Source organism: Buchnera aphidicola str. G002 (Myzus persicae) (genome assembly GCF_000521565.1).
Classification (GTDB): domain Bacteria; phylum Pseudomonadota; class Gammaproteobacteria; order Enterobacterales; family Enterobacteriaceae; genus Buchnera; species Buchnera aphidicola_C.
On record NZ_CP002701.1, the window covers coordinates 288,356 to 346,026 of the forward strand.

At 24.8% G+C, this 57,671-nt stretch carries 53 protein-coding genes (2 of these 53 running past the window's edge); 32 read left to right on the forward strand and 21 right to left on the reverse strand.

Going from position 1 to position 57,671, the window contains the following annotated elements; translation table 11 throughout:
* The 12 genes from mnmA to ribA form a co-directional block, all read left to right on the forward strand.
* Positions 1-842, forward strand: the 3' portion of a protein-coding gene (gene mnmA / locus BUMPG002_RS01325; protein ID WP_025368901.1) for a tRNA 2-thiouridine(34) synthase MnmA. The gene continues 268 nt to the left of window position 1, outside the view; only the last 842 of its 1,110 coding nucleotides appear in the window; its start codon lies off the left edge, out of view; the stop codon is at positions 840-842.
* 54 nt (positions 843-896) lie between these two features.
* Positions 897-1,523, forward strand: a complete 627-nt coding sequence (gene hflD / locus BUMPG002_RS01330; protein WP_268744735.1) for a high frequency lysogenization protein HflD — start codon at positions 897-899, stop codon at positions 1,521-1,523.
* Between the two features lie 34 nt (positions 1,524-1,557).
* Positions 1,558-2,928, forward strand: a complete 1,371-nt coding sequence (gene purB, locus BUMPG002_RS01335; RefSeq protein WP_025368903.1) for an adenylosuccinate lyase — start codon at positions 1,558-1,560, stop codon at positions 2,926-2,928.
* A gap of 107 nt (positions 2,929-3,035) precedes the next feature.
* Complete coding sequence (locus BUMPG002_RS01340) at positions 3,036-3,437, forward strand: transglycosylase SLT domain-containing protein (RefSeq protein ID WP_235065618.1); 402 nt, start codon at positions 3,036-3,038, stop codon at positions 3,435-3,437.
* A gap of 23 nt (positions 3,438-3,460) precedes the next feature.
* Positions 3,461-3,628 (forward strand): hypothetical protein, encoded by a 168-nt coding sequence (locus BUMPG002_RS03290; RefSeq protein WP_235065619.1) that lies wholly within the window; start codon positions 3,461-3,463, stop codon positions 3,626-3,628.
* 101 nt (positions 3,629-3,729) lie between these two features.
* Positions 3,730-4,509: an enoyl-ACP reductase FabI gene (locus tag BUMPG002_RS01345; RefSeq protein WP_025368904.1), complete on the forward strand. Its 780-nt coding sequence runs from the start codon at positions 3,730-3,732 to the stop codon at positions 4,507-4,509.
* Between the two features lie 195 nt (positions 4,510-4,704).
* Entirely contained in the window at positions 4,705-6,642 is a 1,938-nt protein-coding gene (gene rnb / locus BUMPG002_RS01350; protein WP_025404223.1) for an exoribonuclease II, read from the forward strand.
* 119 nt (positions 6,643-6,761) lie between these two features.
* Complete coding sequence (locus BUMPG002_RS01355; protein ID WP_025368906.1) at positions 6,762-7,409, forward strand: YchE family NAAT transporter; 648 nt, start codon at positions 6,762-6,764, stop codon at positions 7,407-7,409.
* A gap of 42 nt (positions 7,410-7,451) precedes the next feature.
* Positions 7,452-8,096 carry a lipoyl(octanoyl) transferase LipB gene (gene lipB, locus BUMPG002_RS01360; RefSeq protein ID WP_025368907.1) on the forward strand — a complete coding sequence of 215 codons (645 nt, stop codon included), beginning with the start codon at positions 7,452-7,454 and terminating at the stop codon, positions 8,094-8,096.
* A gap of 129 nt (positions 8,097-8,225) precedes the next feature.
* Positions 8,226-9,179: a lipoyl synthase gene (lipA, locus tag BUMPG002_RS01365; protein ID WP_025384582.1), complete on the forward strand. Its 954-nt coding sequence runs from the start codon at positions 8,226-8,228 to the stop codon at positions 9,177-9,179.
* 137 nt (positions 9,180-9,316) lie between these two features.
* Entirely contained in the window at positions 9,317-10,027 is a 711-nt protein-coding gene (pyrF, locus tag BUMPG002_RS01370) for an orotidine-5'-phosphate decarboxylase (RefSeq protein WP_025368909.1), read from the forward strand.
* A gap of 42 nt (positions 10,028-10,069) precedes the next feature.
* Positions 10,070-10,660, forward strand: coding sequence for a GTP cyclohydrolase II (ribA, locus tag BUMPG002_RS01375; RefSeq protein WP_025368910.1), 591 nt, complete (start codon positions 10,070-10,072; stop codon positions 10,658-10,660).
* A 177-nt stretch (positions 10,661-10,837) separates the two neighbouring features.
* On the opposite strand, the gene cls is transcribed toward ribA, so the two are convergent.
* The 8 genes from cls to trpD form a co-directional block, all read right to left on the reverse strand.
* Complete coding sequence (gene cls / locus BUMPG002_RS01380; protein WP_025368911.1) at positions 10,838-12,298, reverse strand: cardiolipin synthase; 1,461 nt, start codon at positions 12,296-12,298, stop codon at positions 10,838-10,840.
* Positions 12,299-12,490: 192 nt separating this feature from the next.
* Positions 12,491-12,898, reverse strand: a complete 408-nt coding sequence (gene yciA / locus BUMPG002_RS01385) for an acyl-CoA thioester hydrolase YciA (protein WP_025384583.1) — start codon at positions 12,896-12,898, stop codon at positions 12,491-12,493.
* Positions 12,899-12,946: 48 nt separating this feature from the next.
* Positions 12,947-13,480, reverse strand: coding sequence for a septation protein A (locus tag BUMPG002_RS01390; RefSeq protein WP_025404224.1), 534 nt, complete (start codon positions 13,478-13,480; stop codon positions 12,947-12,949).
* Between the two features lie 29 nt (positions 13,481-13,509).
* Positions 13,510-14,253, reverse strand: a complete 744-nt coding sequence (locus BUMPG002_RS01395; RefSeq protein ID WP_025368914.1) for a YciC family protein — start codon at positions 14,251-14,253, stop codon at positions 13,510-13,512.
* 104 nt (positions 14,254-14,357) lie between these two features.
* A complete protein-coding gene (trpA, locus tag BUMPG002_RS01400; RefSeq protein ID WP_025368915.1) occupies positions 14,358-15,167 on the reverse strand; it encodes a tryptophan synthase subunit alpha in 810 nt (269 codons plus the stop codon).
* Positions 15,154-16,353, reverse strand: coding sequence for a tryptophan synthase subunit beta (gene trpB, locus BUMPG002_RS01405; RefSeq protein ID WP_025368916.1), 1,200 nt, complete (start codon positions 16,351-16,353; stop codon positions 15,154-15,156). The genes trpA and trpB overlap by 14 nt, the downstream gene beginning before the upstream one ends.
* A gap of 30 nt (positions 16,354-16,383) precedes the next feature.
* Positions 16,384-17,745, reverse strand: a complete 1,362-nt coding sequence (gene trpCF / locus BUMPG002_RS01410) for a bifunctional indole-3-glycerol-phosphate synthase TrpC/phosphoribosylanthranilate isomerase TrpF (protein WP_025404225.1) — start codon at positions 17,743-17,745, stop codon at positions 16,384-16,386.
* Complete coding sequence (gene trpD, locus BUMPG002_RS01415) at positions 17,726-18,754, reverse strand: anthranilate phosphoribosyltransferase (RefSeq protein WP_025404226.1); 1,029 nt, start codon at positions 18,752-18,754, stop codon at positions 17,726-17,728. Before trpD ends, trpCF begins: the two co-directional genes overlap by 20 nt.
* A gap of 226 nt (positions 18,755-18,980) precedes the next feature.
* Here trpD and BUMPG002_RS01420 point away from each other — a divergent pair, with 226 nt between their 5' ends.
* The 4 genes from BUMPG002_RS01420 (at position 18,981) to topA (ending at position 24,475) form a co-directional block, all read left to right on the forward strand.
* Positions 18,981-19,874, forward strand: a complete 894-nt coding sequence (locus BUMPG002_RS01420; RefSeq protein ID WP_025368919.1) for a DMT family transporter — start codon at positions 18,981-18,983, stop codon at positions 19,872-19,874.
* A 47-nt stretch (positions 19,875-19,921) separates the two neighbouring features.
* Entirely contained in the window at positions 19,922-20,671 is a 750-nt protein-coding gene (locus BUMPG002_RS01425; protein WP_025384585.1) for a pseudouridine synthase, read from the forward strand.
* 88 nt (positions 20,672-20,759) lie between these two features.
* The gene (sohB, locus tag BUMPG002_RS01430) at positions 20,760-21,797 is read left to right on the forward strand and encodes a protease SohB (protein ID WP_025368921.1); all 1,038 of its coding nucleotides are present in this window, start codon (positions 20,760-20,762) and stop codon (positions 21,795-21,797) included.
* Positions 21,798-21,907: 110 nt separating this feature from the next.
* Positions 21,908-24,475, forward strand: coding sequence for a type I DNA topoisomerase (topA, locus tag BUMPG002_RS01435; protein ID WP_025368922.1), 2,568 nt, complete (start codon positions 21,908-21,910; stop codon positions 24,473-24,475).
* A gap of 35 nt (positions 24,476-24,510) precedes the next feature.
* Here the strand turns inward: topA and BUMPG002_RS01440 are convergent, their stop codons facing one another.
* Positions 24,511-25,308 carry an inositol monophosphatase family protein gene (locus tag BUMPG002_RS01440; protein ID WP_025368923.1) on the reverse strand — a complete coding sequence of 266 codons (798 nt, stop codon included), beginning with the start codon at positions 25,306-25,308 and terminating at the stop codon, positions 24,511-24,513.
* Between the two features lie 235 nt (positions 25,309-25,543).
* Between BUMPG002_RS01440 and rlmN the strand changes: the two genes are divergently transcribed.
* The 4 genes from rlmN (at position 25,544) to glyA (ending at position 30,386) form a co-directional block, all read left to right on the forward strand.
* A complete protein-coding gene (gene rlmN / locus BUMPG002_RS01445) occupies positions 25,544-26,629 on the forward strand; it encodes a 23S rRNA (adenine(2503)-C(2))-methyltransferase RlmN (RefSeq protein WP_025368924.1) in 1,086 nt (361 codons plus the stop codon).
* A 25-nt stretch (positions 26,630-26,654) separates the two neighbouring features.
* On the forward strand, positions 26,655-27,761 hold the full coding sequence (ispG, locus tag BUMPG002_RS01450) for a flavodoxin-dependent (E)-4-hydroxy-3-methylbut-2-enyl-diphosphate synthase (protein ID WP_025368925.1): 1,107 nt from the start codon (positions 26,655-26,657) through the stop codon (positions 27,759-27,761).
* A 50-nt stretch (positions 27,762-27,811) separates the two neighbouring features.
* Complete coding sequence (hisS, locus tag BUMPG002_RS01455) at positions 27,812-29,029, forward strand: histidine--tRNA ligase (protein WP_044010864.1); 1,218 nt, start codon at positions 27,812-27,814, stop codon at positions 29,027-29,029.
* A gap of 103 nt (positions 29,030-29,132) precedes the next feature.
* Positions 29,133-30,386: a serine hydroxymethyltransferase gene (gene glyA / locus BUMPG002_RS01460; protein ID WP_025368927.1), complete on the forward strand. Its 1,254-nt coding sequence runs from the start codon at positions 29,133-29,135 to the stop codon at positions 30,384-30,386.
* Positions 30,387-30,477: 91 nt separating this feature from the next.
* Here the strand turns inward: glyA and bioD are convergent, their stop codons facing one another.
* Positions 30,478-31,149 (reverse strand): dethiobiotin synthase, encoded by a 672-nt coding sequence (bioD, locus tag BUMPG002_RS01465; RefSeq protein WP_025368928.1) that lies wholly within the window; start codon positions 31,147-31,149, stop codon positions 30,478-30,480.
* A 340-nt stretch (positions 31,150-31,489) separates the two neighbouring features.
* A complete protein-coding gene (gene bioB / locus BUMPG002_RS01470; protein ID WP_025368929.1) occupies positions 31,490-32,518 on the reverse strand; it encodes a biotin synthase BioB in 1,029 nt (342 codons plus the stop codon).
* Between the two features lie 78 nt (positions 32,519-32,596).
* Between bioB and bioA the strand changes: the two genes are divergently transcribed.
* Complete coding sequence (bioA, locus tag BUMPG002_RS01475; RefSeq protein ID WP_025368930.1) at positions 32,597-33,883, forward strand: adenosylmethionine--8-amino-7-oxononanoate transaminase; 1,287 nt, start codon at positions 32,597-32,599, stop codon at positions 33,881-33,883.
* Positions 33,884-33,907: 24 nt separating this feature from the next.
* Here bioA and BUMPG002_RS01480 read toward each other — a convergent pair whose 3' ends face one another.
* A complete protein-coding gene (locus tag BUMPG002_RS01480) occupies positions 33,908-34,912 on the reverse strand; it encodes a beta-propeller fold lactonase family protein (protein WP_025368931.1) in 1,005 nt (334 codons plus the stop codon).
* 107 nt (positions 34,913-35,019) lie between these two features.
* Positions 35,020-37,452 (reverse strand): transcription-repair coupling factor, encoded by a 2,433-nt coding sequence (gene mfd, locus BUMPG002_RS01485; protein ID WP_025368932.1) that lies wholly within the window; start codon positions 37,450-37,452, stop codon positions 35,020-35,022.
* Between the two features lie 572 nt (positions 37,453-38,024).
* On the opposite strand from mfd, the gene BUMPG002_RS01490 reads away from it, so the two are divergent.
* From BUMPG002_RS01490 to gap, 4 genes are all read left to right on the forward strand, one after another.
* On the forward strand, positions 38,025-39,224 hold the full coding sequence (locus BUMPG002_RS01490) for an FtsX-like permease family protein (RefSeq protein WP_025404227.1): 1,200 nt from the start codon (positions 38,025-38,027) through the stop codon (positions 39,222-39,224).
* Entirely contained in the window at positions 39,217-39,903 is a 687-nt protein-coding gene (lolD, locus tag BUMPG002_RS01495; protein ID WP_025368934.1) for a lipoprotein-releasing ABC transporter ATP-binding protein LolD, read from the forward strand. Before BUMPG002_RS01490 ends, lolD begins: the two co-directional genes overlap by 8 nt.
* Positions 39,904-39,920: 17 nt before the next feature.
* The gene (locus BUMPG002_RS01500) at positions 39,921-41,153 is read left to right on the forward strand and encodes an FtsX-like permease family protein (RefSeq protein ID WP_025368935.1); all 1,233 of its coding nucleotides are present in this window, start codon (positions 39,921-39,923) and stop codon (positions 41,151-41,153) included.
* Positions 41,154-41,270: 117 nt separating this feature from the next.
* Positions 41,271-42,287, forward strand: a complete 1,017-nt coding sequence (gene gap / locus BUMPG002_RS01505; RefSeq protein ID WP_025368936.1) for a type I glyceraldehyde-3-phosphate dehydrogenase — start codon at positions 41,271-41,273, stop codon at positions 42,285-42,287.
* A 155-nt stretch (positions 42,288-42,442) separates the two neighbouring features.
* Here the strand turns inward: gap and queF are convergent, their stop codons facing one another.
* Both queF and fldA read right to left on the reverse strand, forming a co-directional pair.
* Positions 42,443-43,231, reverse strand: coding sequence for an NADPH-dependent 7-cyano-7-deazaguanine reductase QueF (gene queF / locus BUMPG002_RS01510; protein WP_025368937.1), 789 nt, complete (start codon positions 43,229-43,231; stop codon positions 42,443-42,445).
* 108 nt (positions 43,232-43,339) lie between these two features.
* Positions 43,340-43,849 carry a flavodoxin FldA gene (fldA, locus tag BUMPG002_RS01515; RefSeq protein WP_025368938.1) on the reverse strand — a complete coding sequence of 170 codons (510 nt, stop codon included), beginning with the start codon at positions 43,847-43,849 and terminating at the stop codon, positions 43,340-43,342.
* Positions 43,850-44,085: 236 nt separating this feature from the next.
* Here fldA and phrB point away from each other — a divergent pair, with 236 nt between their 5' ends.
* The 7 genes from phrB (at position 44,086) to BUMPG002_RS01550 (ending at position 53,089) form a co-directional block, all read left to right on the forward strand.
* On the forward strand, positions 44,086-45,543 hold the full coding sequence (phrB, locus tag BUMPG002_RS01520; protein WP_025368939.1) for a deoxyribodipyrimidine photo-lyase: 1,458 nt from the start codon (positions 44,086-44,088) through the stop codon (positions 45,541-45,543).
* Positions 45,536-46,279, forward strand: a complete 744-nt coding sequence (locus BUMPG002_RS01525; protein ID WP_025368940.1) for a Nif3-like dinuclear metal center hexameric protein — start codon at positions 45,536-45,538, stop codon at positions 46,277-46,279. Before phrB ends, BUMPG002_RS01525 begins: the two co-directional genes overlap by 8 nt.
* 78 nt (positions 46,280-46,357) lie before the next feature.
* Complete coding sequence (locus BUMPG002_RS01530) at positions 46,358-49,084, forward strand: 2-oxoglutarate dehydrogenase E1 component (RefSeq protein WP_025368941.1); 2,727 nt, start codon at positions 46,358-46,360, stop codon at positions 49,082-49,084.
* Positions 49,085-49,097: 13 nt separating this feature from the next.
* Entirely contained in the window at positions 49,098-50,243 is a 1,146-nt protein-coding gene (gene sucB / locus BUMPG002_RS01535) for a dihydrolipoyllysine-residue succinyltransferase (protein WP_025368942.1), read from the forward strand.
* A gap of 123 nt (positions 50,244-50,366) precedes the next feature.
* A complete protein-coding gene (gene gpmA, locus BUMPG002_RS01540) occupies positions 50,367-51,062 on the forward strand; it encodes a 2,3-diphosphoglycerate-dependent phosphoglycerate mutase (protein ID WP_025368943.1) in 696 nt (231 codons plus the stop codon).
* Between the two features lie 176 nt (positions 51,063-51,238).
* Entirely contained in the window at positions 51,239-52,201 is a 963-nt protein-coding gene (gene pfkA, locus BUMPG002_RS01545; RefSeq protein ID WP_025368944.1) for a 6-phosphofructokinase, read from the forward strand.
* Positions 52,202-52,285: 84 nt separating this feature from the next.
* On the forward strand, positions 52,286-53,089 hold the full coding sequence (locus tag BUMPG002_RS01550; protein WP_025368945.1) for an MIP/aquaporin family protein: 804 nt from the start codon (positions 52,286-52,288) through the stop codon (positions 53,087-53,089).
* A gap of 22 nt (positions 53,090-53,111) precedes the next feature.
* Here BUMPG002_RS01550 and tpiA read toward each other — a convergent pair whose 3' ends face one another.
* The 6 genes from tpiA to aroA all read right to left on the reverse strand — a co-directional run.
* Entirely contained in the window at positions 53,112-53,867 is a 756-nt protein-coding gene (gene tpiA, locus BUMPG002_RS01555; RefSeq protein ID WP_044006132.1) for a triose-phosphate isomerase, read from the reverse strand.
* 106 nt (positions 53,868-53,973) lie between these two features.
* On the reverse strand, positions 53,974-54,258 hold the full coding sequence (locus BUMPG002_RS01560; protein WP_025368946.1) for an integration host factor subunit beta: 285 nt from the start codon (positions 54,256-54,258) through the stop codon (positions 53,974-53,976).
* Between the two features lie 71 nt (positions 54,259-54,329).
* Complete coding sequence (gene rpsA / locus BUMPG002_RS01565) at positions 54,330-56,006, reverse strand: 30S ribosomal protein S1 (protein ID WP_025368947.1); 1,677 nt, start codon at positions 56,004-56,006, stop codon at positions 54,330-54,332.
* Between the two features lie 124 nt (positions 56,007-56,130).
* Positions 56,131-56,583 carry a (d)CMP kinase gene (locus tag BUMPG002_RS03310; RefSeq protein ID WP_326970216.1) on the reverse strand — a complete coding sequence of 151 codons (453 nt, stop codon included), beginning with the start codon at positions 56,581-56,583 and terminating at the stop codon, positions 56,131-56,133.
* Positions 56,562-56,789 (reverse strand): (d)CMP kinase, encoded by a 228-nt coding sequence (locus BUMPG002_RS03315; protein WP_044006133.1) that lies wholly within the window; start codon positions 56,787-56,789, stop codon positions 56,562-56,564. Before BUMPG002_RS03315 ends, BUMPG002_RS03310 begins: the two co-directional genes overlap by 22 nt.
* A gap of 59 nt (positions 56,790-56,848) precedes the next feature.
* Positions 56,849-57,671: the 3' portion of a 3-phosphoshikimate 1-carboxyvinyltransferase gene (gene aroA, locus BUMPG002_RS01580; protein ID WP_025368948.1), read on the reverse strand. Its footprint extends 467 nt past the window's final position; 823 of the gene's 1,290 nt are visible here — the last part of the coding sequence; its start codon lies off the right edge, out of view; the stop codon is at positions 56,849-56,851.

The window sequence follows — 57,671 nt, forward strand, 5'->3', positions numbered from 1 at the left end:
AACACAAACAGGGAAAAACACCTAATCCAGATATATTATGTAATAAAGAAATTAAATTTAAGTGTTTATTTAACTATGCTATTCAAGAACTTAAAGCAAATTATTTTGCGACAGGTCATTATGCTCGTATAAAAAGAAAAAATAAACAATATTTTTTATTAAAGGGTATTGATGTTAAAAAAGATCAAACTTATTTTTTATATACTTTAAATGACATTCAGCTTGAAAAAATTTTATTTCCCCTTGGAGATTTAAAAAAGAAAGAAGTCAGAAGAATTGCCGAAAAAATTAATTTAGAAGTAGCTAACAAAAAAGATTCTACTGGAATTTGTTTTATTGAACCTAAAAAAATAAAAAAATTTTTGAATCGTTATCTTGATGATAAAAAAGGTGATATCGTAACAACTTCTGGAAAAATTATTGGAGAACATAATGGTCTTTTTTATTATACTTTAGGTCAAAGAAAAGGATTAAGAATTGGAGGAATAAAAGGACAGTATAATATTCCATGGTACGTAGTAGATAAAAAAATAAAAAAAAATATATTAGTTGTTGCACAAGGTTCTTACAATAAACATCTTATGTCTATAGGTTTAATTGCTAAAAATATTCATTGGATTAATAGTAAAAATAAAATTATTTACCCATTTTCTTGTATGATTAAAACAAGATATCATCAAAAAGATATTAATTGCAGTATAGAATATTTAAATAATACTCATATTAAAATCATATTTCAAAATCCAGTACCTGCAGTTACACCAGGACAGTCAGTTGTTTTATACCTATCAGAAGTTTGTATGGGAGGTGGAATTATTGAATCTAGATTACCATTATTGTGATTTTTTTATTTTTTAAATAAATCAATAAATCAGGAGATAATTGTTATTAAAAAAATCTATTCTATTACATTATCACTTGCAGGAATATGTCAATCAGCATACTTAGTACAAAAATTAGCTTATTCAGGAAAATGTGATAATCATGCTTTTGTAACATGTTTAAAAAGTATTTTAGAAATAAATCCCACTTCTTTAATGAAAATATATGGTAATGATGAAAAAAATTTAAATATAGGATTAGAAATTTTAATATCTCTTTTAACTCTTTCTAACTTTTCTTATTCATATATTGAATTAATTAAATATATTTTAAATATGATCATTATTGAAAATAAATTAAAAAAGAATAGCAATACGCTTTATTCACTAAAACAAAAATTATTAATTATATCTAACAAATATCATACTGATAAAAATATTAACATTTTAACATATCAATTAGCAGAGTTATATCTTAAAAACATTAGTTCTTTAGGTTCTCGTATTTTAGTTAAGGGAACAAAAAATTTTCTAGAAAATATTGCAATACAAGAAAAAATTCGATGTTTATTATTTTCAGGAATTCGTTCTGTTGTTTTATGGAAACAATTTGAAGGAAATGAATTTAAAATAATATTTTTTAGAAAATGTATTATTAAAAAAGCAAAAATAATACTATATAATTTAAAAAATAATATTTAATTATTTCTATAATATTAAAAAATAGGTTTAAAATATGAAATTAACTTCATTGACAGCTATTTCTCCTATTGATGGACGATATAGTAATTTAACCATCTCATTAAGGAATATTTTTAGTGAATTTGGTTTTTTAAAATATCGTCTTAATATAGAAATTCAGTGGTTTAAAAAATTAATAAGTATGTCTCAAATACTAAAAATAGAAAATCTTGAAAATAAAAAAATATTAATATTAGACGATATTTTAAAAAATTTCAGTGAAAAAGATGCTGTTCATATTAAACAAATAGAAAAATCAACTAAACACGATGTCAAAGCATTAGAATATTTTTTAAAAAATAAAATTTCTAGATTTGATGATTTTTCGTTAATTTTAGAATTTATACATTTTGGTTGTACTTCAGAAGATATTAATAATCTAGCTTATGCATTAATGCTTAAAGATACTCGTGATAAAATTATTTTGCCAATGTGGAATAAAATTCTTTGTTTTTTAAAAGAAATGGTTTTTAAATATAAAAAGATTCCTTTGTTATCTTTAACACATGGTCAACCAGCTACTCCGTCAACTATGGGAAAAGAAATTGCTAATTTTTACTATCGTATGAAACGTCAGTATATAAAATTGAAAAAGATAGAAATTTTAGGTAAAATAAATGGTAGTACTGGAAATTATAATGCACATTTAGCTGCATATCCTAAAGTAAATTGGCATATAATAAGTGAAGAATTTGTAACATCATTAGGAATTTCTTGGAATCCATATACTACTCAAATTGAACCACATGATTATATTGCAGAGTTTTTTAGTTGTATATCTCTTTTTAATTCAATTTTAATTAATTTTAATCGTGATGTTTGGGGTTATATTTCTCTTAATTATTTTCGACAAAAATTAATAGATAGTGAAATAGGTTCTTCAGTCATGCCACATAAAGTTAATCCAATAGATTTTGAAAATTCTGAAGGTAATTTAGGATTATCTAATGCTTTAATGAATCATATGATAGAAAAGCTACCTATTTCTCGATGGCAGCGTGATTTAAGTGATTCTACAGTATTACGTAATTTAGGTGTAGCTATTTCTTATGCAATAGTTGCATATACTTCTCTATTATCAGGTCTTCATAAGATTGAAATTAATAAGAGACAATTATTAAAAAATTTAGATGCTAATTGGTCTATTTTATCTGAACCAATCCAAACAATTATGCGTCGGTATGGCATTCAAAATGCGTATGAAGAATTGAAAAATTTAACTCGTGGTAAAGAAATAAACAAAAATTTGATACATACGTTTATTTCTAATTTAAAAATTCCAGAAAAAGAAAAAATACGGTTAAAAAAAATGAATCCTTCTAATTACATTGGTTATGCTAGTCAAATGAGCAATGAAATAGAATAAAGAATAAATATTAATACAATAAATATATGATAAGAAATTTTTTATTTAAAATTCTTATTTTCTGTAATATAAAAATATTTTTCAAATAATTTAAGGAAGTTTTTCTTATGAAGTTAGGAATTTTAATTATTTCATTAGTTTTGTTAACTGGATGTAATAAATTTTTACATGTTAAACTAAATTTAAAAAGAAATTATTTTTTAAATAAAAATAGCGTCGAACATGCTATACATAATTGGAATTATCTTATTAAAAATGCTTCTCACAAATACGGTGTCGATGAAAAATTAATAAAATCTATTATTTATACAGAATCTTCTGGTAATCCTTATGCTAAAAGTAATTCTAATGCTATCGGTTTAATGCAAATTAAACCTAATTCTGCAGGAGCAGAAATATATCGTATCACAGGTAAGAAAGGTCAACCTTCTGTTCAGTCGTTATATAATCCAAAGATTAATATTAATATAGGAACTGCTTATATTAATTTATTACAAAAAAAAAATTAATTGGTATTAAGAATAAAGACGTAATGCGATGTGCTATTATTGTGTCTTATGTTAATGGAACCAATGCTCTTCTTAAAATATTTTCTAAAAATAAAAAAGAAGCAATATCAATCATAAATAGTATGACAATAGAGTCTTTTTCAAAATATATAAAAAAAAACATCCAGCAAAACAAGCATACCTTTATTTAATAAAGGTAATAAAAATTTATAATTTAATATAAAGATATATCAGTAAAATATTCATAAAACTTAAAAAATTATTTTAAATCAGTATAATTGAGATTTGAAAAATGGGGATTTTGAAGGGTAAAAAAATTTTAATTACTGGTATATATAATTCAAGATCAATTGCTTTTGGAATTGCACAATCTATGTATTATCAACAAGCAGAATTAGGATTTGTGTGTCAAAATGAAAAAATAAGCAATAAAATAAAAGATTTAGTTTCAGAAATGAAATCTAATTTCATATTATCATGCGATGTTTCTAATGATGAAAATATTAAAAAATTATTTTTCAACGTAAGTAAAGTATGGAAGAAATTCGATGGATTAGTACATTGTATTGCATATTGTCCAAAGAAGTATTTAAATGGAGATTTTATTGATAATATTACTAGAAAAGGTTTTAACATTTCTCATGAAATTAGTTCTTATAGTTTTTTGGGAATGGTAAAAGAATGTAGAAAAATGTTAAATAGTTTTTCCTCTTTAGTCACACTGTCTTATTTAGGTGCAAAGAAAGTAGTACCAAATTATAATATTATGGGCTCAGCAAAAGCTTCATTAGAAGCCAATGTTCGTTATATGGCTTATACATTAGGAGAAAATAACATTAGAGTTAATACTATTTCATGTGGTCCTATTAAAACTGTTTCTTCTTATAATATTAAAAATTTTAATAAAATAAATAATTTTCATCATTCATCTTCTTTTATAAAAAATTTGATTACTGCTGAAAATATAGGTAACGTTGCATCTTTTTTACTATCTAATTTATCTTACGGTATTACTGGATCAGTGATTTATGTTGATCATGGTGTTAATATTAGTAGTACAAATTCTGTTTAAAAATATATAATATTTTATTCTATATAAGTTTTTATATAAAACATTTTAAAAATATTTATATTGAGATATATTCAATTGTTTTTAATTAAAATTAAAAAAATTATCTATGCTATTTCATAAATAAGTTATATATTTAAATTAATTTAAATTTATAAGATTATTAATTATCTACTATGACAATTAGGTTGTATTATTATGTTCCAAAATAATCCATTACTTGCACAGTTAAAAAAAAATCTACATGCTAAAACTCCAAGAGTTGAAGGCATAGTAAAAAGTACTGAAAGAGGATTTGGATTTTTAGAAGTTGATGCTCAAAAAAGTTATTTTATACCTCCAAAAAATATGAAAAAAGTAATGCATGGAGATAAAATAGTTGCATTATTAAAAATAGAACAAGAAAGAGAAATTGTTGAACCTGAAAGATTAATTGAACCATTTTTAAATAGATTTGTTGGAAAAATAGAAAAAAAAGATAACAGATTATTTATTATACCCGATTATCCATTTTTAAAAACTCTTATAACCTGTCAACCTAATAAAAATTGTTCAGCTTTTTTTCATCATGGAGATTGGGCAGTAGCTAAATTAATTAAACATAAACTAAGAGGAGATTATCTTTTTTATGCTGAATTAATTGAAAAAATTATATCAGAAGATGATCCATTAACACCATGGTGGGTAACTTTAGCACGTCATAATCTTGATAAAAAAGAACCTTTATTTGAAAAAAATGATCTCATTTTAAAAGAAAATTATCCAAGAAAAGATCTAACAGATTTAGATTTTATTACTATAGATAATAGCAATACTAAAGATATTGACGATGCCCTTTTTATTCATAAAGATTTGAATGGTCAATTTTATTTAACTGTAGCGATTGCAGACCCTACTGCTTATATAAAACAGGATAGTAAATTAGATTTAATAGCATCTAAAAGGGGTTTTACAAATTATTTGCCAGGATTTAACATTCCAATGTTACCTCGAAATTTATCAGAAGATATATGTTCATTAAATCCTAATAAAAGACGTCCTGTATTAGCATGTAATATTATTATATTAAAAGATGGAAGTATTTCTAAAAATGTCGATTTTTTTTTAGCATGGATCAAATCAAAATCAAAATTATCTTATGAAAATGTTTCAGATTGGCTCGAAAAATCTAGTACATGGATACCAAAAACAAAATCTATCGAAAAACAAATATTACTTTTACATCGTCTATGTTTATTACGTATAAAATGGAGAGAAGTAAATGCAGTATTATTTAAAGATAGCTTAGAATATCGCTTTCATTTATCAGACGAAGGAAAAGTTATTGATATTTTTATTGAAAAACGTCGTATTGCTCATAAAATAATTGAAGAAGCAATGATAATTGCTAATATATCTGCAGCTAATTTTTTATCTCATCATCTTGGTTTTGGCATATATAATATACATACTGGTTTCGATCTTGTTAATGCTGAAAATGCAGTAACTTTTTTAAAAAATTATCATTTATATTTTACTGTTAAAGAAATAACAACATTAAAAGGATTTTGTAAACTTCGTCGTATTTTAAATATGTTGTCTAATAGTTATATTGATAGTCGAATGCGCCGTTTTCAATCTTTCGGAGATTTTAGTATTATGCCAGGACCTCATTTTGCCTTAGGTTTTTCGAAATATGCAACTTGGACTTCTCCTATTCGAAAATATAGTGATATGATTAATCATCGTCTATTGAAAGCGATTATAAACAAAGAAAAACCAATTAAACCTAGTGAAGACATTAAATTAAAAATTAGTGAACAAAAAAGACGTAATCGTATCTCTGAACGAGACGTATCAGATTGGCTCTATACCATATTATTAAAGAAAAAGAAATACGAAAATAAAAAATTCAAAGCTGAAATTATTGATATTGCTAGAAGTGGAATGAGAGCTAGATTAATAGAAAATGGTGCCAATGTTTTCATTCCAGGAGTTTTCTTGCATCCCATTAGAGAAGAATTAATATTTAATCAAGAAATAGGTAAGGTTTTTATTAATGGAATAGTTCAATATAAAGTATCTGATTACATTGACGTTACTTTATCTGAAATTCGACAAGAGACAAGAAGTATTATTGCTAAGCCTGAAAATTAAATATCAATGAAAATAAAAAAAATATTTTATATGTTAATATGATAAAAAAAAGTATCTTAGATTAGATAAAATATCTTTAATAAATTATCTAAATTCAAAATAAATTAGGAGCATGTCATATGAATATTTCATTTTTTGATTTATCTATATATATAAAATTTTTTATAGGTTTATGTGCTTTGGTTAATCCAATTGGAATGATTCCTATCTTTACAACTATGACAAATAATCAGTCTTTTATAGAAAGAAAAAAGACTAATTTAATAGCTAATTTTTCAGCTTCGCTAATTTTAATTATATCATTATTTTTTGGTAATAATATTCTAAATATTTTTGGTATATCTATTAATTCTTTTCGTATTGCTGGAGGTATACTAATAATTAGTATTGCTTTTTCTATGATTAGTGGTGAATTTATAAATAAAATAAAAAAAGAAAAAGATCAGAAAAAAGAAAAAAAAATAGAGAATATTAGTGTTGTTCCTTTAGCCATGCCTTTAATTGCAGGACCAGGAGCGATTAGTTCGACAATTGTTTGGAGTACTTATTATTCTACTTGGATTAATTTATTTATATGTAGTTTAGTTATTTTTTTATTTTCATTTATATGTTGGTTGTGTTTTCAAGCTGCTCCATGTGTGGTTCAGATCTTAGGAGAAACAGGTATTAATATTATTACTCGTATTATGGGTCTATTACTAATGTCTCTTGGAATAGAATTTATTAGTACTGGTATTAGTGCTATTTTACCTGGATTATTAAATTAATTAGTTAATTTATTAAAGTTTCACTAAGTGTTGGATTATTTTTTGAAAAATAAAATTATTTTTTTTCGCAATTTAGGATTAGAAGATTGGTTGACAACTGTTAATAAAATGAATACTTTTACACAATTGCGTGATATTAATACATTTGATGAGATTTGGTTCGTAGAACATTATCCTATTTTTACCCAAGGACAATTAAATAGAAAAGACAAGATAAAATTCATTCACAATATTCCTATAGTAAATTCTAATAGAGGTGGTCGTATTACCTATCACGGTCCAGGACAACAAATATTATATTTTTTAATTAATTTAAAACGTCGTAAAATTAACATTCGTCAATTAGTTGATATGATGCAAGAAATAGTAATAGAAATTTTAAATCATTTTTCTCTTCAGGCATACGTTAAAAAAACGTCACCAGGTGTATATATAAATAAAAAAAAAATATGTTCCTTAGGATTACGAGTAAAAAAAGGATGTACCTTACATGGTTTAGCACTTAATGTCAATATGAATTTAACTCCATTTGATTACATTCATCCTTGCGGAGATGAAAATATGAAGATGACACAAATAAAAGATTTTAATTTATATGTTAAATTAGAAGATATACGTTTGATTTTCATCAAAAAATTATCTAAATTTTTAGATGCATATATTATCAATCATGAATATAATTCATAATTAAACAAATACTTTTAATTAAGTCTAAAAATATAAATTTTATATTATATAAAGTTTTTCTGAAACAATTATTTTTTAATTGAATATATAATATATATTTTTATATTTGTAATTGAGATAATAAATTTAATGAAGAGACATACAGGTGTTATATTAAAAAATAAAATATCTAAAAAAATAAATATCATTCCCATTAAAAAAATATCTGAAATTGAAAAAAAATTACCAAAACCGGATTGGATAAAAATTAAAATACCTGTTAATACATCTCGTATACATAACATTAAAAAAGCTTTACGTAAAAATAATTTACATTCTGTTTGTGAAGAAGCACAGTGTCCTAATTTATCAGAATGTTTCAATAATGGAACTGCAACATTTATGATTCTTGGATCAATATGTACACGAAACTGTCCTTTTTGTGCTGTATTTCATGGAAAACCTAATCCTGTCAATATAGAAGAACCTGAAAAATTATCGAATACAATAGCTGACATGGAAATTGACTATGTAGTAATTACATCAGTTGTCCGTGATGATTTATATGATGGAGGGGCTCAACATTTTGTTAATTGTATTCAATCGATTCGAAATAGAAATAAAGTGAAAATAGAAATATTGGTTCCTGATTTTAGAGGAAAAATAGAATTAATTTTAAAAATTTTTAATACAGCATTACCAGATATTTTTAATCATAATATAGAAAACATTCCACGAATGTATAAAAAAATTCGTCCGGGAGCAGATTATAAAAGATCATTATCTTTATTAGAATCATTTAAAAAAAGATATTTCGAGATTCCTACAAAATCTGGCCTAATGTTAGGACTTGGTGAAAAGGATACAGAAATCATTCAAGTAATGAAAGATTTGTATTCAAGTGGTGTTACATTATTAACAGTAGGACAATATCTTCAACCTAGTATTCATCATCTTCCAGTTCAGCGTTATATCACACCTTTAGAATTTGAGAATATAAAAAAAGAAGCTTTATCTATTGGTTTTACTAATGCTTTTTGTGGTCCTTTTGTTCGCTCTTCATATCATGCTAGTTTTCAATCTCATTTACCTGTTAAGAAATAATAATGTTGATAATATTTAAAGATTAATTTTTTATAAATATTTTTATATGTTGTGTAATACATATATTTTACATCAAAAAAACGTATAGAAAATAATATTTTTATTGATTTATATTATTTTATACTAGAGGTTGCATAGTGTTAAATCCTAATTTATTTAATATACCCAAAATTATTATTGCATTAGATTTCTGTAATAAAAAATCAGCTATGAAAATAGTAAATCTTCTTAATCCATCTATTTATTATTTAAAAATTGGAAAAGAGATGTTTACTGTTTTAGGTTGTCAATTTATCAAAGAATTACATCAACTCGGATTTAACATATTTCTTGATTTAAAATTTCATGATATTCCTAATACTGTATTTAATGCAACAAAAGCAGCAGCAGATTTAGGAATATGGATGTTAAGTGTACATGCATCTGGCGGTAAAAAAATGTTAGTTTCTGCAAAAAAAGCATTGAAATCTTTTAAAACAGCTCCTTTATTAATAGCTATTACTGCACTCACTAGTTTAAAAGAAGAAGAATTGAAAGAAATTGGCATTCAAATGTCTTTAAAAGAATATATTTTAACTTTGTCAAAATTATCTAATGATTGTGGTTTAGATGGAATTGTCTGTCCAGGAAAAGAAGCAAAAAAAATAAAATCTTTATTTGGAGATAAATGTAAAATTGTTACACCAGGTATTAGAGTAGCTGAAGATGCTTTATATGATCAAAATAATATTATTACTCCTAAAGAAGCTAAAAAATACAAAATAGATTATATAGTAATAGGCCGTTCTATTACTATGTCAAAAGATCCAATAAAAAAATTAGAATTAATAATAAAATCGATGCAATAAAAAATTCATGAAAATATGTTTAATCCTATATTAGGAGGATTTATGCAATTGATAGAAATAGAAAAAGCACTGTTACCAACACCTTGGGGAAATTTTTTTATATTTGGTTTTGAAGAAAAGAAAAACGGAAAAAATCATATTGCTCTTGTATATGGTGATATAAAAAAAAGTACTCCTATTCTTTCTAGAGTACATTCAGAATGTCTGACAGGAGATGCATTTTTTAGTTTAAGATGTGATTGTGGTAAACAATTAGAAATAGCATTGGAAAGAATTTCTCAAGAAGGTAGTGGTGTTCTAATTTACCATCGTCAAGAAGGAAGAAATATTGGTCTTCTTAATAAAATAAAAGCATATGCTTTACAAGATAAAGGATTAGATACTGTTGAAGCTAATCAAAAGCTTGGTTTTTCTGCAGATGAAAGAGATTTTTCATTATGTGCTGATATATTCAGTATATTGAATATTAAAAAAATTCGTCTATTAACAAATAATCCCTTTAAGGTAAAGATGCTGAGTAATGCTGGAATAAACATTGTTGAACGCGTACCGATTATTGTAAAAAAAAATTCTAAAAATGCTCATTATTTAAAGACAAAAGCTGATAAAATGGGTCATTTGTTATCTGAATAAAATTTTTTTAAATATTTCAACTAAATAAGCATTTAATACTAAAATGTACTTTACTATTGTTAATAGTAGGGGTTTTTAATGAACCCCTGAATAGGAAAATATTCGATTTTCTTATATTGTTTATTAATTCTAAACAAATACGCTGTTTATTTTAAAAATAAACAACTATTGCTATAGTTAGAGTAATGGACTCAAAAAATAAAATATTTTTTCAAGAATTCTTGTCCAATACGCGCGCATAGACCAAACTTTTTTATCTAATAATTGAGAATCTGAAATATATTGATTTTGTATAAAAGATAAATTTTGACCAAAATGACTATCATCGATGACCAAGGTAATTTCAAAATTTAACCAGAGACTTCTCATATCCAAATTAGCAGTTCCAATTAGACTTAATTGTCGATCAACTAATATACTTTTACTATGTAATAATCCTTTTTTAAACTGATAAATTTTTACACCTGCTTCTAATAGTTCACTAAAAAAAACTCTACTAGCCCATTTTACTAAAATAGAATCATGATATAAAGGTATAATAATACTAACTTTTACTCCTCTTTGTGCGGCAGTGCAAATAGCATGTAATAAATCTTCACTAGGTACTAGATAAGGTGTAGTCATAATTAATTCATTTCTAGCTGAATAAATAGCAGTTAATAATGCTTGATGAATCATATTTTCTGGAAAACCCGGTCCGGATGCAATAACTTGAATGCTAGTCTCTCTATTAGATTTATTTTCTAAAAGATTTCTATTCGGTAATTGAGGAAGAATTTTAAAACCAGTTTCAATTTCCCAATCACATGAATAAATTATTCCTATTGTTGCAGCTATAGGTCCTTCTATTCGCGTCATTAAATCAATCCATTGACCGATACCAGAAGATTTCTTAAATAAATATGGATCTACTAAATTCATACTCCCAGAGTATGTAATATAATTATCGATTAATATGATTTTTCTATGTTGTCTAACATCTAATCGTCTTAAAAAAATTCTGAACAAACTGACCTTAAGAGCTTCTACAACTTGAATTCCAGATTTTCTCATTCTATCAACCCAAGGACTTCGAAAAAATTCGATACTTCCAGCTGAATCAAGCATTAATCTGCAACGTATACCACGTTTTGCAGATTCGATCAAAGCAATAGCTACGTCATCTGCTATGCCACCAGGTTTCCAAATATAAAAAACCATTTCAATGTTTTTACGTGCTAAATAAATATCACGTATTAAAATTTGAATAGTTTTTTTAGTATTAGTTAAAAGTTTTAGTTTATTACTTTTAATTCCAGAAATACCCTGTCTATGTTTGCATAATTGAAATAAAGCAGTCGCTACTTCACTGTTTTTAATTTGAAAAATATATGTGCAAGATTTGAGTTCATTTAACCATTGGTTAGATATAGACCAAATTCTATTAGCAATTCTTTTCTCTCTTTTCCCTAAATATAATTCACCAAAAAAAAACCAAATAGAAATTCCAATAAATGGAATAATATAAATTGTTAAAAGCCAAGACATAGAAGAAGGTATACTACGTCGTTTTATTAAAATTCGTAAAGTAATATTAGCAATTAATAACCAGTATATTAAAAAAACTAGACATTTTATTGAATTATAAAAAAGATTCATCCATTAAAGGTCCTATTTATGACTTTTTTTAAAAGTGCCTTATATTCATAGTTAAATATTTTCTATTGTTAACAAATTTATTTTGCAATATTTTTTAGTACTTTTATTATTAAATGTCTTTGAATGAAATTAAAGACAGAAATATATCTTTTAATATTAAAAATTTTTATTTTAAAAAATATTCTTAATTTTTTAAATTAGACTCATTGGTAACAATTCAAGAGGTTTTCCTACTTTATCAATTGCTACATAAATAAATTCAGCTACTGCAGCACAATAATATTGACCTAATGGTTTAGAATGAATTTTTTTAATCCATATTTCTACATTAATTTTAATAGAACTTTTTCCAATTTTAATACAATTTGCATAGCAAGTAACAATGTCACCTACTGAAACAGATTTAAAAAAATTAATTGCATCCACTCTTACCGTCACTACTTTTTCACCTGATATTTCTTTTGCTAGTATTGCTCCTCCCATATCCATTTGAGACATAATCCAACCACCAAATATGTCACCATTAGCATTAGTATTTTTAGGCATAGCAAGAGTTTTTAATACTACTACTCCTATTGGTAAATTATTTTTTTCTGACATTATTAGAATGTTCACTCTCTATTATGTTATATGAATATTACAAAGAAATTATTTTTGTTTTACTGTTTTAAAATTAATATAAATACCAGTTATTAAAATTAAAAAAAATGTTAAAGTTGTAAATCCGAAAACTTTAAAATTAACCCAAGTTTTTTCGGAACACCAATATGCTATATAAATGTTTAAAAGACTACAAAATAAAAAAAAAGAAGCCCAAAAAAAATTAATTTTACGCCAATAAATGTCAGATATTTTTATCTCTTTTTCTAAAAATCTTTGTATTATTGTTTTTTTTGTTAAAAATTGACTAATAAATAATATTATAGAAAAAATCATATAAATTATTGTTATTTTCCATTTAATAAATTGACTATTATGAAAAAATATTGTGAGAGAACCTAAAAAAGTGATTATAAAAAAACTAAATAAATTAATTTTATCTATCTCATTATAAAGAAACCAATAAAATATACATATGAAACCAGACGAAATTATTAGTGCACCAGAAGCTATAAAAATATCGTAAAACTGATAAAAGATAAAAAATGTAAGCATGGGTAGTATATTTAACATTTGTTTCATAATTTTGATCCTAAACAATCTTTCAATTTTTAAGAGCGCAAAAAAATTATGTAAAATCGAAATAAGTATATAATTAAAATAGAAAAGAGTATATTCATGCTAATATTTAGTATTAAAAAAGTAATATTTTTATTAATCAAACAAAAATGAGATAGTATTGTAGTTAAAGTAAATTTGCTAAAAATCCAAAGCAAAACACTTGGTGCTATTATTTTTATATATTTCCAAGAAATTTGTATACTAAGACGTATAGAATCTAAAAAACCATTTTTTTGAAAAGAAAAAATAATAGGTGATAAGGATAATAATATTGTTAATAATATACCCGGAATAATCAATATTATAAAACCTAATTGAGCAAGGAAAGTAGTCATGCAATTTAATATAAAAAAACTAGGTAAAGATGCAAAAAAAGAATATATTGAATATATAATTGATACTTTTTTACTATCAGATACAGTTAAAATTAAAGTAATTATACTTCCTAATAACAATGTTTTACTTATTAATAATTCAACAATTTTAAAAATAGAATATTTTAATAATTCATATTTTTCTTCTAAATTCATATTATTAATTAATTCTAATAATGAGTTAGCATCAATAAATTTATTATTTTCCATTATAGATATAATATGCATATTTGGTTTAATAAACATATTTATTAGTATGCTAACAAAAGTAACAAAAATAGATATAAAAAGAATACTTCCTATGTGTTTAGAGAAAAAATAATGTGTATCACGACACAATTCACTAGCCGTAATAAGCATATATATACTCCTAATAAATATTATATAATATAAAGATTATACATATTATTTAAAACAAGCATATTCTTATAAAAAATTATATTGAATATACTTTTATATAAAATTTATACCAATCTAGTGGCAAATTTTAAAGTTTGAATAAATTTTTTTATTTCTATGATCATTTTATCTTCTTCAGAAAAATGTTTTTCAATAATATTTATAATTGCTGAACCACATATAACACCAGAAATGCCAGATAAAATCGCTCTTTTAACTTGTTTAGAATTTGAAATGCCAAAACCTTGTAATAAAGGAACAGAACTATATTTTTTTATTTTTTGTATAAATGGTAAAGATAATGACAAAGTTTTATCATTGATCCCAGTTACTCCAGGACGGGATAATAGATAAATATATCCTTTTGCATATAAAGAAATTTTAGATAATAAGTTATCATCAGCATCTGGAGGACAGATAAAAATAGAATCAATTTTGTATTTATTTGCTATATTATAAAACACTTCTGATTCCTCAATTGGAACATCTGCTATTAGAACAGAATCTAAACCTACATTAAAACATTGTGAATAAAAATTATTAATTCCTTGATTGTAGATAAGATTTGCATATATTAATACGCCAATCGGTAATTGTGGGTTTTTTGCACGTAAATTTTTTAATACTTGAAAATATTCTGAAAAAGTATTGTTTTGAGATAATGCACGTAAATTTGCTTCTTGAATAATTGGTCCATCAGCTAGTGGATCCGAAAAAGGAATTCCAACTTCTAAAGCATCTGCTCCATTTTCGATCAAAATATCAATTATTTTTAATGATTGTTCTAAAGAAGGGTCTCCTAAAACGACAAATGGAACAAGACATCCTTCTTGAGAAACTGTTAATCGTACAAACATTTTTTTATAGCGACTCATTATTTTTCTTCCTGTTTTTTAAAATATCATGAACGGTAAAAATATCTTTATCACCACGACCAGAAAGATTAACAATTAAAATTTGTTCTTTTTCAGGATATACATGCATTAATTTTAATGCATATGCTAATGCATGAGAAGATTCTAAAGCAGGTATGATTCCTTCTTTTTTGCATAAAATTTGAAATGCATTTATAGCCTCTTTATCAGTAATAGAAACATATTCAGCACGCTTGATACTGTTTAACCAAGCATGTTCAGGACCAACAGATGGAAAATCTAGTCCCGCTGAAACTGACCAAGATTCTTTAATTTGACCTTCTTCATTTTGCATTAAATGAGATTTCATACCAAAAAAAATACCAGTTCTTCCATGTTTTAATGGAGCTCCATGTTTTCCCGTTTTGATACCCTTACCACCTGGCTCCACACCAATTAAATTAACTTTATCATCAATGAAATTAGAAAAGATACCAATGGCATTAGAACCTCCGCCAACGCAAGCAATAATTGCATCCGGAAGTTTTTTTTCTTGTTCTAAAATTTGTTTTTTTGTTTCTTCTCCAATAATTTTTTGAAATTCACGAACAATAGTGGGATAAGGATGTGGTCCAGCTGCAGTTCCAATCATATAATGTGATGTTTTATAACTATTTGACCAATCTCTTAGAGCTTCGTTACATGCATCTTTTAATGTTCCTGAACCGTTTTTTACTGATATAACTTCTGCACCCATTAATTTCATGCGAAACACATTAGGGTGTTGTCTTTCAATATCTTTTTCACCCATATAAATTCTGCATTTTAAATTTAATAGTGCACAAGCAATAGCTGTTGCTACACCATGTTGTCCAGCACCAGTTTCAGCAATAATTTCTTTTTTTTTCATTCTAATTGCTAACATAGCTTGTCCTAAAACTTGATTAGTTTTATGTGCACCACCATGTAATAAATCTTCTCTCTTAAGATAGATCCGAGTTTTTGTTCCTTTAGTTAAGTTATTACATAAAGTTAATGGAGTAGGTCTTCCAGCATAATTTTTTAAAAAATTACTTAGTTTTCTTTGAAATAAAATATCTTTTTGTGCATATACAAAATTCTTTTCTAGTTCAAATAAAGCCGGCATTAATATTTGAGGAACATACATACCACCAAACTTACCAAAATAAGGATTGAGTAAAGTCATGTAATTATTTCTTCCTATTGGATGAAAAATTTAATAAAATCTTAATTTTCTAAAAACTAACTGAATTTTTTTGTGATCTTTAATACCAGGTGAAACTTCTATACCAGAGTTAAAATCTAATCCTGAACAATTTAATTGAGATGCTACAATACAATTTTTCGAATTAATTCCTCCTGCTAAAATCACATTATCCCAAAAATTATCTTTAAGTAAAGACCAGTTAAAAGATGTATTACTACCTCCCGAATAAGAATCAAATAAATATTTATTTACATTGTTCCAATTAAGATCTGGTAATTGAGAAGAAATAGAAAAAGCTTTCCAAATCTTGATTTTTTGAGGTAGTATTTTTCTTAATTTATCAATGTATTTTTGATCTTCTTGACCATGTAATTGTATAGCATAAAGAGAAGTTTCTGCAGCGATATTTGCAATAATATTTATATCTTCATTTTGGAATACTCCTATATATCTTAATTTACTATTAACAATAATATTTTTTGCTATTTTTTGGGTGATATTTCTAGGAGAGTTTTTTATAAAAATTAATCCACCATAAATAGCACCATATTTTTCAACTACTGTAATATCAGAATTACGTGTTAATCCACAAACTTTATTATTACCTATAATAGTTGAACGTACAGCTATTTCCAGATTTTTTTTGGACATTAAGTGAGATCCAATTAAAAAACCATGAACAAATTTACCTAATTCTCTAACTTGACGATATTTTTTTATACCTGATTCACTGACTATTATTGTATCTTTATTAATTAATGGTGCTAACATACGAGTACGATTTAAATCAATAGATAAATCATGTAGGTTACGGTTATTAATCCCAATAATATTCGCATTTAAGATAAGAGCACGTTTTAATTCTGTTTCATTATTTACTTCGGTCAATATCCCCATATTTAATTTTTTTGCTATTTCAGATAATTGCTGATACTGTATATCATTTAAAACAGATAACATTAGTAAAATAGCATCTGCATTATAATATCTAGCTAAATATACTTGATATGGATCAATAAAAAAATCTTTACATAAAATAGGTTGAGATACATTTTTTCGTATGATATCTATAAATTTTAAATTTCCGTTGAAATATTGTTCATCTGTAAGTACAGAAATAGCAGATGCATATTTTTTATAAACATTAGAAATTTCTAATAAATCAAAATTTTTTCTAATAATTCCTAAGGAAGGAGATTTTTTTTTACATTCTAATATAAAAAAAGGTCTTGTTTTTTTTAAAGCATTGTAAAAATCACGTGTATTAGTGTGAATATTATTTTTGAAATTAACTAAGGGCTGTTTTTTTTTTCTTAATTCAATCCAATTATGTTTATATCTTATAATTTTTTTAAGTATTGTCTCTTCCATATTGTTCTTCTTTTAGCATTTCACTAACTTTTATGATATGTTTATAAACATCTCCACTACGAATTTTATCTAATGCTAATTGAGTGTTTTCTTTTAAATCTTCACATCCAAATATTCTTAGTAAAATGGCTACGTTTACTGCTATTAATTCTTCGTATAATCTATTACCCTTTCCTTTCATTATTGCCTTAATAATATGATAGTTTTCTTCTGAAGAACTTTCTATGTTTTTTCTTTCAGAATGTATTTTTAAACCAAAGTCTTTTGGTCGTAATTCATATGAAAAAATATTTCCATCCAGTAGTTCAGATACATGTGTTGTACCATGTAATGTAACTTCATCAGTGTTATTTCCATGTATAACAATACTTCTTTCATATTTTAAATTTTTTAATATATTAACTGCAGGTCTTATTAGTTTTTTATGATACACACCAATAATAGTGAAAGAAGGTACTGCAGGATTAAGAAAAGGTCCTAATAAATTAAAAATAGTTTTAGTTTTTAAAGTTTTACGAACATTATTAGAATATTTAAACCCAGGATGATATTTAGGTGCAAATAAAAAACAAATATTTAATTCATCTAGAGTTTGACGAGATCTTTCTGGAGATACATCTAAATTTATATTAAATTTTTTTAAAAGATCAGAAGAGCCAGATTTGCTAGAAATTCCTTGATTACAATGTTTAATAATTTTAAAACCACAGGTTGCAGCAACAAACGCACTCGCAGTGGAAACATTAATTGTATTTTTAACATCTCCTCCAGTACCTACTATATCAGAAAAAATATATTTAGGCCTTGGAAAAAAATTCATCTTTTCTGAAAAAGCATAAATTGCTCCTGTTATTTCTTCTATAGATTCACCTCTTATTTTCATAGCTATTAATATTGATGCTAGTTGTACATCTGTTATCTTACCAGACGCAACTGATCTAAATAGTTGATAACTTTCTTCTTGACTCAAGTATTTTGATTCATAAATTTTATTAAAAATATTTTGCATTTATTACCTTTAAAAATTTTTATACAATAAATATTTTTTATTACAAATATTTCAATGTTTGTTATTTTTTTAAATTTCCACAATAATCTATTGATGTAAATAATTCAATTGAAATTTAACAAACTTTTTTTGTAAATATTTTAGAAATAAGTTAAAAAGTAAAAAACAAGATATGATTATCATTTTAATACACCATATTTATAATAATTTTTTAGGAGAGAAAGAAATGAATAAATTAATAATAATATTATTATTTTCTTTAGTATCTATTACTTGGGGTACTACTTGGATTGCAATGAAAATTGCTGTAGAAACTATCCCTCCCCTTTTTGCTACTGGTCTGCGTTTTTTAATTGCTTCTCCTTTATTAATTATGCTTTCTTACTATACAAAAAATCCTCTTTTATTTCCTCAAGGACAAAGATTTTTTCAATTAATGATTGCCATATTTTATTTTTCTATACCCTTTACCTTGATGCTATATGGTGGTATTGACGTCAGTTCTTCTATTGCTTCTATTATTTTTTCAAGTATGCCTGTTGCTGTATTAACAGTATCATGTTTATATTTTAAACAAAAATTATTTTTAACTCAAAAAGTTGGATTAATAATTTCTTTAATTACATTATGCATTGTTTTACTAATTGAATTAGAATCAAATTGTTTTTTTCAATGGAAGGGAATTTTAGCTTTACTTTTTGCTTTGTTTAGTCATGCTATGATTTATGCTACATGTCAAAAGAAATGTTATAGTGTATCTGTAATAACTTTTAATGCTTTACCGTCATTGTTATCTGGAATAATTTTGTCTACTATATCATGGTTTACAGAAAGTCCTCATTTTGATACTTTTTCTAATAGATCGATATTAGCTGTAATTTATCTTGGAGATTTTTCCGGAATTTTTGGAATTTTATCTTATTTCTATTTACAACAGAAAGTAAGCGCATTTTATGCTTCTACTGTTTTTTTGATTTTTCCAATAATTGCAGGATTTTTAGAAAGTTATTTCTATAGTCATACAATTTTACTATGTGAAATGTGGTTTATTTTTCCATTACTGATAGGAATATTGTTAACTTTAATTCCAGTTAAAAATTTTCAAAAAGAAAAAATTTAAAATAGCATATTTTATAAATTGTAAAAGAATTATAACAGGTATTAGAAATGACTCAAAAAATACAAAAAATATTATCTCATTTTGGATATGGTTCACGTAGAAGTATTGAAAAGATGATTAATTCTGGAAAAATATTAGTAAACGGGAAAAAAGCAGTAATCGGTCAGTATTTAAACGAAAAAAATTTTGGTGAAATTAGAATTCAAGATAAAATTATTTCTATAAAAAAAACAAAATTCAGAACTAAAGTTTTAATCTATAATAAACCAGAAGGAGAAATTTGCACTACAAAAGATTTTCAAAAACGTCCTACTGTATTCGATAAACTACCATTTTTAAATACAAATAGATGGATTAGTATTGGAAGATTAGATATTAATACTAGAGGGTTATTATTATTTACAAATGATGGAAATTTAGCTAATCAACTTATGCATCCTAAAAATCAAATAGAACGAGAATATTATATGCGTATTTTTGGAAAAATTAATAAAAATACAATGAATATTTTAAAAAAGGGAGTTAGAATTAACAATACTTATTCTTCCTTTAAAAGTATATATTCTTTTAGTGATAAAGAATCAGGAAAAAATCAATGGTTTAAAGGTATTTTATGTGAAGGAAAAAATCGTGAAATTAGGTCTATGTGGAAAACAGTAAAATGTCAAGTAAATCGTTTAATTAGAATACGATACGGAAATATTGTTTTACCGAGAGATTTAAAAATAGGACATTGGACTGAATTAAATTCTACATTAATAGATAGTTTGTACAATTTAATTTCTACTCAAAAATAGAAAAAAATAATTTAGATCTAAAAATAATTTTATATATTTATTTTTTTTGATAAAAATCATTTCTATATTTTTTAAAAAGGTTAATTTTGTGAACTTACTTGTAAATTATGAATTATTCTTAGCAAAGATTATTACTTTTATTATGATTATTGCTGCTATAGTAATATTTTTTTGTTCTTTTAGAAAAAGAAAAAACAATACTAAAAGTAATTTAAAAATTACTTTACTGAAAGATAATTACCAAGATATCAAAAATAATGTTTTATTATCTACAATGGAAAATTTTGAAAAAAAAATATGGATAAAAAAAGAAAAAGAAAAAAATAAAGAAAAGAAAAAAGAAATATTAAAAAATAAAGAAAAATATTTCAAAAATAAAAAGAAAATATTATATGTAATAGATTTCAAAGGTGGATTATATGCTAAAGAAGTAATTGGTTTAAGAGAAGAAATATCTGCAATACTTTCAGTAGCTAATAAAAACGATGAAGTCTTATTGCGTTTAGAAAGTTCTGGAGGTGTTATTCATGGATATGGACTAGCTGCATCTCAATTAAATAGATTACGCCAAAAAGGAATACGATTAATTGTATCTGTAGATAAAATTGCAGCAAGTGGGGGGTATATGATGGCATGTGTTGCGGATTATATTGTATCTGCACCATTTGCTATAATCGGTTCCATTGGTGTAGTAGGTCAGATACCTAATTTTCATAAATTGTTAAAAAAATGTAATATAGATGTTGAATTACATACTGCAGGAGATTATAAACGTACATTGACAATGTTTGGACATAATACTGATTTAACACGTAAGAAATTTTGTGAAGAATTAAATAGCACGCATGAGCTTTTTAAAAATTTTATTAAAGAAATGAGACCATCTTTAGACATTGAAACTGTTTCTAATGGAGAACACTGGTTCGGTACAATGGCTCTAGAAAAAAAACTAGTAGATGAAATTAATACAAGTGATGATATTTTAACTTCCAAAATGAAAGAATATACTTTATTAAGCATTCAATATGTTTATCCTAAAAAAATAATAGAACGTTTTACTTCTTCTATATCACATAATTTTAGTAAAATATTATTGAAAATGTTTTTAAATAAGAATTATTTCTAATTTTTTTCTTTTTAATAAAAAATTTGTAGATTTTTTAAAAAAAATCATGATATTCATATTTCTTTCTAAAGTAAAATAATAAAACAATATATAATGAATTTGGTAAAAATATGCAAAAATCTCTTGTGATAGTTGAATCTCCAGTAAAAGCAAAAACTATAAATCAATACTTAGGTGATGAATATATAGTTAAATCTAGCATAGGACACGTAAGAGATTTACCTACTAGTAATTTAAATAATAAACAAAAAATTCAGAATTCTAAACATTCTAGCAAAAAAAACATTTTAATAGAAAAAATAGGTATCAATCCTTATCAAGATTGGAAAGCTCAATATTATATTTTACCTGGAAAAGAAAAAATAGTTACTGAATTAAAAAATATTGCAAATCAAGTTGATTATATATATTTAGCTACGGATTTAGATAGAGAAGGAGAAGCAATAGCTTGGCATTTAAAAGAAGTTATTGGTGGTCATCCATCTAAATTTAGACGTGTTGTATTTAATGAAATAACACAACATTCAATAGAAAAAGCTTTTAATAATGTTGGTTATTTAAATATGAATCGAGTATATGCCCAACAAGCACGTCGTTTTATGGATCGTATTGTAGGTTATATGATCTCTCCTTTATTGTGGGCAAAAATTTCAAGGGGTTTATCTGCCGGACGAGTTCAATCGGTAGCAGTTCGAATTATTGCAGATCGTGAAAAAATTATAAAAAACTTTATACCAGAAGAGTATTGGCAATTAAGTGTTTCTCTTTTTTTAAAAGAAAAAGAAAATATTACTATGAATGTGACTCATTTTCAAAATGAAACATTTCGTCCAGTGAGTAAAAAAGAAGTAGATCAAGCAATAAAAAAAATTAAAAAATCATTATTTACTGTCAAAAATCGTGAAGATAAAATATTTTACAAGATAGCACCTGCTCCTTTTATAACTTCTACTTTGCAACAATCTTCTAGTCTATTTTTAGGTTTTAGTGTGAAAAAAACAATGTTTTTAGCACAAAAATTATATGAAAAAGGTTATATAACTTATATGAGAACTGATTCATATTATTTAAGTGAATATGCTATTGAAACTGTTAGGTTATATATAAAAAATTATTATGGAAAGAGTTATTTACCTAAACAACCTAATCTATATTCTAATCAAAAATATTCTCAAGAAGCACACGAAGCTATTCGACCTTGTAATGTTCAAATAAAACTTATAAAATCAGAACATTTAAATTCTGACGCCCAAAAATTGTATTCATTGATTTGGAATCGATTTGTATCTTCTCAAATGACACCAGTAAAATATCAATCTATTACAATAATAGTGATAGCTGATCAATTTAAATTACAAAAAAAAGAAAGAATAGTAATATTTAAAGGTTGGACTATCGTTTTAAAAGAAGAAAATAATATTTGTTCTGAATTTCTTATTCTAGATATAGGAAATTTACTATTATTAAATAAAATCACACCTATTCAAAAATTTACAAAACCTCCTCCACGTTTTACTGAAGCATCTTTAGTGCGTGAGTTAGAAAAAAAAGGTATTGGTAGACCTTCTACTTATGCTTCTATTACATCAAAAATACAAGATCGAGGATATGTTAAAATAAAAAAAAATAAGTTTTATGCTGAAAAAATGGGCGAAATTCTGACTATTCGACTAAAAAAAAGTTTTAGTGAACTTATTGACTATAATTTTACTGCAAATATGGAAAAAAAACTTGATCAAGTCGCTCAAAATAAAATTAAATGGAAGACTGTACTGAATTCTTTTTTCTGTAATTTTTCACGACAATTAGAAAAAGCAAAAAAACCTCCAGAAGAAGGAGGAATGGAACTAAATTTAATTGTGATGACTTCAATCAATTGTCCAGTTTGTTTTAAAAAAATGGGGATAAAAACAGCAGTTACTGGTGTTTTTCTTAGTTGTTCAGGATATGTTTCTGAACCAAAAAAACGATGTAAAAAAACTATAAATCTAATTTCATTAAACGAATGTAATTTAAAACAAAACAATAGCAAAAAAGATGAATTTAAGAAATTCATTAATAGATGCCGAAAATGTAATATGATTATGGATAGTTATTTAATTAATCCAAAACTAAAAATACACATTTGTTCTAATAATCCAAATTGTATTGGTTATACTCTTGAAAAAGGAGTTTTTAACAGCCCTACTTATTTATATGAAACAATTAAATGCGATAAATGTAATGATAATATGATTTTTAAAATAGGGCGTTTTGGTAAATTTTTTATATGTATTAATGAACTTTGTAAAAATACAAGAAAAGTTTTATCTAATGGTGAAATAGCAGAACCTCAATTCCAGCCAATTCCATTTCCACAATTATTATGTAAAGAATCTAATGCTTGGTTTGTTTTACGAGAAGGTGTTACTGGTATCTTTTTTGCTGCTAATACTTTTCCAAAATCAAGAGAAACTAGGTCTCCACTCGTAGAAGAATTAGCTCAGTTTCAAAATTTATTGCCAGAAAAAATACGTTATTTAGCAAGTGGACCTCAAATTGACGATGAAGGCAATAAAACTATAGTTTGTTTTAATAGAAAGACTAAAGAACATTATATTAGTTCTAAAAAAGAAGGAAAATTTACAAGTTGGTCAGCTATATTTATAAATAAGAAGTGGTCTATTATTAAAAAATAAGGCTATTGATTACTTATTTTCAATAAAAAATGTCTTTATAATAAAAAATATTCTCTCATTTTTTCAGTAATTAATCTAACAAATTTTGGACTACTAATTAAATTGCCAGAATGACAATTATTATGTTCATGTCCTCCTGTAAAATCGCTGATTAAGCAGCCTGCTTCTCGTACTTGTAATTTACCTGCTATAAAGTTGCTTGGCTCTAAATTAAAGTCAAATAAGCAATCTATTCTACCCGCTGCAACATAAGCTAAATCAAGTACGGTAGAACCAGTACATCTAAATAAAATTCCACATAAAATTAATTTTTTATATATTTCAAAATATGCAGATGATCTATCATGAATATACTCAGGTAAATTAACAGCTACTGTAGTATATTTTAAAGTCTTAATATTACTACATCTAGTTCTATAACCATTGAGCTGTGAACCTTGTCCTTTAACTGCTGTAAATAAATCATTTCTTATAGGATCATATACTACAGAAATTTCTATTTTATTTCTTACAATCACAGCAATAGAAATACAAAAATGCGGGAAATGTCTGATAAAATTATTTTTTCCATCTAGTTCATTAATTATCCAGATAGTATTATTTTCATTTTTTATCGATAAATTTTTTTGATTTTTATTTACAATAATATGATTCGGATAAGATTTGTAAATCATTTGACTAATTGTTTTATAAGTTTTATACATAATATTTTCAATAAATATATTCTTTTTTTCTATATCTTCTTTAATAAAATTTTGTGTATCATAATTTTGAACGATAACACTTCCACCTTTTCTTACTGCACGAATAGCAATATTTAACATGGGGTGCATTAAAATCTCCTAAACTTTTAAAATTTGTTAAAATAATATCATAATTTAAATATTTTTAATATTCTTAATCATGAAAAAAGTTTTTTATGTATTAAAAATAAAAAATCAAGTAAATTGATTTCTGATGTAAGATATTTAAACTATGATTAATAGTAATTCTTTGTTTTAATTTTATATTTTAAGGTAAAATTTTTAATGATAAATTATTTTTATAATCATTTTTTAGGATTTAAAAGTGAATAATATCAATATATTAAATATTTCTAATCCTAAAGTTAATCTATTAGATTTAAATCGTGAAGACTTGAAAATTTTTCTTAATTCTTTAGGTGGAAGAAATTTTTCTACACAACAAATTATGAATTGGATTTACAAGCATTATTGTAATGATTTTAATAAAATGATGAATATTAGCAAAAAAATTAGAAATGAATTATATGAAAAATCTTATATATTCGCACCACAATTTATAGAAGAAAAAATTTCTTATGATGGAACGATAAAATGGATTACGTCTATTGATAATCAAAAAATAGAAACAGTTTATATACCAGAAAAAAAACGTTCTACACTTTGTATTTCATCACAAATAGGTTGTTCTTTGAAATGTTATTTTTGCGCAACTGGAAGACAAGGATTTAATCGAAATTTAAAAGTTTCTGAAATTATCGCTCAAATTTGGCAAGCAAACAAAATTTTAAAACAAAAAAATATCAATAATCACATTACTAATATAGTTTTTATGGGGATGGGTGAACCTCTACTCAATTTTAATAATGTTGTTTCTTCAATAAAAATAATTTTAGACGAATATGCTTTTGGTTTATCAAAGCGTCGTATTACTTTATCTACTTCAGGAATAGTGCCAGCACTAAATAAATTAAGAAATATAATTGATGTTTGTTTGGCTATTTCTTTACATGCTTCTAATGATTCTATACGAGATGTGATTATGCCCATTAATAAAAAATATAATATTGAATCTCTTTTAAATTCAGCATTAAAATATTTGAAATATTCAAATGCCAATCGAGGGAAAATTACAATAGAATATGTCATGTTAAGTGGAATTAATGATTCTAATAAAAATGCTCAACAACTAGCTTCTTTATTAAAAAAAATACCTAGCAAAATTAATCTAATTCCTTGGAATTCTTTCATAGGTTCCTCCTTTGTATGTAGTGATATGAATAGAATTAATATTTTTGCAAATATTTTAAGACAAAACGGTTTTACTACAGTTATTAGAAAAAATAGAGGACAGGATATTGATGCTGCATGCGGTCAATTAACTGGTAATATAATTAATCGTCTTAAATAGTTAATTAAACTAAAACATAAAAAATATGAATAAATATAAAACTATTAATAGAAGAAAATCTGATCGTATTTACGTTGGTACAGTACCTATTGGTAATAACTCTCCTATTTCTATTCAATCTATGACCAATACAAAAACAACTAATACTTTAGATACGATTAAACAAATTTTAGAATTGCAAAAAGTTGGAGTTGATATTGTTCGAGTTGCAATACCTACTATGAAAGCTGCTGAATCTTTTAAAATAATTAAAAAAAAGGTCAGCGTTCCATTAATAGCAGATATACATTTTGACTATAGATTAGCCTTAAAATCTATAGAATATGGAGCAGATTGTTTAAGAGTCAATCCCGGAAATATTGGTAATAAAAAAAGAGTATCAGAAATTGTGAAGTGTGCAAAAGATAAAAATATTCCTATTCGTATTGGTGTAAATGCAGGGTCATTAGAAAAAGATATATTAAAAAAATATAGAATACCTACTCCAGAAGCTTTAGTAGAATCAGCTATAAGACATATTGAATATTTTGATGATTTAAATTTTCATCAGTTTAAAGTGAGTGTAAAAGCATCTGATGTTTTTCTAGCTGTGGAAGCTTATCGAATTTTAGGAAAAAAAATTACACAGCCTTTACACATTGGAATAACAGAAGCAGGAAGTTTTAGAAATGGCACAGTAAAATCTTCTATAGGTATTGCTTGTTTATTATTAGATGGTATTGGAGATACACTACGAATTTCATTATCAGCAAATCCTATAGAAGAAGTAAAAGTAGGTTATGATATTTTAAAAGTTCTTGGTTTAAGATCTCGAGGAATTAATTTTATTGCCTGTCCTACCTGTTCTAGACAAGAATTTGATGTTATTAATATAGTTAATCAATTAGAAAAAAGATTGGAAGATATCTCTACTCCAATAGATGTTTCTATTATTGGATGTATTGTTAACGGAATAGGTGAAGCAAAATTATCAACACTAGGGTTAACAGGAGGCTATAAAAAAAGTGCATTTTATGAAGATGGAATACGTCAAAAAAACAAATTAAAAAATGAAGAAATTATTGAAAAATTAGAAATCAAAATTCGGAATAAAATAAAAAAAATAGATGAATTAAATAATTGTAAAAAATAATACTTAATTAATTCTTTGATTATTTTATTATACATAAGTAAGAGAGAATAGTGAAAAAAGAAATTAAATCTATTAGAGGCATGCATGATTATCTTCCAGAAGAATTAAAAATTTGGAATTATGTAGAAACTATTTTAAAAGAAATTTTAACTAACTATTGTTATTTAGAAATTAGATTGCCGTTATTAGAAAAAACTGAAATTTTTAAAAGAGCTATTGGCAATGTCACTGATGTAGTTGAAAAAGAAATGTATTCTTTTAACGATCGAAAAGGTACTAGCTTAACTTTGCGACCAGAAGGTACTGTTGGTTGTGTTAGATCTTTTATACAAAATAATTTATGCAATCAAAAAAATAACAGATTTTGGTATTTAGGTCCTATGTTTAGATATGAAAGACCACAAAAGGGAAGATACCGTCAATTTTATCAATTAGGAGCTGAAGTATTTGGATTAGATAAAGAAGATATTGATTTAGAAATCATTTTATTAACAAATCGTTTATGGAAAAAAATTGGTATTCATTCGCATGTACAATTAGAAATAAATTCTATTGGTTCTAAAAAAGATCGACTGAATTATAAAAAAGAATTAGTATTTTTTCTTAAAAAAAATGAACATTTGTTAGATCAGGATTGTCAAAGACGATTATATACTAATCCTTTACGGATATTAGATTCTAAAAATCAAGAAATCAAAAAAATACTTCAATCGGCTCCATCATTGAATGACTATATTGATATGTCTTCAATTAATCATTTTAAAAACTTATGTAATATGATGAGTTCTCACGGAATTAAATACGTATATAATAAAAATTTAGTACGAGGATTAGATTATTATAATAGAACAGTCTTTGAATGGACAAGTAATTATTTAGGTTCACAAAATACAATTTGTGCAGGAGGAAGATATGATTCATTAGTAGAAGATATGGGAGGGAAAAAAACATCTGCTATAGGTTTTGCAATTGGAATCGAACGATTAGTGTTATTACTTAAGTCATTAAATATTTTAAATATCACAAGAGAAGAAATAAATATTTACATTATTTTTATAGGAGAGGAAAATAAATATCATGCTGTCAAATTATCTGAAGAAATAAGAAATTTATATCCTAAATTAAAAATATTTGTTGATTTTTTCAATCAAAACCTGAAAAAGAAAATAAAAAATGCTGTCAACGCTTCAGCAAAACTTGCTATTATTATTACTTCTAAAGAAATGAAAGAAAAATTTTTTTTAGTTAAAGACTTGAAAAATAAATAAAAAAGAATACTATCTTTTAAAAAATGAAATAATGATAAAAATTAAAAGTTTTTTTTAAATTAACTGTGTTTAAATCTTTTTTTAATAAAATTTTAGGAAAAAAATGTTTAATTCCAAAATAGAATTTTCAAAATATGATCCAGAATTATGGAATGCTATAGAAAAAGAAAGAAAAAGACAAGAATTTCATATAGAACTAATTGCATCTGAAAATTACACTAGTAATTATATCATGAACGTACAGGGCTCGCAATTAACTAATAAATATGCAGAGGGTTATCCTGGAAAACGATATTATGGTGGGTGTAAATATGTTGATATTATTGAAGAACTAGCCATTCAGCGAGCAAAAAAATTATTCGATGCTGATTATGCGAATGTTCAACCTCATTCTGGATCTCAAGCTAATTTTGCTGTTTACACAGCATTGTTAAGTCCTGGAGATACAATATTAGGTATGAAATTATCGCATGGAGGACATTTGACTCATGGATCTCCTGTAAATTTTTCAGGCCAAATATATAATGTAATTTCATATGGTGTAGATACAAATGGTAATATAGATTATCAAGAACTATTGTATTTGACTAGGAAATATAAACCTAAAATGATTGTTGGTGGTTTCTCAGCATATTCTGGGATTTGTGACTGGAAAAAAATGCGTGAGATTGCTGATGAAGTTAATGCATATTTTATTGTTGATATGGCTCACATAGCTGGTCTAGTAGCTGCTCAAATTTACCCAAATCCAATACACTATGCTCATGTTGTGACAAGTACTACTCATAAAACATTAGCAGGACCTAGAGGTGGGCTTATTCTTGCTAAAAATGGAAATGATACGTTATATAAAAAATTAAACTTATCAGTTTTTCCTGGTTCACAAGGAGGTCCTCTGATGCATGTCATTGCAGGAAAAGCTATTGCATTTAAAGAAGCGTTAGAACCAAAATTTAAAACATATCAAAAGCAGATAGTAAATAATGCTCAAATAATGGCTAAAAATTTTTTAATACAAGGATATAAAATTATATCTGGAGGTACATACAATCATTTATTTTTAGTTGATTTAACTGATAAAACATTAACAGGAAAAGATGCCGATATAGCTTTAAGTAAAGCAAATATCACAATAAACAAAAATACTATACCCAATGATCTAAAGAGTCCTTTTATTACTTCAGGAATTCGTATTGGTACACCTGCTGTTACTAGAAGAGGATTTAAAGAAACAGAAGTATCTAAAGTATCAGATTGGATAGTGAGTATTTTAAATGACGTTCATGACATTCATAATATTACTAATATTAAAAAGAAAGTTTTAGAACTTTGTGCACAATTTCCTGTTTATATTTAATTTAAAAATGTCATATATGTCCATCTTTGTTAATCATTATATTAATAATTATAAAAATAGCACTTTAAAATAAATTTATTATAAAATTTTATTACGGTAATTTAATTTTTATTTTCTCCAAATTAATTTTATTTTTATTTTTCAAATAAGGAATTGTACCTAATAATGGAGATTTAATATAATTTAGCAAAGTTTGGATGTAATATATATTATATTGATTGTATGGTAAAACGTTATTAGCTATCCAACCGATGCATTTTATTTTTTCTGAAATAATCGCTTTTTCTGTTAAAATAGCATGATTAATACATCCTAATTTGATTCCAACAATAATAATTACAGTTAACTGTTCTTTTTTTACCCAATCAGAAAAAGTCTTTTCATTCGATAAAGGAGTATACCATCCACCAGCACCTTCAATTAAAATCCAATTACTTTTTTTAGTAATATTTTCTAAACCTAAAGACATATCTTCAATATTAATAGTCTTTTTTTGTAATTGACTCAAAATATGAGGAGGAGCACTTTCTAAAAATGAAATAGGATTCACTTCTTGATTGCTTAATTTTATTGAACTGTTTTTTTTTAAAATCATTGCATCATTATTCATTAAACTATATATTTCTTTTTTACATCCAGAAGATACAGGTTTATATCCTGCTGTTTGATATCCTGCTGCTGTTGCTTTTTGTAATAAAATACTACTGACAAATGTTTTTCCTACATTCGTATCAGTTCCAGTAATAAAAAATTTTTTAATCATAGTTATATCTTATTTTAATAATTAATCCATATTTAAAATTATTGCCAATATTATTAACAAATTATAAAAAAATATTTATTTATCGTTTTTTAATATTTATTTTAATAATAATTATTATGAAAATTATTATGAATTTTATAAAATATTTAATTAGTACCTCTATAGCTGAGCAACTCAATAAAGTTAATTTAGTATGTTTAATAAAAAACATATAACTATGCTTATTAAGTTACTCTAATCTATAGAATTAACTATATGATATTTTTCTTAAAATCATTTTTATTAACTTTACTCTTATCTTAAAAATAAAAAATTATTTAACGATATGTTTTTAAGACAACTATATTGCTGCATTATAGTATTGATCTTTTTTTATTTTTAATGATTTCATTGTAAAATTATATGGATCTTTTTTTGACACGCTTTGTTCTTTATATTCAGGATTTAAATCCAATTTTTTAAATAATTTTAAGTCATTTTCTTTTTCTGGATTATCTGCAGTAAGTAATTTACATCCATAAAAAATAGAATTTGCTCCTGCCATAAAGCACATTGCTTGGGTTTGTTCACTCATACTCTGACGTCCAGCAGACAATCTAATATAAGATTTTGGCATCATAATACGAGCAGCAGCAATAACACGAATAAAATCAAATGGTTCTACATTTTTATTGTTTTCCATAGGCGTACCTGAAATTTTCACTAACATATTAATAGGTACACTTTCTGGTGGAATAGATAAATTAGCTAATTCCATTAATAATTCCATACGATCTTGTACTTTTTCTCCTAAACCCATTATTCCACCTGAACAAATTTTCATTCCAGCATTACGTACAATTTTTAAAGTATCTATTCGTTCTTTATATGTGCGTGTAGTAATAATACTTTTATAAAAACTTGGTGATGTATCTAAATTATGATTATAAAAATCTAAACCTGCATCAGCTAATTTCTTTGCTTGTAAACTATTTAACGTTCCTAAAGTCATACAAGTCTCCATACCCATCAATTTAATTTGTTTAATAATTTTTTCTAAATAAGGCATGTCTTTTTCTTTTGGATTCTTCCAAGCAGCACCCATACAAAAGCGACTAGAACCAGAATCTTTAGCTTGTTTTGCAGCACTAATCACTTTTTCCATTTCTAATAAAGGTTCTGTTTTTAAACCTGTTTTATATCTAGCACTTTGTGGACAATATTTACAATCTTCTGGACAAGCACCTGTTTTTATCGAAAGTAATGTACTTATTTGTAATGTATTTGGATTAAAATATTTTCTATGTTTTTTTTGAGCTTTAAAAATAAGATCAAAAAATGGTTGTTTAAAAATTTTTTTTGTTTCTTCTAGAGTCCATTTTTTTTTCATGTTATCTCCAAAAAATTATGATTTTGCTTTGGTAAAGGTTTATACTAGATTATTGAATATTTTTATATATAAATAACAATGAGTCAATCTGATAAAAATTTTGATTATAAACATATTTGGCATCCTTATTCATCTATGATTAATCCCATTCCTTGTTATTCTGTTATGTCTGCTAAAGGAGTTTATTTAAAACTACAAAATGGGAGAAAAATAATAGATGGTATGTCTTCATGGTGGTCTGCAATACATGGTTATAATCATCCTATTTTAAATAAATCTTTAAAAAAACAAATAAAAAAAATGTCTCATGTCATGTTTGGTGGAATCACACATCCTTCTGCTATTTCACTGTGTCGAAAATTAATTTCATTAACACCTAAAACATTAGACTGTGTTTTTCTTTCTGATTCAGGTTCTGTTGCTATTGAAGTAGCAATCAAAATGTTGATACAATACTGGCACTCATTAGGTCAAAAAAGAATATCATTTTTAACGATTCGAAAAGGATATCATGGTGATACTTTTGCTGCTATGTCGGTTTCTGATCCTGAAAATTCGATTCATCAAATATATCACAATATATTATCAAAAAATTTATTTGCAAATGCTCCTATCTCTTCTTTTCATAAAAAATGGGATTCAAATGATCTTGTATCTTTTCAAAAAATCATTGAAGAAAATTCATCAAAAATAGCAGGAGTCATATTAGAACCTATTGTACAAGGTGTAGGAGGAATGAACTTTTATCATCCTAAATATTTAAAAAAAATAAAAATTTTATGCCATAATTATAATATTCCACTTATTTTTGATGAAATTGCAACAGGATTTGGTCGTACTGGAAAATTTTTTTCTTTTCAACATGCTGATGTTATACCAGATATACTGTGTCTAGGAAAAGCACTAACGGGTGGAACAATAACTTTAGCTGCAACTTTAACAACACGACATATTGCAAATATTATTAGTATGAGTAAAGTAGGTTGTTTCATGCATGGTCCTACTTATATGGGAAATCCATTAGCATGTGCTGCTGCAAATGCTAATATAAAAATATTAGAAACTAATCAATGGAAAATACAAGTCTCTAATATTGAAAAACAATTATATAAAAATTTAACGCCATTAATTGATCACCCGTACGTAATTGATGTGCGAATATTAGGCGCTATTGGTGTAATTGAATGTTCTCGTCTAGTTAATATGCCTTTAATGCAAAAATTTTTTGTTAACAATGGTGTTTGGATCAGACCCTTTAAAAAATTAATTTACATTGTACCACCTTATATTATTAGTACTAATGAATTAAATAAACTTATTAATGTTATTACGCAAGCTTTAAATGATAGTTCTTTATTTCTATAAATCATTTTATAAAATATATTTTTTTTAATTTAATTGATATGAAAGTACCCATATTGGGTTTGTGCTAGTAGAATATGTATTTATTTTAGTTAATTCTCCATTAATAGTTGAAATATTATATAATATAAACATATTAGATTTTTCACTAGCAACTATTAAACGTGTATTATTAAAATTAATACAAAATGATCGTGGTTGTTCTACTGTTGAATAACTTTTAAAAAAAATAATCTTATAGTTTTTCTGATTAATATGAAATAAAGAAATAATATTTAAAAATCGATCAGCAGCGTATAAAAAACGACCACATTTTGTTATATGAATATCAGAAGACCAATAACGTTCTGGAAATATATTATTAGATATACTGACATTTTGTATGTTCTGAATATTTATTATATTATTTTTTTTATCTATTTTCCATACATCTATAGTTCCATTCAGTTCGTTTATAGTATAAACAATATCTTGATTTGGATGAAAGACAATATGACGAGGTCCTGAATTTTTTTTAAGATTAAGTACTTTTTGTTCAGTGTTTTTTAAAATTCCAAAATTTGTTAAATAATATAAATAAATAGAATCTTCTTTTAAAGACATAACGAATAAAATATTATATTTATAATTTATTTTAGCGGCATGACAACCTTGTATGTTATAAATGATTTGTATTGGATTTTGAGGAATACCATATTGATTTAATGGACTGACACTAATACAATTAGAATGATATGAACTACAAAATAAAAATTCTTTAGTATAATTGAAAGAAATATAATTAGGTTTTCCAGGTATGATGCTCTCGTATTTTTTTTTCAAAAAACCATCATTATTTATGTCATATGTAATAATTTTATTATTTGGACGAACACCAGCATATAATAAATTTTTATTTTTAATAATATTTAAGGGTTGAACTTGACCCTCTATTTCCATAATTTGAATAATATTCATATCTCCTGATTGAGGTAAATTCCACACCTCTATATTTTGACTATTTGAATTCGCAATATATACTACTTCTTTCATATAATTCCTTTAATTCTTCATAAAAAAATTTTTGTGTGATTAAGATTTATCAAATAAAATAATATTAAAATATATTTTATAATAGTACTTTCAATAAAAATATAATATTACTCATTATGATTTATCAAATTTTTTAGTATATTTTTTATCCATTTTAAACGTGAATAATCATCATTTAAATTCCAAATAAATTTTAATTTTGTTGCACTTTCTATTTTCCAAGTATTAGGTTCTTTTTCAAACATTTGTAATATATATTGAGTATTTACTGAATTATTTTTATTAAAATGTATCACTCCTATTTTTTGATTAGCTTGAATACTTTTTATACCTATTTGATCCGCTATTAATCTAATTTTAGCAATTATAATTAAATTTTCAGCAACAAGAGGTAGCGGTCCAAATTGATCGATTAATTCATTTTTTATTTTTTCTATTTTTTTTTCATCTATAGCTTGAGAAATTTTTTTATAAAAAAACAACCTTTTATTAACATCTATAATATAATTGTCAGGTAATAAAGAAGATACGTGTAATTCAATTTCTAATGGTTTTTCTAATAATTGATTAATACTTGTATTCTTTCCATTTTTTAATATATGAATGGCATTTTTTAATAATTTCATGTATAGAGAAAAACCTATATTTTCCATGTGTCCACTTTGTTCTTTACCTAATAGTTTCCCTATTCCTCTGATTTCTAAATCTTGATTAGACAAAGAAAATCCTCCTCCAAAATTATTTACTGACGAAATAGCTTCTAGTCTTTTTTTTGCATCTACTGTAATTGTATTAAAATTATTAACAAGAAATAAAGCATATGCCTGCGAGCTTGATCTACCAATTCTTCCGCGAAGTTGATGAAGTTGAGATAATCCAAAATGATCTGAATTTTCAATTATAATTGTATTCGCTCTTGGTATATCAATACCGCTTTCGATAATTGTAGTACAGATTAAAACATTGAATTTATTATGATAAAATTCATTCATAACTTTTTTTAAATCTATATTACTCATTTGTCCATGACCTATTTTAATATTAGCTTCAGGAATTAATTTTGATAATCTTTCAGCAATATTTAAAATATTTTGAACTTTATTATATATGTAATACACTTGACCACCTCGTGATATTTCACGTAGGATAGTTTTTCTCACTAATAGAGGATTATACTCTTGAATATAAGTTTTTATTGCAAGTCTTTGAGCAGGAGGTTTTGCTATTATTGACACGTCTTTTATGCCAGTCATAGACATATTTAAAGTGCGAGGTATAGGTGTAGCTGTTAAAGTTAATACGTCAACATTAGCATGTTTAGTTTGAATAATTTCTTTATGATTAACACCAAATCTATGTTCTTCATCAATAATTAATAGACCAAGACTATTCCATTCTATTTCTTTTAATAATAATTTATGAGTTCCTATGATAATATGAATATTTCCATTTGCAATATTTTTAAGAAGTAAATTTTGTTTTTTTTTATTTTGAAATCTAGATAATATATCAATATTAAAAGACCAATTAGAAAAACGTTTTTTAAAATTATCATAATGCTGTTGCGCCAATAAAGTTGTCGGTACTAAAACAGCTACTTGTTTTTTATTTGATACAGACAAAAAAGCAGCTCGCATGGCAATTTCTGTTTTTCCAAAACCTACATCACCACAAATTAAACGATCCATTGGAATAGATGTGCACATGTCTTTTAATACAGATTTCATTACTTTATCTTGATCTTTTGTTATTTTAAATAAACAATCTTTACAAAAAATTTGATATATTTCTTCATTTTTTTTAAATAAAAATCCTTTTTGAGAGGCTCTATTCGCATAAATATTTAATAATCGTGCAGCATGATCGTATAAAGTTTTACGGATTTTGCATTTTTCTTTATTCCATTCTTCACCTCCTAATTTATGAAGAGGAGCATCTTTTATTGATGTTTTTGTATAAGGTGCAACCAGATGTAGACATGATACAGGTAAATATAACTTATCACCTTCTGCATATGAAATTATTAAATATTCAGATTTTATGCTTGCAGTTTTTATTGTCGTTAATCCTTTATAACGTCCTATTCCATGTTCGATATGTATAATAGGATCATTTAAAAATAATTCAGACAAATTGCTTTTTTTAAAAGTAGTATCGTTTTTTATCTTTAAAAGAGATTCTTTCTGAAAAATAATCGGTAACAAATCTTTTGTACAAAGGAATAAAAGATTATTTTTTGGGTCTATAAATCCATTTTGTATTGTACCTATCATATAGAAATAATTAAATTTTTTATTGATATCAATTATTTTTTCTATATACTTAGGATAGATTTTATTTTCCATTAAAAATTTTAAAATTTTTTTTAAAGATTCTTTTCGCGTCAAATAAAAAATTATTTTTCCTGAAAATGTTTGAAGAAAAGATAATAATTGATTAATTTTATTTTGATTGTTAATATTTTGAAATAAATTTGGCAATTTTTTTCGATATGTTAAATCTATAATATTTTTTAAAGCTGGATTATTTGTAATTTTCATAGAAGAATCTTTCTTTAAAAAGAAAAAAATAAATCTTTTTAGTCCGTATTTTTTATATAAAAAAAATAATTTTTACTTTAGTAAAAGTAATTTAAAGAAAAAATTGAATATGTTTTTTATTAATAATTAAAAAGTTTAAATATAAAATGTTATTTAAGATAAAACTAATTAACATGTTAAAAAAAAATCTATAAAAAATTATTGTTGACATATGAATAAAAATATAAAACAAAAATGTATAGTAAAAAATTATCAGTTTCTATTTCTATATCAAATATATTATATCTAATGATTTTTAATTCAAAATAACTTTATTTGAAATTTAGAAAAAAAGAAATTTTTATTTCAATAATTTTTAAATTTATAACAGGTATAAAAAAAAATAAGAATATATTCATTTATATAATACTTCTATTTATTGTATAATAAAAAAAATCACAAAATCAACGAAGAATGAGTATGTTCAATATTTAAATATATTAGTTATAATCAATTTATTACATGAGTTTATTACATTAATCTAGATCTCTCTAAAGTTTTCATATAAACTTTTCTAATTTAAGAAAAAATTTATGTATCACCCTATTTTTATTTTTATTGGTTTACGTTATTTATGGAATTCTAATTTAAAAAAATTCAAAAAATTTATTATCTTTCTATCTATAATAACAATTACTATTTCTATATCTTTTTTAATTATTATCACAGCTATTATAAATGGTGTTCAAGAAAACTTTAAAAAAAATATTTTATCTTTTATCCCTCATTTAGTTATTACTAATAAAGATCAATATATTAATAAATTAGAATTTCCTAAAAATATTTTAAAATTAAATAATATTGAAAAAATTTCTCCTTTTATTAAAAAAGATATTTTTATAAAAAGTAAGTATGATATAACTGTAGCTGAAATAGTAGGTGTCAATATTAATAATGATAAAAATATAAAGAATTATAATATAAAAAATATTTCAAAAATCCTACAACCTAAAAAATATAATGCAATTATAGGAAAGGAATTAGCTAAAAAACTACATGTTAATATTGGTGATACAATTCAATTGATTCTTTTGTTTGATACAACTAGCCCTCTAACAAGAAAAAATATTAAAACACATACATTTAAAATTACTAGTATATTTTCTACTAACAATGAAGTTGATTATTATCAAATATTGATTGATCAAAAAGATAGTAAAAATTTTTTAAATTATTCTAAAAATTATGTAACTGGTTGGCGAATATGGTTGAAAAATCCTCTATTTCTAGAAATTAATAAAATCAAAAAATTAATAAATCCTTTGATTTTATTCGATTGGAAATCAAAAAAAGGAGAATTATTTAAGGCAATACAAATCGAAAAATACATAATGTTTTTTTTATTTTTTTTATTTTTATTAGTAGCTTTTTTAAATATTTTTATTACCTTTATTATTTATACAATAGAAAAACAAAATACAATTGCCATTTTAAAATCACAAGGTTTGTTAGATTGGAAAATTATATTAATATTTGTAACACTGGGATTAATTACTACTACTATAGGTAGCATATTAGGTACAGTTATTAGTATTTCATTAATATTAGAAAAAAATTTTTTGAATTTTCTTATTCATTTTTTCTTTAATACTAATAATATTTCTATGATTATTATACCATATCATGTTTTTTTTATTAACATTACTGTTATATTACTTGCAATTTTGTCAACTTTATATCCAGCTTGGTATTCTATAAAATTAAAACCATATAGGATTTTATCTCATGAATAAAATCATTATCAAATGTATTAATTTAACAAAATCTTATAAAAATACAGAGATAATTGTTAATATTTTAGAAAAAATATCATTTGAATTACATAGAGGAGATATAGCTGGTATTATTGGGAAATCAGGTTCAGGAAAAACTACATTATTACATTTATTAGCTGGATTAGACAGTCCTACTTCTGGAAAAATATTATTCAATGGTAAAGAAATAAATCTCTTTTCGTCTAAAGAACTAGCAAGATTTAGAAATGTAAAATTAGGTTTGATTTATCAATTTCATCATTTAATGCTAGATTTTAATGTACTAGAAAACGTTGCAATACCACTTTTAATCAATAATAAAAGTAGAAAAGAATCTCAAGAAATTTCATATACAATGCTAAAAAAAGTAAATTTATTAGATAAAGTAAAAAAATATCCTTCTGAGCTTTCAGGAGGAGAGAGACAACGAGTTGCTATTGCTAGAGCTTTTATTAATAATCCTTCTTTAATAATAGCAGATGAACCTACTGGTAATTTAGACAAACACAATGCTCATATTATTTTTGATTTAATATTACAATTAAATCATGATTTTAAAACCACTTTTTTAATTGTTACACATGATCTTACTTTAATAAAAAAAATACCTATTTTATTCAAAATAAAAAATGGTCGATTGTTCAATTGTCAAAATTAATCAAAAAGAAATATTCAATGAATTTTTTACCTTTCTTCATTGCAAAACGATTATATTTAAATCAAAATAAAAATCATTTAATTTTACTTATTTCTATTTTATCTAAAATAGGAGTATCTGTTACTGTATTTGTATTAATTATCAGTTTCAGCGCCTTAAATGGTTTTGAGATACTATTAAATAAAAAAATTTTATCTACTTTACCTCATGGAATTATTCAACTCACTGATCAATCATTATTTAAAGTACATGATATAATAAAAAAATTAAGTAATTTACCAGGTATTAGTTATTGTGAACCTTATATCACAATGAATGGATTTTTAATAAAAAATAATAATATTAAGTTTCTGGAAATCAAAAGTTTTAGCAAAATTGATTTTTTGAAACATAAACTTTTTTTTAAAAATAGTAATTTCTTAAAAAAAAAATATTTTTATGAAAATGGAATAATTATTTCATCTCATTTAGCACAAGATTTATCAATAAAAAAAAATGATTTTATTCAATTGTTTATTTTAAATAAAAAAAAAAATCTTTTTAATACAAATTTAGAGTTTTTTACTATTAAAATTATAAATATATTTGAATCAAATGGAGTTTTAGATACAAATATAGGATATGTGCCTTATGAATTTTTTAATATTCATAATATACATCATGATTTAAATAAAATTGAATTACATATGTTAGATCCTTTTGAGGCAGACAGAATTATAATCAATGCAGCAAAAAAAATAGATTTACCTCTTTTTATATATACTTGGATTAATGGTTATAAATATATATATAATGATATTAAAATAATGAAAGCAACTTTATATTTAATATTATCATTACTAGTCATTCTTTCATCGTTTAGTATTGCATCTATTTCTATAATGACTATATCTAAAAAAACAAAAGAAATTGCTATTCTACGTAGTATAGGTGCTAATAATTTTCTTATTCAAATAATTTTTTTATATTATGGATTACGTTCTATAATTATTAGTACTTTTTTCGGTTTGTTGCTCGGAATAATAATAGTTTTGAATTTTAAAAGTATAGTATTTTTTTTAGATAAATACTTCAAGGATAATATACTATTAAATAATATTTATTATAATAATTTTTTATTCTTAAAATTAAATATATCAGATGTAATTATTGTATTTATCAGTATTATAATTATAGGAATTCTAGCAAATTGGTATCCAGCATATTATGCTTCACGCATTAATCCTAGTAAAATATTAAAAGAATATTAGTTATTTTCGTACTAATTAACTTTATTATTTTTATAATAAAAAAATTCATCAACATGTAATTTAAAAATATAATGTTTTTAAAGTATTCAAAATAACGTTTAAAAAAATGGAGATACAATGACTATTAAAGTAGGAATTAATGGATTCGGTCGTATTGGACGAGTATTATTTCGATTGGCTCAGAAACGTTCAGATATTAATATTATAGCTATTAATGACTTATTGAGTCCTGAATATATAGCTTATATGTTAAAATATGACTCGACTCATGGGATTTTCAAAAAAAACATTGAAGTACATAAAGAACATATTACAGTAAATGGTAAAAAAATCAGAATTACTTCCATAAAAGATCCAGAAAAATTAATGTGGAATGATTTATCAATTGATGTAGTAATTGAATCTACTGGACTTTTTTTAACAAAAGAAACCGCTTACAAACATATTTTAGCGGGAGCAAAGAAAGTAGTTATCACTGGTCCTTCAAAAGATGATATTCCAATGTTTGTTAAAGGTGCTAATTTTGATCAATATAAAGGTGAAAATATTGTTTCAAATGCATCATGTACAACTAATTGTTTAGCGCCTTTATCTAAAGTAATAGATAACGAATTAGGCATCATAGAAGGTTTAATGACAACTGTACACGCTAGCACAGCAACTCAAAAAATTGTTGATGGAGCTTCTCATAAAGATTGGAGAGGTGGTAGGGGAGCATTACAAAATATTATTCCTTCTTCTACCGGAGCAGCAATTGCTGTAGGAAAAGTTTTACCTAAATTAAATGGAAAATTAACTGGTATAGCATTTCGAGTACCTGTATCAAATGTATCTGTCATAGATTTGACTGTACGCTATGAAAAATCTGCTACATACAATGAAATATGTCAAATCATTAAACAATATTCTGAAAAAGAAATGAAAGGCATTATAGGATATACCGAAGATGAAGTAGTATCTACAGATTTTAATGGTCAAGAACTCACTTCTATATTTGACTCTAAAGCTGGTTTATCTTTAAATAAAAATTTTGTTAAATTAGTCTCTTGGTATGATAATGAAACAGGTTATTCGAGCAAAGTTCTTGATTTAGTTGCTTTAGTATCAGAAAAAAGATATAAAATAGAACAATAACTTTAAAAAATAATAATTTTTAAACTTATATTATATAATTAGAAACGTGATTTATTTTTTATCTAAAATATATAGCAGTATTAAGATTTAACTTAATACTGCTAACGATATTTTAATATTTTTCTTTTATTCCATATGATTAACAATTGAAAAAATTATTGTCTAGCCATTCGAATTAGACAAGGCGAATATACAGCATTACTACGCCATGGATTAATATCAATACCACCTCTACGTGTATATCTTGCATACACACTGAGTTTTTCGGGTTTACAAACAGTTTCAAGATCATTAAAAATTCTTTCAATACATTCTTCATGAAATTCATTACAATTACGAAAAGAAATTAAATAAGATAAAAGTGCATTATGATTAATGGCTTGACCTGTATATATAATCTGTATTGATGCCCAGTCAGGTTGATGAGTAATCGGACAATTAGATTTAAATAAATTACTATATATAGATTCTTGGACAATTTCTTTTTTAGAAGAATTAACTAAAAGTAATCGATTGTATTCATAATGCTTAATTTTAATATTTTGATTATCTATACAATAACCAGAAAAATTTGATATTTTTTGATTTTGGATCTCATCTAAATTAAATAATTTTATAGATACTTCTCCACCAGCGCACTTTGTCAGATCTGCCTGCAAAATTTTAATAAAATTTATATAGTTGTCAAACTTAACTTGATTAAAACTATTTATATAAATTTTAAAACTTTTAGATTCAATAATATTTACACTAGTTGCATTAATTTCTATTTTAGCAACAGAAACTTGTGGTAATCCATTTTTATTTAACCAAGATAATTCATATAACGTCCAAATGTCTTGTCCAATAAAGGGAAGATGTACTAAATTTAATTCAATAACTTTACGATGTTTTTTACGAGGTATACTTTTTAATAAACTAAAATGATTTATTTTAAAACTCATATTATTTCTTTTTTTAATATATGGATGTAATAGTAAAAACCTATAGTTATTGACTATAATCAAAACAACAATGTCTGTTTAAAATTGTATAATTATTTTATATTATTTTTAAGTGAAATAAGGTAATATTTGCTTAATCCAGTTTGAAATTCTTGCTTGAGTTTTATCCGGCTGTCTATCTTCGTCTAAAATCAATCCAATAAAATAATCCTTATTTAATAAAGCTTTTGAATTTTCAAAAAAATACTCTTTTGTAGGCCATTTCCCAACTATTTTTCCATTATTTTTTTTTATAATATTATATATTACTTTCATTGCATCACAAAAATATTCACCATAATCTTCTTGATCACCACATCCAAACAATGCTATAGTTTTATTTGAAAAATCAATTTTTTTTAAAGTCGGCAAAAAATCATCCCAATCACATTGCACTTCACCATAGTACCAAGTAGGTACACCTAATATTAAAAAATCAAAATTTTCAATATCTTTTTTATCAGCATTACTAATATCATGTAATATAGAGACATTATTAACTATAGATTTTTGAATTAATCTTGCTATTTTCTCTGTATTTCCAGTATCACTTCCAAAGAAAATACCTATTTTTTTCATTTTAATCACCTAATAATAGAATATACTATGAAGAATAAATAATATGTTAATGGATTAATATCTATCATTATAAATATATAAATAAAAAAATATCTATTCAATCTAAAATCTATAATAGATAATAAGAATTATTTTTTATCTGGATATAATTTTATTAAGATAAAAAAATATTTCTGAATACAATTAATAAATTATTGATTAATAAGAAAACAATTAATAGAAAAAATATAAATATTATGAAAAAAAATTTAATTTGGTTTCGTAACGATCTTCGTTTATATGATCATACAGCTTTACATGAAGCATGTAAATCTGATACAGATAAAGTTATAGCTTTATTTATTGCTACTCCAGAGGAATGGAAGAAACATTATATATCTGAGAAAAAAATATCTTTTATGTATTATAATTTAATATCTTTAGAAAAAGATTTGTTAAAATTAAACATTATTTTACATTATCATGAATCCACTAATTTTTTAAAATCGATTCAATATTTAATGTATTTTTGTTTTAAACATAAAATAAATAACTTATTTTATCATTATCAATACGAATTCGATGAACGTAATCGAGATTTTTTAGTAAAAAAAAAATTATCTCAACAAGGTGTTTTTGTACAAGGTTTTCATGATAATCTTTTAGTTTCACATGAATTAATAAAAAATAAAAACAATAAAGCATATAAAGTTTTTTCTTTTTTTAAAAAAAAAATCACACAATATTTATATAAAAACAAAATACCTGAATGTTTTTCTATTCCTTTGAAGAGAAAACCTGATGAAAATTATTGTTTTTTTAATTCTGTTTCTTCTGAAAAACTAGATTTTAAATTTGATAAAAAAATTTTTCCTGTTGGAGAAATTGAGGCTTTTAATCGATTAAAAAATTTTTGTATATATAAAGTAAATGATTATTCACTTGAAAGAAATTTTCCTTTTTTAAATAGTACTAGTATGTTATCTCCATATTTATCTATAGGGATAATATCATCTAGACATTGTCTTTCGATGTTTTTAAAAACAAAAATCAACATTTCATTAAATAATTTTTTTAATTCTTCTTGGATAAACCAAATATTATGGCGTGAATTTTATTATCATTTATTAATTTCCTTTCCAAAATTAAGTAAAAATCAAGCACTAGTTGAATGGGAAAATAGAATTGATTGGAATAATAATATAAAACATTTTAATGCTTGGAAGGAAGGTAATACTGGATTTCCTATCGTAGATGCTGGAATGAGACAACTGAACGAATTAGGTTGGATGCATAATAGAGTAAGAATGATTACATCTAATTTTTTAGTTAAAAATCTTTTTATTGACTGGAGAATGGGTGAGAAATATTTTATGTCTCATTTAATTGACGGAGATTTGGCATTAAACAATGGAGGATGGCAATGGTCAGCATCTATTGGTACTGATTCTGTACCTTATATAAGAATATTAAATCCATTAAATCAATCTAAAAAATTTGATATTTCAGGTGTATTTATAAAAAAATTCATTCCAGAATTAAGAAATGTACCTAATGAGTATATTCATCAACCGCATGAATGGTCTAAGAAAATGAAATGTAAAATAGACTATCCTGATCCAATCATAAATTACGACGATAGTAGAAAAAGAACTCTCTTAATATTTAAGAGAGTACGTTCATATTTTAAAAAAGGATTAAATACTCATGAATAATTTTTTTTTAGAAAATATCATTAATGAAAAGTTATTATCTAATAAATATGACGATATAGTTCCTAATGGTTTACAAATTGAAGGTGCAAAGATAGTAAAAAAAATTATTACCGGAGTAACTGCTTGTCAAAAATTAATAGATAAAGCATTGTTCTATCATGCAAATGCTATAATAGTACATCATGGTTATTTTTGGAAAGATGAATCTCAATATATACATAATATGAAAAAAAATAGATTAAAAAGTATACTTTCTAATGAAATTAATTTATATAGTTGGCATTTACCATTAGATGTTCATTGTCAATTGGGTAATAATGCACAAATAGCTAAAAAATTAAATATTAGTATTAAGGGTCATATTTTACCCTATGTATTCTGGGGTACTATAAAAAATAAAATAACTGGTATTGATTTTGCAAAAAAAATAGCAGAAAAATATCAAAAACAACCTATACACTTATATGATAATGCTCCTCTTTATATTAAACGTATTGCTTGGTGCAGTGGTAGAGGACAAAGATTTATTAAAGAAGCATATATATTCGGAGTAGATGCTTTTTTAACAGGCGAAATTTCAGAAGAAACTATTCATATCGCTTCAGAACTAGGTATCCATTTTTTTTCTTTAGGACATCATGAGACAGAGAAAGATGGTGTTAAATCTTTAGGAGAATGGTTGTCTAGTAAATATAATATAGATGTTACTTTTATTGATATTTATAATCCAGCATAATGATTGAAAATAATGTTTTAACATAAATGTATAAAAATTTATAACATTTAAGGTCGTAATTTTAAAAAAATAAAAAATATGAACAAAAATAAAATAAAATATTGGTTAAATACTTCTTGGTTATCTGGAAATAATCAAAATTACATCGAAGAAATATATAAAAATTTCCTTAATAATCCTAATTCTGTTGATATTATTTGGCGTGATGTATTTTTAGATATTTGTAAATATGAAAAAAAAATAGATGATATTGATTATATAAAAAAAGATAGATTTTTATTAATGAATAAGATTAACACGATTATTAATACATTTCGTACAAAAGGTTATAAACAATCTTTGATTGATCCTTTAAAATTATTAAAAATAAAAAAAAATCAAGATTTAGAACTTGATTCTTATAATTTTACTCAAGAACAAATAAAGAAAAATATACATATCAAATTTAAAAATTCTTCTAATTTTGAAACGAATATTACTGATTTATATAAAATATTATCTAAAAAATACTGTGGCCCTATTGGTTTTGAATATATGTATATAGATAATTTATCAGAACAACAATTCATTACAGATTATATAGAATCTTTTTTTCAAGAAGATTTATTAAAAATTGAAGAAAAAATAAATTTTTTAAAAGAAATAACTTATGCTGAAACATTAGAAAAATATTTAGGAAAAAGATTTCCTGGTGTTAAACGTTTTTCTTTAGAAGGTGCAGAAACATTAATTCCTATGTTGCATGAAATAATAAGATACTCAAAAAAACAGAATATATCTGAAATAATATTAGGAATGGCACATAGAGGTAGATTGAATGTACTTGTTAACGTCTTAAATAAAAGTCCAAAAATTTTATTTCAAGAATTTTCAGGTGTGAATATATTACAAGAAATTAGTGGTGATGTTAAATATCACATGGGTGGTATTGCAAAAATAAAAAACGGAAAAGAAATAATACTAAATATGGCATGTAATCCTTCTCATTTAGAAATCGTCAATCCAGTAGTTGCAGGAATGGCTAGATCTTCTATTGATCAATTAGGAAAATCTAATAGTGAAATTTTACCTATTAGTATTCATGGAGACGCTTCTATTATTGGTCAAGGTGTGATTCAAGAAACATTGAACATGTCTCAAACAGAAGGATATAAAATCGGCGGGACAATTCATATAGTAATTAACAATCAAATCGGATTTACTTCTTCTGATCCTAAAAGTCTTCGTTCTACTGAATATTGCACAGATATTGCCAAAATGATTCAATCACCTATATTTCATGTTAATGCAGACGACGTAGAAGCATGTATTTTTTCTATTCAATTAGCTCTTAATTTTAGAAAAAAATTTAAGAAAGATGTTTTTATAGATTTAGTCTGTTATAGACGTCATGGACATAATGAAGTAGATGAACCATCTGTAACACAACCGATTATGTATAAAAATATAAAAAATCATCCTACTGTACGAAAAATATACTCTAATTTATTGATTTTAAAAAAATTAATTACGCAAGAACAAACTGAAGAAATTATAAAAAAATATTATACTATATTAAAAAATAACAAACATGTTTTTTCTAGACATAAGGAAATAGATTTTCAATATGAAAAAATTTCAATATCTTTAAAAAATAAAATTGTTCAAAATCTAAATCCATCTAATCTTAAAAGTTTATCTTTGTTAATTAATACTATTCCTGATTCAATTCAAATGCACCGTCGAGTCAAAAAAATTTATGAAGAAAGATTAGAAATGTCTAAAGAGTTAAAATTATTTGATTGGGGTGCAGCTGAAACATTAGCTTATGCAAAAATTATAAATGAAGGAATTTCTTGTAGATTTTCTGGAGAAGATGTAAGTAGAGGCACTTTTTTTCACCGTCATGCATTTATTCATGATCAAGTTAATGGTTCTATTTATGTACCATTAAATAACATTAGAAAAAAACAAGGTAAATTTCAAATTTGGGATTCTGTGTTATCAGAAGAAGCAGTATTAGCTTTTGAATACGGATATTCTTTATTTCCATCTAAATGTTTAACTATTTGGGAAGCACAATTTGGAGATTTTGCAAACGGTGCACAAGTAGTGATTGATCAATTTATTAGTTCTGGAGAACAAAAATGGAATAAAAAATCTAATCTAGTTATTTTTTTACCACATGGTTATGAAGGACAAGGTCCCGAACATTCATCATCTAGAATTGAAAGGTTTTTACAACTTTGTGCTGAAGAGAATATGCAAATATGTATACCAACCACATCATCACAAATCTTTCATATTTTACAGCGACAAATATTTAATAAAATTTATAAGCCACTGATTGTTTTTACTCCTAAATCTCTTTTAAGAAACCCTATGGCAAGTTCTTCTTTAGATTCTCTTATTAATGGAAATTTCCAAAGAATTATAGATGAAATAGACAATATTAATAAAAAAGCAATCCGTCTTATTTTTTGTTCTGGTAAAATTTATTATGATTTGTTACAAAAACGTCGTATTAATAATATTAATAACGTTATTTTAGTTCGTATTGAAGAACTATATCCCTTTCCTAAAAATGAAATATTAAAAATAATCAAAAAGTATTTTTATATAAAAGATTTTATCTGGTGTCAAGAAGAACCTCTTAATCAAGGTGCATGGTTTTACATTCAACAAAATATGAATCATATTCTTCCATTAAAAATTTCATTAAAATATATTGGTCGTTTATCTTCTGCTTCACCTGCAGTAGGTTATATCTCTAAACATAAAAAACAACAAGAAAAAATAATTTGTGAGGCTTTAAATACGAATTAAAAAAGGATTAAGAATGAATAAAATAAACATTATTGTTCCAGATTTACCAGAATCTATTAATGATGCAACAGTTGTAAAATGGCATAAAAAAATAGGAGATATAGTTCATTCTGATGATAATATAGTTGATATCGAAACGGATAAAGTAACATTAGAAATTGTATCTCCATGCGATGGAAAATTAAAAGAAATTTTAGAAGCAGTAGGGCAAATAGTTAAATCTCAGCAAATTATTGGTTATATCAGTCAGATTGATCATGTTCAAAATAACATTTTGAATGAAAATATTATAGAAAAAAAAGAAAAAATATTAAATGAAACAAAAACAAATCAACATTTTACGCCATCTATAAGAAGATCAATGAAAATAGATCAAACTAAAAACGATTTACAAGATATAAAAGTAGGAATAGAGACAAAAAAAATAAATAAAAACATTTTAGATAAAGAAAAAAATAATACTTCTGAACATAGAGTAAAAATGAGTCGATTACGACAAACAATTGCAGAAAGATTATTATATAGTAAAAAAACTACAGCTATGTTAACTACTTTTAATGAAGTTAATATGAAACCTATAATACTCTTACGTAAAAAATATGGTGAAGATTTTGAAAAAGAACATGAAATTCGTCTTGGATTTATGTCTTTTTTTGTAAAAGCAGTTGTTCAATCTTTAAAAAAATTCCCAGAAATAAATGCTTCTATAGATAAAACAGATATCATTTACTATAAAAATTTTGATATTAGTATAGCTATTTCAACTCCTAAAGGATTAATCACACCAGTATTAAGAAATGCTGAAAATATGTCTATGTCTGAAATAGAAAAAAAAATAAAAGAATTTTCTATTAAAGGATTTCAAAATAAAATTAGCATAACAGAATTAATAGGAGGTAATTTTACTATTACAAATGGTGGCATTTTTGGATCGTTGATCTCTACACCTATTATCAACCCTCCTCAAACCGCTATATTAGGCATGCATACTATTCAAGATCGACCAATGGTTGTTAATGGAAAAATTACTATTCTTCCCATGATGTATTTAGCTTTATCCTATGATCATCGTTTAATAGATGGTAAAGAGTCAGTCGGTTTTTTAGTATCAATAAAAAATATATTAGAAGATTTTACTCGTATTTTGATTGATATTTAAAACTTTTTTTAAAAAATAGAATCCTAAAATTTAATATAAACTATATTTTTATTATTCATAAATCAAATTTTAAATATTAATTCTGAAGTATTACTAATTTTATACGAATAGCATGAGAATAAAATGATTATTAAAAAACTAGTTTTAATTAGACATGGTCAAAGTAAATGGAATGAATTAAATAAATTTACTGGTTGGCATGATGTAGAATTAACAAAAAATGGAAAAAATGAAGCTAAATCAGCAGCTTTATTATTAAAAAAAGAGAAATTTTTTTTTGATTATTCTTATACATCTGTATTAAAAAGAGCTATACATACTTTACAGTACATTTTAGATGAACTAGATCAATCTTGGCTAACAGTTGAAAAAAATTGGCGCTTAAATGAAAGACATTATGGTGCATTAGAAGGATTGAATAAAAATGAAGTTATTGAAAAATATGGAGAGAAAAAAGTTTTATTATGGAGACGAAGCTTCAATATTACTCCTCCAAAAATTAACGTTCACGACAAACGTTTTCCTGGATTTGATAGACGTTATTCTCATTTAAATATTAATGAAATTCCTTTAGGAGAAAGTTTAGAAATTACTGCAAAAAGGGTTATTCCTTATTGGGAAAAAAATATTTATCCTAAACTTAAAAAAAATAAAAAAATACTAATTGTTGCTCATGGTAATTCTTTACGTGCTTTAATTCAGTATCTTAATAAAATAAATAATCAGGAAATTTTAGAAATTAATATACCAACTGCAACACCAATTATTGTAGATTTTAATGAAAATTTTATTCCCATAAAATGGTATTATTTAAAATAACTTTATTAAAAAAATATTTTTGTTTTTTATAAAAATAAATTTATATAAATGTATTTAGAATACAATACATATATATCAAATATAATTATTTTTGATAGTTTTTAAATAAATTATTATTAATTATTTATCATAATTAAACTAAAGAATTTTTGAGACCAGTTCAAATAGAGGATTCAATGGTTAAAAAAATTGGAGTCTTAACCAGTGGTGGAGATGCTCCAGGTATGAATGCCGCCATTCGAGGAGTGGTAAGAACAGCACTGAGTGAAAAACTAGAAGTTTTTGGAATTTATGATGGATATTTAGGTCTATATCAAAATCGTATGACAAGTCTTGATAGATATAGCGTATCTGATATGATCAATAGAGGTGGAACATTTTTGGGATCAGCTAGATTTTCTAATTTTTATAAACATGAAATACGTTTAATTGCCGCTGAAAATTTAAAAAAAAGAAAAATAGATGGTCTTGTTGTTATTGGAGGAGATGGATCTTATTTAGGAGCTCAGAAATTAACAGAAATAGGCGTGCCATGTATTAGCATTCCAGGTACTATAGATAATGATGTTGCAGGAACTGACTATACAATAGGATATTTTACAGCTTTACAAACAGTTGTTGAAGCTATTGATCGATTACGCGATACTTCTTCTTCTCATCAACGTATTTCTATTGTAGAAGTTATGGGAAGATACTGTGGAGATTTAACATTAGCTGCAGCAATTGCTGGAGGGTGTGAATTTATTGTTTTACCAGAAATTCATTATGCGAAAGAAGAATTAGTTATCGAAATAGAAGCAGGTATAGCTAAAGGGAAAAAACATGCCATTGTAGCAATAACAGAATATATTTGTGATGTAGAAAAATTAGCACAATATATTGAAAAAAAAACAAATCGAGAAACCAGAGCAACTATTCTTGGACACATTCAAAGAGGCGGTGCACCTGTTGTATATGATCGTATACTAGCTTCAAGAATGGGAGCATATGCAGTAGAATTGTTAATAAAAGGTCACAAAGGAAAATGTGTGGGAGTACAAAATGAAAAAATGGTCTTTAATGATATAACAGATGCACTAAAAAACATGAAACGTAGTTTTAAAAAAGATTGGTTAATTACTGCTAAAAAGTTATACTAATCTGATTAGTGCCGGTTTTTTCCGGCGCTCTATTTAGTTTGAATATTATTTGTTTCAAGATAAGATTATATGGGTTTTTTAAAAATGAATTTTTATAGAAAGAAAAACATCATAAAACAATGTTTTGTTGAATTTTTTGGTACAGGATTAATAATATTTTTTGGTACAGGTTGTGTAGCAGCAACAAAATTAACAGATGTTCATTTTAATCAATTTGAAATAAGCTGTATTTGGGGTTTAGGAGTCTCTATATCAATTTATTTCAGTTCATCGATATCAGGAGCTCATTTAAATCCTGCAATTACTATTTTTTTATGGTTATCTTCTGAATTTCATAAAAGAAAAGTACTACCATATATTATATCTCAAATTTTTGGTTCTTTTATTTTCACAATGCTGATATATTCTCTTTACTATAATTCATTGATTTCATTTGAGAATCAAAATAATATTACAATAGGAACAAAAGACAGTCTTAACTTAGCTTCTATTTTTTGTGTGTATCCTAACTGTAATAATAGTTTTATTCGTAATTCTATAATAGAAATATTTACAGCTGCTCTTTTTATGATAATACTTTCACAGTTTAACAATAAAAAAAATAGTAAATTTTTATATCCCACTTTTATAGCACCTATATTAATAGGAATATTAGTTTTTATGATTAATTTATTAATAAGTCCTTTGAATAATATTAGTCTAAATCCAGCTCGAGATTTAGGTCCTAAAATATTTTTAAGTCTAACTGGATGGGGTATGTTTTCTTTTACTGGAGGAAATAATAATTTTTTATATCTTTTAATTCCTATAATAGGACCTATTTTAGGTGTTAATTTAGGTGGTTGGATGCATAAAATTATAATAAAAAATGATTTTTTGAAAAATTAATATAATTTATGATTTAATCGTATCATTTAGATAGTTCTATAATTTTTAAAAATTCTTGATAATCTAAAGAAGCGCTTCCAATTAACAAACCATTAATATCTGGCTGTTTGATAAATTCTTCTGCATTTACAGAATTAATAGATCCTCCATATTGAATGAATATATTTTTTGCACTAATAGGATCATATTTTTCAATATAATTCCTAATAAATTTATGTATACATTGTACATATTTAGGATCAGCTGATAATCCTGTTCCAATGGCCCAAACTGGTTCATAAGCAATAACGGTATTTCTAAATGCTGATGTACCTAAGGCTGTTAAAACACAATTTAATTGTTCTTCAATAACTATTTTAGTTTGACCATGTTTTTTTTCTTTTTCTGTTTCACCGACACATAAAATAGGTATTAGATTTAAACTTTTAATTAAATCAAACTTTTTTATGATTAAATCATTATTTTCATTATGAAGTAAACGTCTTTCGGAATGTCCAACAATAACATACTTTACACCTATATCTTTTAACATTAAAATAGAAGTTTCTCCTGTAAATGCACCTGTCAAGTTCTTATCTACATTTTGTGCACCAAGAAAAATATTCATACTATGTATATTTTTATATACTTCATTTAAATATATAGCAGGAGGGGCAATCACAATAATATTTTTTTCTAAACCAATTTCTGAAGATGTGTTAAAAAATTTGAAATAATTAGAAATGAATTCTATACTTCCATTTAATTTCCAATTTGCTACAAATAAATATTTTTTCATTTTTTTGTCTCTATAAAAAATTTTTTATTTTTCAGTTGTAGAAACTAAGTTGTTTTTATAAAAAAATTATATAGACTTAGTTTCTATTTTAGAATTTTAAAGTATACTATTTATATATATTAGTTCGATTACGTAATTGTTTGCCTGGTTTAAAATAAGGTACGTATTTTTCATTTAATCGTACGATTTCTCCAGTTTTAGGATTTCTACCAATACGAGAGGGACGATAATGCAAAGAAAAACTTCCAAACCCTCGAATTTCAATTCTTTGACCTTTTTCTAATGACATCGTCATGTGTTCTAACATTTCTTTTATAGCACATTTTATTATCTTATTTGAAATATGAATTTTTTTTTTAGAAATTTTTTCAAATAATTCTGACTTAGTCATAAAACCTCTATATTTATATACTTTTTAAAATTTATTCTATCATTATGGAATATATTTTTTTAATAAAATAATTATTCAGTATTTTTAGCTGCTTTAAATGCTTCTATCATAACATTAGAAAAAGCATTATCATTATTTTTTTTATTAGATGTTACTGTTAAATCTTTTTTTTCATTTTCATCTAAAATATGGATCATGAGATATACTATTCTATTTTTACGATCAAAACTAGACAATTTAACTGAAATTTCATCATCAATTTTGAATTTATTTATGAATTCATCATAAATTATACCAGCAATATCTGTAAATTTTAAAATACCTTCTATTCCTTCTGATAATTGAATTGTTGCACTTTTTTTATCAAAAGATTTAATATGTCCAGTAACTACAGAGCCTTTTTTATATGTTGCAACATATGCGTTAAAAGGATCTTCTTCTAATTGTTTAATTCCTAAAGAGATACGCTCTCTTTCTGCGTCTACTTGTAGAACTACTGCAGAAATTTCATCACCTTTTTTATATTTTTTAACTGCTTCTTCACCAGATATTTTCCAAGAAATATCAGATAAATGGACTAATCCATCAATACCACCATTTAAACCAATGAAAATACCAAAATCCGTAATAGATTTTATTTTACCAGCAACATGAATGCCTTTTTTATGAGTTTCAGAAAATTGTTTCCATGGATTCATTTTACATTGTTTTAAACCAAGAGAAATACGACGACGTTCTTCATCAATGTCTAAAACCATTACTTCAACTATATCATTAACACTAACAACTTTTGATGGATGAATATTTTTATTAGTCCAGTCCATTTCAGACACATGAACAAGGCCTTCTACTCCTTCTTCAATCTCCACAAAACAACCATAATCTGTTAAATTAGTTACACGTCCACTCAATTTAGTGCTTTCTGGATAACGTTTAGAAATTGCGATCCATGGATCTTCACCTAATTGTTTTAACCCTAATGATACACGTGTTCTTTCTCTATCAAATTTTAAAATTTTAACACTAATTTCATCACCAACATTTACTATTTCACTAGGATGTTTGACTCTTTTCCATGCCATATCAGTAATATGCAAAAGACCATCTACTCCTCCTAGATCGACAAAAGCTCCGTAATCAGTTAAATTTTTTACTATTCCTTTAACATGCATGCCTTCTTGTAAACTTTCTAATAACTGATCTCTTTCAGCACTATTTTCTGATTCAATTACAGCACGACGTGAAACAACAACATTATTACGTTTTTGATCTAATTTGATTACTTTGAATTCTAATTCTTTTCCTTCAAGATGAATGGTTTCTCGAACTGGACGAATATCTACTAGAGAACCTGGTAAAAATGCACGTATATCATTTAATTCAACAGTAAAACCCCCTTTAACTTTTCCGTTAATAATACCTGTAACTGTTTCAGATTGTTCGTGAGCTTTTTCTAAAGTTAACCATGCTTCATGACGTTTTGCTTTTTCACGGGATAACAATGTTTCACCAAAACCATCTTCGATAGCATCTAAAGCTACGTCGATCTGATCACCTACTTTAATATCTAATACACCTTGAGCATTTTTAAATTGTTCAGTAGGAATTCCAGATTCAGATTTAAGACCAGCATCTACTAAAACTATATCCTTTTCTATAGAAATAATAGTACCGCGAATAATTGAACCTGGACGAGTTTTAATTTCTTTTAGTGATTCTTCAAATAATTGAGCAAAAGATTCATTCATATTAATAATATTTAGAAATTTTTATTTTATGTTCATTTTTACTTCATGTGAAAATGAGCTTGTTTTATATATCTTATAATAATCCTTATTAAAGAGTTTTATATTAAAAAAATAAATTGTTTTTTTATTGTATTTTTATTTTAGGAATAATACTTTTCATAAAAGCTGTAACTACCTCTGATAAATTCATGTAAGTAGAATCTAATATTATAGCATTTTTTGGAACGGATAAAGGAGAAATTAATCGATTTTCATCTTGTATATCACGATTTCTCATTTCTATAAATAACTCTTGAAAACTAATAAAAAAACCATTTTTCTTTAATTCTGACATTCTTCTTTTTACACGTATTTCTAAATGAGCATTTAAAAAAAATTTTACAATAGCATCTGGGAATACTACTGTACCCATATCACGTCCCTCTGCTATTAAACCAGGTAAACATCTCAGTAATTTTTGCTTTTTTAGCAAAATTCTTCTAACATTAGGATAAGTTGCTAACTTAGAAGATATTTCACTGACTTTATTAAAGTTAATTAATTCTGAATGAAATTTTATATTTTTTTTTTCATAAATAACAAATCTATATTTTTAGCAAGAGGAATGATATTTTTTTCAATTATAGTAATATTCTTAGTCAAAGCTAAAAAAGCAAGAAAACGATATATTTTACCAGATTCTAATACAGACCAATTTAATTGATCTGCTATAATTTTAGATATAGTGCTTTTTCCAACACCGCTAGGACCATCAATAGTAATAACAGGAATTTTGTTTTTCATTTTCTATATTTAATTTATTGAAAAAAATTATCAAAGACATTTAGTTAATTATAAAAAAATCAATCTGATTGACTTATAGATAAAAAATATTTGAAATAAGATGGAAAAGTTTTTGCAGTACAACCAGGATTTAATATATTAACACCAACTTTAGATAGAGCGATTAATGAAAAACACATAGCTATACGATGATCATTATATGTATTAATATTACAATATTTAAAAGAAATTGGAGGCGTAATAGACAAAAAATCTTTTCCTTCTTCAACTATGGCACCAATTTTTTTTAATTCTATAGCCATTGCAGACAAACGATCAGTTTCTTTTACTCTCCAATTATATATATTCCTTATAATAGTAGTACCTTTAGCAAATAAAGCTACTATTGCAATAGTCATAGCCGCATCAGGAATATGATTCATATCTAAATCTATTGCTTGTAATTTATTTCGTACACAAGTAATAGAATTATCTTCCCAATAAATAATTGCACCCATCTTTTCAAGAACATTTGCAAAATTTATATCACCTTGTACACTTTTTTTACCAATACCAACTACTTTAACTAATCCACCTTTGATAGCTGCAGCTGCTAAAAAATATGATGCTGAAGAAGCATCTCCTTCAACTATAAATTTTCCTGGTGTTTTATACTGTTGTTGACCTGTGATATAAAAAACACGATAAGAATCATGTTGAATATTAACAGAAAAAGATTTAATTAAATTAAGTGTGATATCAATGTAAGGTTTAGAAACTAAATCTCCTGTTATAAAAATAGTAGTATTTTGTGAAGCAAGTGGTGCAGCTATTAATAATGATGTTAAAAATTGACTAGAAATATTACCATTTAAAAGAATAGATCCTCCAATAAATCCACCT

Coding starts and splice junctions, on each gene's coding strand:
- purB (WP_025368903.1), top strand. CDS start 1,558: ATGAAATTAACTTCATTGACAGCTATTTCTCCTATTGATGGACGATAT.
- BUMPG002_RS01340 (WP_235065618.1), top strand. CDS start 3,036: ATGAAGTTAGGAATTTTAATTATTTCATTAGTTTTGTTAACTGGATGT.
- BUMPG002_RS03290 (WP_235065619.1), top strand. CDS start 3,461: ATGCGATGTGCTATTATTGTGTCTTATGTTAATGGAACCAATGCTCTT.
- BUMPG002_RS01345 (WP_025368904.1), top strand. CDS start 3,730: ATGGGGATTTTGAAGGGTAAAAAAATTTTAATTACTGGTATATATAAT.
- rnb (WP_025404223.1), top strand. CDS start 4,705: ATGTTCCAAAATAATCCATTACTTGCACAGTTAAAAAAAAATCTACAT.
- BUMPG002_RS01355 (WP_025368906.1), top strand. CDS start 6,762: ATGAATATTTCATTTTTTGATTTATCTATATATATAAAATTTTTTATA.
- lipA (WP_025384582.1), top strand. CDS start 8,226: ATGAAGAGACATACAGGTGTTATATTAAAAAATAAAATATCTAAAAAA.
- ribA (WP_025368910.1), top strand. CDS start 10,070: ATGCAATTGATAGAAATAGAAAAAGCACTGTTACCAACACCTTGGGGA.
- cls (WP_025368911.1), bottom strand. CDS start 12,298: ATGAATCTTTTTTATAATTCAATAAAATGTCTAGTTTTTTTAATATAC.
- yciA (WP_025384583.1), bottom strand. CDS start 12,898: ATGTCAGAAAAAAATAATTTACCAATAGGAGTAGTAGTATTAAAAACT.
- BUMPG002_RS01390 (WP_025404224.1), bottom strand. CDS start 13,480: ATGAAACAAATGTTAAATATACTACCCATGCTTACATTTTTTATCTTT.
- BUMPG002_RS01395 (WP_025368914.1), bottom strand. CDS start 14,253: ATGCTTATTACGGCTAGTGAATTGTGTCGTGATACACATTATTTTTTC.
- trpA (WP_025368915.1), bottom strand. CDS start 15,167: ATGAGTCGCTATAAAAAAATGTTTGTACGATTAACAGTTTCTCAAGAA.
- trpB (WP_025368916.1), bottom strand. CDS start 16,353: ATGACTTTACTCAATCCTTATTTTGGTAAGTTTGGTGGTATGTATGTT.
- trpCF (WP_025404225.1), bottom strand. CDS start 17,745: ATGGAAGAGACAATACTTAAAAAAATTATAAGATATAAACATAATTGG.
- trpD (WP_025404226.1), bottom strand. CDS start 18,754: ATGCAAAATATTTTTAATAAAATTTATGAATCAAAATACTTGAGTCAA.
- BUMPG002_RS01420 (WP_025368919.1), top strand. CDS start 18,981: ATGAATAAATTAATAATAATATTATTATTTTCTTTAGTATCTATTACT.
- BUMPG002_RS01425 (WP_025384585.1), top strand. CDS start 19,922: ATGACTCAAAAAATACAAAAAATATTATCTCATTTTGGATATGGTTCA.
- topA (WP_025368922.1), top strand. CDS start 21,908: ATGCAAAAATCTCTTGTGATAGTTGAATCTCCAGTAAAAGCAAAAACT.
- BUMPG002_RS01440 (WP_025368923.1), bottom strand. CDS start 25,308: ATGCACCCCATGTTAAATATTGCTATTCGTGCAGTAAGAAAAGGTGGA.
- ispG (WP_025368925.1), top strand. CDS start 26,655: ATGAATAAATATAAAACTATTAATAGAAGAAAATCTGATCGTATTTAC.
- glyA (WP_025368927.1), top strand. CDS start 29,133: ATGTTTAATTCCAAAATAGAATTTTCAAAATATGATCCAGAATTATGG.
- bioD (WP_025368928.1), bottom strand. CDS start 31,149: ATGATTAAAAAATTTTTTATTACTGGAACTGATACGAATGTAGGAAAA.
- bioB (WP_025368929.1), bottom strand. CDS start 32,518: ATGAAAAAAAAATGGACTCTAGAAGAAACAAAAAAAATTTTTAAACAA.
- bioA (WP_025368930.1), top strand. CDS start 32,597: ATGAGTCAATCTGATAAAAATTTTGATTATAAACATATTTGGCATCCT.
- BUMPG002_RS01480 (WP_025368931.1), bottom strand. CDS start 34,912: ATGAAAGAAGTAGTATATATTGCGAATTCAAATAGTCAAAATATAGAG.
- mfd (WP_025368932.1), bottom strand. CDS start 37,452: ATGAAAATTACAAATAATCCAGCTTTAAAAAATATTATAGATTTAACA.
- BUMPG002_RS01490 (WP_025404227.1), top strand. CDS start 38,025: ATGTATCACCCTATTTTTATTTTTATTGGTTTACGTTATTTATGGAAT.
- lolD (WP_025368934.1), top strand. CDS start 39,217: ATGAATAAAATCATTATCAAATGTATTAATTTAACAAAATCTTATAAA.
- BUMPG002_RS01500 (WP_025368935.1), top strand. CDS start 39,921: ATGAATTTTTTACCTTTCTTCATTGCAAAACGATTATATTTAAATCAA.
- gap (WP_025368936.1), top strand. CDS start 41,271: ATGACTATTAAAGTAGGAATTAATGGATTCGGTCGTATTGGACGAGTA.
- queF (WP_025368937.1), bottom strand. CDS start 43,231: ATGAGTTTTAAAATAAATCATTTTAGTTTATTAAAAAGTATACCTCGT.
- fldA (WP_025368938.1), bottom strand. CDS start 43,849: ATGAAAAAAATAGGTATTTTCTTTGGAAGTGATACTGGAAATACAGAG.
- phrB (WP_025368939.1), top strand. CDS start 44,086: ATGAAAAAAAATTTAATTTGGTTTCGTAACGATCTTCGTTTATATGAT.
- BUMPG002_RS01525 (WP_025368940.1), top strand. CDS start 45,536: ATGAATAATTTTTTTTTAGAAAATATCATTAATGAAAAGTTATTATCT.
- BUMPG002_RS01530 (WP_025368941.1), top strand. CDS start 46,358: ATGAACAAAAATAAAATAAAATATTGGTTAAATACTTCTTGGTTATCT.
- sucB (WP_025368942.1), top strand. CDS start 49,098: ATGAATAAAATAAACATTATTGTTCCAGATTTACCAGAATCTATTAAT.
- gpmA (WP_025368943.1), top strand. CDS start 50,367: ATGATTATTAAAAAACTAGTTTTAATTAGACATGGTCAAAGTAAATGG.
- pfkA (WP_025368944.1), top strand. CDS start 51,239: ATGGTTAAAAAAATTGGAGTCTTAACCAGTGGTGGAGATGCTCCAGGT.
- BUMPG002_RS01550 (WP_025368945.1), top strand. CDS start 52,286: ATGAATTTTTATAGAAAGAAAAACATCATAAAACAATGTTTTGTTGAA.
- tpiA (WP_044006132.1), bottom strand. CDS start 53,867: ATGAAAAAATATTTATTTGTAGCAAATTGGAAATTAAATGGAAGTATA.
- BUMPG002_RS01560 (WP_025368946.1), bottom strand. CDS start 54,258: ATGACTAAGTCAGAATTATTTGAAAAAATTTCTAAAAAAAAAATTCAT.
- rpsA (WP_025368947.1), bottom strand. CDS start 56,006: ATGAATGAATCTTTTGCTCAATTATTTGAAGAATCACTAAAAGAAATT.
- BUMPG002_RS03315 (WP_044006133.1), bottom strand. CDS start 56,789: ATGAAAAACAAAATTCCTGTTATTACTATTGATGGTCCTAGCGGTGTT.